The sequence below is a fragment of the Gammaproteobacteria bacterium genome, assembly GCA_032250735.1.
Lineage (GTDB): Bacteria > Pseudomonadota > Gammaproteobacteria > SZUA-152 > SZUA-152 > SZUA-152.
Window position 1 is genome coordinate 1 of the sequence record JAVVEP010000006.1, and the last position, 57325, is coordinate 57325.

The window sequence follows — 57325 nt, forward strand, 5'->3', positions numbered from 1 at the left end:
GGGCCGATTTCCCATCAGCGCAGTAGATTCTTCCATAGTCCGACAGGCTCCTAGGTAGACCGGCGCAAAGGCCCTCAGTCTGTGAGGGAGATAGCGGCAGTGCTGGCCGAACAGAGACCTTAGGCTTGACCCATTACGGCGGTGCTATGATAGGGTAATTCGATAGGCTAACAGACGGACGTTAAATCAACTCGGGGGTGGGTTATGGTAGGTAAAAAGAATATCGTATTTGGGTTCCTGTTTCTGGCGACCACGGCGGCCCTGGGCCCGCTCATGGTACTGAAATACGAGGACTGGGGTGTGGCCAACGGTGAGAAGCAGGTGGTGGTCGGTAAGCTGCAACAGTTCAGGGCGGGTAGCTACGCGGACGATCCCGAAACCCTGGATGAGCTGACGCCCAAGCAGCTGGCCGTCGCCAATAGCGAGGCGATTCTCGCCATGAACAAGGTGGGCGCCATCGAATTTGGGATCGACTACATCAAGGGCGGACCGCACGCTCACGGTAATCTCGAAGCCCTGCTCAATATCGTGGTGGGTATTGTGCTGTGTTTTATTGCCGCACCGCTGATGTTCAAGCAGGCGGTCAGTCTGCTATTTCTGGTCGGCACCCTGTTGCACTCCGGCCTGTTGTACCTGGAGCGCGTATTCGACATGGCCTGGGCGGGCGTTTTGCTGGGCACCGGGGTTGGGCCGGTGCTCCTGCTGGTGGGTCTGGTGCTGACCGGTGCGCTGGCGGCGAAGGGCTTCAAGGGTGAGCTGGTGCGGGATTAGGTCGTCCACGGCTGTATCCTTCTAACTTTGATTAGTATTCCTGTGATGCATGCGCCCGGGTGGCAGATGCCGTCGTTATGAGAGATCTCTACCCGGGGATCAGGCCCTATGTCACGCAGCGGATTGCGGTGGACGCACCGCATGAGCTGTATGTGGAGGAGAGCGGCGAGCCCAACGGCATCCCGGTGCTGTTTGTGCACGGCGGACCGGGGGCCGGTTGCTCGCCCTATCATCGGAGTTTTTTCGATCCCGAAAAATACCGCATTATCCTTTTTGACCAGCGCGGTAGTGGGCAGTCCACGCCGCACGCGGCACTGGAAAAAAACACCACGCCCGATCTGGTGGCGGACATGGAGGCCATCCGCCAGCAACTGGGTATCAAGCAGTGGCTACTGTTCGGTGGTTCCTGGGGATCGACCCTAAGCCTGGTGTATGCGCAGACCCATCCGCAACGGGTATTGGGTCTGATCCTGCGTGGAATCTTTCTGTGTCGCCCGCATGAGATCCAGTGGTTCTATCAGTCAGGCGCCAGCCATATCTTTCCCGACTACTGGGCAGAATACCTCACGCCCATTCCCGAGGATGAACGTGACGACATGGTGGCCGCCTATTATCGACGCCTGACCGGCGACAACGAATTACAGCGCATGGCGGCCGCCAAGGCCTGGTCGAAATGGGAGGGGCGGACCTCTACCCTGCATCCCAGTCGCAAGGTGGTGGACCACTTCAGTGAGCCCCACACCGCGCTCAGTCTGGCGCGCATCGAATGCCATTATTTCACCCATGACAGCTTCCTCGAGCCTAACCAGATATTGCGGGATGCAGGCCGCCTGATCGACATTCCCGGTATTGTCGTGCAGGGGCGCTACGATGTGGTGTGTCCCATGCAGAGCGCGTGGGACTTGTGCCAGTCCTGGCCCGAGGCCGAGCTACAGATCATTCCCGATGCCGGACACTCCGCCCTGGAGCCGGGTATTGTCGATGCCCTGGTGCGCGCCACCGACGATTTTGTGCGGCGCCTCTCATAATCGGCCTCGGAATTTTTCTAGCAATTGTCACAAAAATTCTCATAACAATTCTCATAACAATTCTCATAACAATAATTAGCAAGCATCCATGATCGGTCTATTACAACGAGTCACCCGAGCCAGTGTCACCGTCGAGGGTAAAGTGCTCGGTTGCATCGAACAGGGGCTGATGGTGTTGGTGGGCATCGAGCGTGACGACACCGAGGTCCAGGCCGACCGGTTGCTGGAACGTCTGCTGAGCTACCGGGTGTTCGCCGACGCGGACGGCAAAATGAATCTCAGCCTGCAGCAGGTGCAGGGTGGTTTGTTGCTGGTGCCACAGTTCACCCTGGCCGCGGATACCGACAAGGGCGCACGCCCCGGTTTCAGCTCGGCGGCAACGCCGGAAAAAGGCCGACAGCTGTTTGAATATCTACTCTCACGGGCGCAGCAGCAGTATCCCCATGTCGCCAGCGGCCAGTTTGGCGTCGACATGCAGGTGGAACTTATCAACGACGGCCCGGTGACCTTTTCCCTGCGGGTTCGTTAAACCCCCGGCGGGGGAACGGCAAGCGGGCTATTTTACGTTAGTGATTGGTGGTCAAAGTGATGGCCATCTGGATTGCCTCGGCGCGCAATCGGTCGAGCTGCTGGCCGATGGCGCTGCCGGTGAGTCCTTGCCTAACGAGATCCTGGGCGTTGATCGCGGCGGCGGCATCGCGGGCGCGACGCAGGATGTCCGGCTGCTCGAAGTGCGCATCTTCATAGCCGGTGCGGCCGCGCGAGTCGGCCTCGCAGGCGGCGATGAATTGCTCGAAGCGCGCGGGACGGCGAAAGGCGTCGAGGGCATTGAGCATTTTCAGCAGGGTGGTGGGTTTTAATTCCGCGGCCCGATGATAATGCAGGTGATAACGGGTCACGGCAACCGCTAATTCCCGATAGGTTTTGGGCGTCCGCAGGCGTTCACACAGGGCCTCCACCAGGGGTACGCCACGTTCCTCGTGGGCGATGTGTTTGGGCCACTGATCCTGGGGCGTGATGCCCTTGCCCAGGTCATGCACCAGGGCGGCGAAACGCACCATGGGTTCGGGGGACAGGCGCGCGGCCTGTTGCAGCACCATCATGGTGTGGATGCCAGTGTCGATCTCCGGGTGATATTGTTCCGGCTGCGGCACACCGAACAGGCAGTCGATTTCCGGGAACAGTTTGGCCAGCGCGCCGCAGTCACGCAGCACCTCAAAAAAGCGTGTCGGTGTCTGTTCGCCCAGGGCGCGTTCGGTCTCGGCCCACACCCGCTCGGCGACCAGCGCATCCACCTCGCCGGCATCGACCATCTCCTGCATCAGCCGCAGCGTCTCGCTGGTGACGCGAAAACCGAGGTGGGCAAAGCGGGCCGCAAAGCGCGCCACCCGCAGGATGCGCACCGGGTCTTCACTGAAGGCCCGGGAGACGTGGCGCAGCACTTTGTCGGCCAGATCCTGCTGGCCGTGGAAGGGGTCGATGAACTGTCCGTCGGCATCTTGCGCGATGGCGTTGATGGTCAGATCGCGGCGCAGCAGATCCTCTTCCAGGGTCACGTCCGGCGCCGCATGCACCGCAAAGCCGTGATAGCCCGGGGCGGTCTTGCGCTCGGTGCGGGCCAGGGCATATTCCTCGTGAGTCTCGGGGTGCAGGAACACCGGGAAATCCTTGCCCACCTGTCGGTAGCCCTGCGCCTCCAGTTGCTCGGGCGTGGCCCCCACCACCACCCAGTCGCGCTCCTTGGGCTCAAGGTCCAATAATCTGTCACGCACCGCGCCGCCTACCAAATAGATCTCCATGCCGGTATGTTACCCGGATGGGACGCTTGTTTATATGGCGCGCGCTGCCCAAGGCGGCGGGCTGGCGCTGGCTGCTGTTATTGATGCTGCTGTTCGCGGGCGGTTGCGCCAGCCTGGGTTATTACGGCCAGTCCATCGGTGGTCAGTGGGCGGTGTGGGAGCGGCGTCAGCCCATCGCCGAGTTGATCGCCGCCCCCGAGACCCCGGCCGCGCTGCGCGAAAAGCTGCAGACGGTGCTGGCCATCCGCGCGTTTGCCAGCCGCGAACTGGCGCTGCCCGATAACCCCAGTTATCGCAGTTATGCGGACCTGCAACGCCCCTTTGTGGTGTGGAATGTGTTTGCGGCCCCGCCCCTGGAGATGACCCTGCAACGCTGGTGTTTTCCGTTTGCGGGCTGCGTGGGCTATCGCGGCTATTTCTCGAAACCGGCCGCCGAGGCGTTTGCCGCGCAGTTGGGCCGCGAGGGGCTGGAGACCTACGTCGCCGGTGTCGCCGCCTATTCTACCCTAGGGTGGTTTGATGACCCCCTGCTCAACACCGTCATCCAGCGCCCGCCGGCGCGGATCGCCGGGCTCATCTTTCACGAGCTGGCCCACCAGCAGCTGTACCTGCAGGGTGACACGGCCTTCAACGAGGGCTTTGCGACGGCGGTCGAGCTGGAGGGCGTGCGGCGCTGGCTGGCCGTCCACGGTGACGATGCGCAGCGGGAGGCCGACCAGCAGTTCCGGCAGCGCCAGGATGCCTTTGTGGCGCTGGTGACCGGGGCGCGGGACCGGCTCCGAGGGCTGTACGCCCAGGGGCTGGATGAAGCAGAGGCCCTGGCGCGCAAGGCGGCGATTCAGGCCGGGCTGCGCCGGGACTATCGGCGGCTCAGAGAGGAATGGGGCGGTTATGACGGTTACGATGCCTGGTTTGCGCAGGGGCTGAATAATGCGCAATTGGCTGCGGTGACCACCTATCGCGACCATGTGCCCGTCTTTCAGCGCCTGCTGGCGGAGCAGGGCGGGGATATGGAGGCCTTTTATCGGGCCTGTCGTGAACTGAGTGGGCGGCCTGCCCAGGAGCAAGCGAGCCTGCTGGCGGGTCGATAGTGTGCGCCCGGGACGGCGATCAGTCCCGCCGGGCAGAGCGGCGCAGATCACTAAAGCGCCGGTTCAGGTCTCGATTGCCCAGGTAGCGGGGCGCAACGGCCTCGATGGACGCGGGCTGGATGCCGAACACCGCCGGAAAGGCCGATTTGCACAGGCTGTTGACGCGGGTGGATAAAAAGTTGTCCCGCGAAAAGGGCCTGCCCGGCAGCTGTTCCATCACCAGTCCCATCCACCACGAAAGCCGGTCACCCAGACCGATGATGCGCCGCCGGTGGCCGGTCAATGTGCCGACGTAGGTGACCAGTTCGTACAGGGTGTAGGGCGTGGGTCCGCACAGGTTGTAGGCCTGGCCGATGGTGGCCGGGTTGCTGAGGGCGTGCACAAAGGCCTCGGCCACGTCTTCCACGTACACCGGGGCGAAACGGGCCTTGGCGCAGGCCAGCGGAAACAGGCCGGGGCTGAGCGCCAGCAGGCGGGCGAAGCGGTTGAGAAACTGGTCGTCGGGACCAAAGATCACCGAGGGCCGGAACACGGTGACCCGCAGGTCCGTCGCGCCCAGGGCGATTTCCTCGCCCTCGCCCTTGCTGCGCAGGTAGCGACTGGGTCCGTTTTTGGCGTCGGCCTTGAGGGCGCTCATGTGCAGCAGGCGGCCCATCCCGGCGCTGCGGCAGGCATCGACGATCTGTCGGACCAGCTCGACGTGGGCGCGCCCAAAATCCCCCCGCCGGCGTTCGTTGAGGATCCCCACCAGGTTGACCACCGCGTCCATGCCCTGCAGCTGCGCGCCGAGGGCGGCGGCGTCATAGGGATTGCATTCCACCAGGCTCAGCCCCGGCAATACCAGCAGCTCCCGATGCGCCTCCCGGCGACGGGTCAGTACCCGTACCGAGTGGCCGGCCTTGACCAGATGGGCGGCGAGGTGGCGGCCCACAAAACCGGTGCCACCGATAAGGCAAATAGACAGTCTGCGCATGGTCTGTGGGGTTCTCCTGATGTGGTCCTGAAATGTGGCCCTGAAGTGACTCAAAAGTGGCCAGCGACGAGGCGGGTGTCGGAATCGAAGGGCGATTTTGCGGTGTGGCAGGGAGGGGGTCAAGCGGGTATGGTAAACGCGGGTGTCGCCTGGCCTATGCCATCGGCGATATAATGGTGATGGGTCTATACACGTTAGACTGCTGCGGTTTTTTTTTTTGCGCATCGCGCAGCCGGATAGCGCGACGGATGGCCGAACAGGAAATTTTACGGGTGGCTGTGCGGCGTACACAGTCCGGGGGTGTCATGGCATATCAGACCATCAATCCGGCGAGCGGTGAGCTTGTCGAACATTTTGCCGCCTGGACCCCCGCACAGCGGGAGGTGGCGCTGGCGCAGGTCAGTGCCGCCACGCCGGGCTGGGCCGCCACCACCCTGGAACAACGCTGCCGCCTGCTGGCTCGGCTGGCCGAGGTGGTGCGCGCCGAGCAGGAATCCCTCGCGCAACTGGTGAGCCTGGAGATGGGCAAGCTCGTCCCTGAGGCGCGGGCCGAGGTGGAAAAGTGCGCCCAGGGCTGTGAGTACTACGCCCGGCAGGCCGGTCGATTTCTCGCCGATGAGCTGGTCGAGACGGACGCCGGCAGGAGCCTGGTGGCCTATCAGCCGCTGGGCACGGTGCTGGCGGTGATGCCGTGGAATTTCCCCCTGTGGCAGGTGTTTCGCTTCATCGCCCCGACCCTGGTGGCGGGCAATACCGGCCTGCTCAAACACGCCTCCAATGTGCCGCAGTGTGCGTTGGCCATCGAGCGTCTGCTGCGTGAGGCCGGTTTTCCCGAGGGCGTGTTTCGTACCCTGCTGATCGACGCCCGCGAGGTCGCCGAGGTGATCGCCGACCCGCGGGTACAGGCGGTCACGCTCACCGGCAGTGAGCCCGCCGGGCGGGCGGTGGCTGCGGCGGCGGGCCAGCATCTCAAAAAGAGCCTGCTGGAGCTGGGGGGCTCGGACGCCTTTGTGGTGCTGGAAGACGCCGACCTGGATCTCGCGGTGCCGCAGGCCGTGGCCTCACGCTTCCTGAACTGTGGGCAGAGCTGTATCGCGGCCAAGCGCTTTATCGTGGTGGAGGCCATCGCCGAGGACTTTGTCGCCCGCTTCGCCACCGCCGCGGGCAGGCTGTGCGTAGGGGATCCCCGCGATGCGCAGACGGGGCTGGCGCCCATGGCGCGTGCCGATCTGCGGGACGAGCTGCACGCGCAGGTACAGGCCAGTATCGCGGCCGGCGCGGTGCGGGTGATCGGTGGGGAGCCTGTCGCCGGGCCGGGGGCCTTTTATCCGCCGACGATCCTTGATCAGGTGCGGCCGGGGATGGTCGCCTATGAACAGGAGCTGTTCGGCCCGGTGGCGACGGTGATCCGGGTGGCCGATGAGGCCGCCGCCCTGGCCACGGCCAATGATTCCCGCTTTGGCCTGGGCGGCAGCGTGTGGACAAAAGACAGCGCGCGCGGCGAACGGTTTGCCCGCCGGATGCAGTGTGGTTCGGCCTTCGTGAACGGCATGGTGAAGAGCGATCCCCGCCTGCCCTTCGGCGGTATCAAGGCCTCGGGTTACGGCCGGGAGCTGTCGCAGCACGGGCTGCGCGAGTTCGTGAACGTCAAAACCCTGTGGATAAAATGAGGCGGCCAGCAGGCGGTGGCGTCACGTGGACAGTCTGCAGGCGATAATGAGTAACCGTTAATAGTGAATAGCAATAGTGAACAATAATCATGAATAGGTGTATCCGCAGCGCATGCAATTAATTAGGCAGCCGGGTGATCAACCAACCGAGGAGCTCAGAGGGCAGGTCTCGGTGCTGACGCGCGCCCAGTTCCTGAGTCGTTTTCGCCGGCTGATTATTCTGGCGTGGACAATCCCGGCGGTGTTTGGCCTGTCGTTCCTGCTCTACATCCAGATGTTCACCCTGGAACAGATGGCGGAGGTGATGAGCAGTCCCATCGAGCCTGTGTTCATTGTTGCCTCGCTGGTATTTGCGCTGTGGTATTTCCAGCGCTATGTGTCGGTGGTCGCCGAGTATGTGGGCGCAGCGGACTCCCAGCAGCGGGAGAGCCTGGCGGCCGCGGCGCTGGCGCGGGTGAGGCGCTTCCCCCTGCATTTCTGGGGTTTCTTTCTGTTCTATCTGCTAGTAGCGCCCATCACGGTGATCTACAGCGCCGAGCTGTACAGTGATTTTGTCGCCCGTCCGCAAGACTGGTTTCGCATCAATCTGGTGGCCCTGACGGTGTCGATCATCGTTGGCCTGCCGATCTTTTTCCGGCTCTACGATCTGTTCGGCCTGGCATTGCAGCCGCAGCGGCTGGAGAGGCCGGTGGTCAGCATCCGCACCCGGGTGTTTCTCATCGCCGCCCTGGTGCCGCTGCTGGTGGACACCATGCTGGTGCAGTATTACTGGACCCGCACCGGCTATTTCACTACCGAAACTTTCGTTGTCTGGCTGATGCTGCAGGCCCTGGCGGTGGCTGGCGCGGCGATCTTCATGGGCAGCTTTGGTCGCTCCCTGCAACCGCTGGAAAAGGCGGCCGGCGCGGCCCGTTCCCTGTTGCTGCGAAGACCGAACCTGCGGGCCTATTCCACCGACGAGCTGGGTGTGCTGACCGGGCAGTATCAGGGTTTGCTGGAAAACCTGCATTTCCAGCGACAGATTCTGGAGGCGGGGAACCGGGTGTTGCGCGGGGTCAATACCTCGGCCAGCACCGGCGAGGCCTACGACAAACTGGTGGAGGTCTGTGCCCAGGCGCTGGACGTGGATGTTGCCTATTTAATGTTACGCGGCCCGGGCCTGCGGGAGTTGATTGCGGTCTCCGTGACCGGCGCTACGCACCGGCCGCAGGGGCATTTTCGCCTGTCGCTGGATGAGCCCTCCCTGCTGGTGCAGGCCTTTAACGAGGCGCGCCTGATCGCGGTGGACGATGCCGCAGAAGATCCCCGCCTCAGCCCCCGCATCGTCAAGCAATATGACATTACATCGGCGATGTGCGCGCCGCTGATTGCGGAGGGCGAGGTGATCGGCTCCATCGGCGCCAGCACCCGGGGAAGGGTGCGGCACTTCACCCAACAGGATCGCGACATGCTCAGCCTGCTGGCCCGCGAGGCCACGGCCGTGGTGCACACCCAGCTGTTGGAGGAAAAACACCAGCAGGCCGAGCTGCGCTATCAGGAGGCGAGCCAGCTGGCCGAGGTGACCCTGCAATCGATCAGTGACGGCGTGATCACCACCGATATCGATGGGCACATCGTGTACCTCAATCCCGTGGCCGAACACTTTACCGGCTGGGGATTGGCCGATGCCCAGGGTCAGCCGTTGCGCCAGGTATTACGCCTCAAAGATGAGGCGGGTGCCGCGGTCATCGACGCGGTGCTGCGTTGCCTGGAGGCGGGTGAGCACCTCACCCTGCCGGGCTCGACCAGCCTGCTGCAGCGTGATGCCCGACGCGAGTTCGCCGTGGAGCTGCGCCTGGCGCCGATCCGCGAAAGGAATGGGCGCCTGCGTGGTGCGGTACTCACCTTTCATGACACCACAGACATGGCGGCCCTGTCGCGCCGGCTCTCGTATCAGTCCAGCCACGACGCCCTCACCGGGCTCATCAACCGGCACGAGTTTGAGGCCCGCCTGCAGTCGCTCATGGCCCACTGCCGGGAGCAGGGCGGAGAACATGCCCTGTGTTATCTGGATGTGGATCAATTCAAGGTGGTCAACAACACCTGCGGCTATGTGGCCGGTGACGAGTTGCTCAAGCAGCTCGGCATGCGCTTGCGCGCCACCCTGCGCGAACAGGATGTAGTCGGCCGCCTGGGGGGAGATGAATTCGGCCTGTTGCTGCAGGACTATACCCTGGCCGAGGCCCAGGCCGTCGCCGCCACGATTCTGGAGATGGTGAAGGAATTCCGTTTTACCTGGAAAGACAAGGTCTTCGATGTGGGGCTCAGCCTGGGGCTGGTGCCGATTACCGCGCGCAGTGGCAGTATCACCGATGTGCTGAGCGCCGCTGATTCGGCCTGTTATATCGCCAAGAGCCAGGGGCGCAATCGGGTGCATGTGTTTGCGCGGAACGATCTGGCGCTGACCCGGCATCGGGGCGAGATGCAGTGGCTACAGTACATCCGCGATGCACTGGACAACAACCGCTTCCAGCTTTTTCATCAGCTGATACAGCCGCTGGGCAAGGTGGTGAATGCCGAATTGCGCTACAGCGAAATTCTTCTGCGCCTGCGCCGCGAGGATGGCGAGATCGTCACGCCTAATCTGTTTTTACCGGCCGCGGAACGCTACCACCTGATGCCCGCTATTGACCGCTGGGTGGTGCATCACGCCCTGCAACAGCTCGGGCGGCAGGGCTCGGACCCAGTCTCCTATTCCATCAACCTTTCCGCACAGTCCCTGTGTGAAGACAGCTTTCTCGACTTTGTGCTGACCGAGCTGCGGGAGAATGGCGTGACGCCAGAGAGGGTGTGTTTCGAGATTACCGAGACCGCCGCCATTGCCAACCTGAATCGCGCCATACGCTTTATCACCGAGCTGAAAGATCAGGGCTGCCGTTTTGCCCTGGACGATTTCGGCAGCGGCCTGAGTTCGTTTGGTTATCTCAAAAACCTTCCGGTGGATTATCTAAAGATCGACGGGGCCTTCGTGAAGGACATCGACACCAATCCCATCGACCGCGCGATGGTGGAGGCGATCAACCAGATCGGCCATCTCATGGGCATCAAAACCGTGGCGGAGTTTGTCACCACCGCCGCGGTGCTGAACGAGGTGCAGGCCATCGGCGTGGATTTCGGCCAGGGCTTTCACATCGCCAAGCCGGTGCCGCTGGTGAGCACGGGACACCACGAGCCAGCGCAGAGCGGCAACAAAAATTCTGCCTAAGCGGTTGTTTGACCGCTAACGCTTAACCACAAATACCAAACCGCCAAGGATTCTGGATTGGAAACAATGATTGCCTACGCCCTGTTGGGCGCCTTCGCGGGAACCCTGGCGGGTTTGCTGGGGGTCGGTGGCGGGCTGGTGATCGTGCCGGTGCTGGTCTTTCTCTGGCAGCCGGATGTCGTCGGCGGCCTGCCGCTGGGTGGTACACAGACGGTGCAGCTGGCCATTGGCACCTCGCTGGCGGCGATCGTGTTCACCTCCCTCGCTTCGGTGCGGGCCCATCATCGGCGCGGCAGTGTGCTGTGGCCGCAATTCTGGCGGCTCACGCCGGGCATCGTGCTGGGAAGCTTTGTGGGTGCGATGGTGGCTGCCTCCCTGCCGCAGGCCGCGCTCAAGACCGTGTTTGGCCTGTTCGAGTTGCTGGTGGCGGCGCAGATGATGTTCGGTACCTACACCCTCAAACCGCACTGTACACCGGGTCCCGTGGGCATGGGGCTGGCCGGCAGTGTGATCGGCGCCGTGTCCGCCCTGGTGGGCATTGGCGGCGGCACAATGACCGTGCCCTTTCTCAGCGCCTGCCGGGTGCGCATGCAGCAGGCGGTGGGCACCTCCGCGGCCTGCGGCCTGCCCATCGCCCTGGGAGGCACCCTGAGTTACATGCTACTGGGCTGGGGAAATGCCCAGCTGCCCGCGGGCGCGGCCGGTTTTGTGTACGGGCCCGCGTTGCTGGGCATCGTCATCACCAGCATGTTGTTTGCCCCGCTGGGCGCCGCCCTGGCGCATCGTCTGCCCACTGCAGTATTGAAGCGGGTGTTTGCCGGCTTTCTGGTCCTGTTGGGCGTGTGGATGCTGAGCTAGCTCGAGATCCCATCAATTCCAGTTTTTGTGACAGCCCTATCCCTGTTCGTCCTGCCTTTTATCGATATCAGATTTATATTTCTGATTTGTAATATACAAAACTCATATTTCCTCTAAAGTAACCACGATTTACTCCGATAGATTCCCTGAATGTTAGGGCACGCTAATGTTCTGGCATTGGCCTGGTGTCGTGGGGGTGTAGTGTTTTATTCCCTTATTAAAACAAGGCTATAGGGCGAAAGGGGGGAGTTTTCCCTCAAAACCTTATCAATAAGTAAAATTTATTGGCCGATAGGTTCCAGCCCGGATCTTTGACCAGAATTAAAAATCCATTGCTACATCGCTACGGAGTAATCGAGTATGTTTAAAAAAATCATGATGCCGGCCCTCGCCGGTCTGGTGCTGGTGCCGACCCTGGCGAGCAGCGCAACGGTCGCTGAACTGGAGGAGCGTCTGCTCAAGCTGGAGGACCAATCCATGGTCTCCGCCGAGGGTATCTATGACATCAACACCCGGGTGGAGAATCAGATGGTGATCTCCGGCTATACCGATGTGGAATTCATCTCGGACTCGCGTGCCGGCACGCCCGATGGCTTCCGCCTGCATCACATGAGCCTGTTTTTCGAAAAGAACATGGGTGACAAGTGGCGCTTCTTCTCGGAAGTGGAATACGAAGACGCCCCCAAGTTTGAGGGTACGACTAATAATGTTATTAAAGATGCCGATGGCAAGATCTTCCTGGAGGCCGTCAACATGACCTACCTGTGGCGACAGGAGGCCAATCTGCGCTTTGGCCGTATGTTCACTCCGGCGGGCATCTGGTCGGTGGACCACTACCCCACCTTCGTGCCCACCCAGGAGCGCCCGCAGCATATCCGCGCGATCTTCCCGCAGAATGTGGATGGCGCCCAGGTGTTTGGTACCCTGGGGATGGGCTCGAGCTTCCTGAACTATGATGCGTATGTCGGTAACGGCCGCAGCGATAATGCGGGCAAGAGTGACGACAACAGCACCAAGGCCATTGGCGCCAAGCTGTCTTTCCTGTTTCCTCTGCTGAACCATTTTGAGCTCGGCAGCAGCTATTACACTGATGCCCAGGATTCAAAGGAGGGCGGTGAAGAGCTGACCGCCACCGGCTTCCACGGCAAAATGAAGGCCGGCCAGGCCACCCTGCAGTTCGAGGTCGCTAATGGAGAATGGGAGACCACGGAGCGCGAGGGGGCCTACGTCCAGCTGATGTATGATTGGGACAAATATACCTTTGGGGTGCGTGCCGATACCTATGACGAGGATTCCGGCAATTCGGCGAGCAAGAGCGAAATAACCATGAATAGCGTATTCGCGAATTACCATGTGAATAAAGACGTGACGCTGAAGATCGAATTCCATGCGGTCGATAATGAAGACCCCGTGGATGAGGATTACGAAAAGACCATCATCAGTGTGGTGGGCTACCTCGGAAACTAATCGGGAAACAAGAGAAAGGTGAGAATTATCATGAAAAACATGAATGCATGCCTTAAAGGCCTGGCGGCAAGTTTCCTGATGGCGGCGGCCGTGATGCAGGGCGTCGCGCAGGCGGCCGATGTGGCGGTGATCGTCAATCGATCCAATCCGGAGGCGCTCACAATTGAGCAAATCAAGAACATCTATTCAGATCGCGTCACCACCTGGCGCAGTGGACAGAAGATTGAGCTGTATAACCTGCCGGACACCCAGGAGTCCCGTGAAATATTTGCACGGAATGTCCTGGGGATGAGCGGGCAGGCCTCGGCCGCCGCGGAGTCGCAACGTAAAACCAACAATACCCTGAAGAATCCATCCATGACCAAGCGTGAGCGTCTGGTGGTATCGATTGTCGCCCAGAAACGCAATGCGATCGGCTATGTGCCCGCGTATCTGGTGGAAGACAGAAAGGATATTCGCGTGGTCAAGATCCTGAAAGAGGCGGAATAGAGATACGCTGACAATCCGTTAAATCAGCTCGTAATAATAGAGAAGGTGAAGGGCTGCTCCAGTGGTGGGGCAGCCCTTTTTGATAAGCCGGTTTCTGTGAGCGAGCGGGTGCGGAGTGCTGAAACGCTGGCGTGGAATCAGGATGCAGTTAATGATTCTAACCTGAATCAGCTTGCCCGTGCGCCCCCAAGAATCCCGATGCTACTCATCAAACCGCCCGCGTCGTAATCGTCATCGCCATGCGATGTGATGCCCCGGCGCTGAGGGTGTAGGCGTTGTCGAAGGCGTTGCCGGCCTCGACGCAGAGCATGGCGTGATACTGGTCGTTGGGCATATCGGCGAAGGCCTTGGCGCCTTGCTCGCCGGGATTCCAGACGATGGTGGAGTGGCTGTTGTGTTTGTGCATCTCGATCTCGCGGCCGTGGCCGGGGTCTTCGATGACCACGCTGCCGCTGTGATCGAGGAACACGCAATCGAGCGGCGGGGTGATGGTGAGGGTGCTGTTCTGGGTGGCGGCGCCGTCGCGCAGCTTGTCCAGGTAACGAATCCCTTCCAGACCACGGAGCCTGAGCCCCTCCGCCTCGGCGACCCGAAAATAGGTATGCAGGGCCTCGCTGACATTCCAGTCGCGATCACTGAGATTTTCGCCGATCAGCTCGACGTGCAATGCCTCGCCGAGGGTAACCGCAAGCTGTAACTTGAAGTTGTAGGGCCAGACCCTTGCGATCGCCTCATTGGGAGAAAGACACAGCACTACCTGGGTCGCGCCGCCCGGCTGGTCGCTGACGGATTCGATCTCCCATTGCTCGTAGCGGGCAAAACCGTGGCCTTTCTTGTCCTTGTCGCTGGGATGGGCGCCCATTGCGGTGGCGTCATAGGCGCCGAACCAGGGCCAGCACACGGGCACGCCGCCGCGCACGGGTTTGCTGCCGTCATAGACGGCGGTATCGCTGAGCCACAGGGTGTCGACCCCGCCCCTGGGCACATAACTGAGGAGGGTGCCGCCATAGGGCGTCAGTCGGGCGCTGCCGAAGTCGTTAACGATATCGATCATCACCAGCTGGTCGTGTCGGCTGAAGCGGACGTTGGGGTGGGGGAAACGACTCTGTAGCGAAGCAGGCATGTGGAGTTCCAGGTTGTGATGGGTGGTGGAGACGGAGTATTCAGTGTCGCGCCGCCGGGATCAACAGGCTGCGCTAATCTAAATTTTATCCGGCATCGTACTTGGCCAGTCTAAACGGGCGGGGGGTCAGCTTGTTGCTGTTTGTGAAAACCCGGCGGCCCGTTATATTGTTTGCGCATAAATGCAGGCTGCGGGCCTATGCTGTATGCTTTCCTGGTACGTGCTTGATCATCTTTCACTGATCGTTACGGCAACGATTATGTGTCTGGAATGGAATGGAGTGGTTGGAGAAAACTGATGCTGAAAAATTTCTGTGATGCTGTGGTTGCCTCAGGTAGGGGCGGGAAAATTCCTGCGGCGCTGTGGAAAGGCGGATGGACAACGGCGGTCGCTTTATTGTTGGTCGCCTGCGCCAGTACCACAAGCCTGGATCAGGCGACGGATGCCAGCGGGGTTCCGCTGTGGGTCAATCAGGGCAGTAACATCCTCACCTCCAAACAGGGGCGCCGTTTTCACGGTGTGGGTTCGGCCCCCGATCTGGGTGATTTTTCCCTGCAGACCGCCACCGCCGATACACGCGCGCGGCAGGAGATCGCCCGCATTATGGCCTCCTACATCGAGATCGTCTCGCGCGATTTTATTGCCACGGGCGATGCGGCCGAGGTCGGGTTTACCGCACAAAAGGCCGCGCGACAGATGGAACATGTCTCTTCCATTGATCTGACGGGTATTGAGGTGGTGGGTCACTGGCGGGACAAGGATTCCCGAACGATCTATTCCATTGCGGCCGTGGACATGCAGCAGGTGCGTGAGGTGATTAACAAGGCGGCGGAGCTGGATCCCGAATTGCGCGACTTTATCCACCGCGAGGGTGATCGCATTTTTGACCGTATCTCCACCGCGGAAGATTGAACCCAATACCGGCCTAATACCCCCGCAGGCGTCCGTTTGCGGGACAGGCTGTATCCTCGACTAACCCCCGGTCATCGACATGAAGCGCACCACCTGCGAGGGCTTTTCGCCGAACTCGTGGCGTTCCGGCTTCAGGGTGATGGCGAGTCGAATGGCGGCGTGCAGCTCGTCATCCGAGATGCCCGCCCGCAGCAGGGGGCGTAATTCAAATCTATTCTCCTGCCCCAGACACAGATACAGCGTGCCATCCACCGACAGCCGCACCCGGTTGCAGGTCTCGCAAAAGTGTTGCGAGATCGGGGTGATGAAACCGATGCGCAGCCTGGTGCCGGCGACCTGCAGGTAGCGCGCCGGGCCACCGCCCGGCATCACCCCGGGAATCAGTTCAAAACGCTGTTCCAGCCGGGCACGGACCGTTTGCAGGTTTACGTAGTGATCGACGGCGTCCCGGCCCGTGGCGCCCATGGGCATGGTCTCGATGAAGCGCAGGGTGAAGTCGTGCGCGATGCAGAAATCCACCATCGCCTCGACGTCGTCTTCGTTCACGCCTTTCATTACCACCATGTTGATCTTGATGGGGGAAAAGCCGGCGGCCTTGGCGGCCATCAGGCCGTCGATGACCTTGTCGAGCTTGCCGCCGGTGATCTCCTGGAAGCGCTGCGGGTTGAGGGTGTCGAGGCTCACGTTGAGGCGACGCACCCCCCCGTCGTACAGGGCCTGGGCGTGGCGCGCCAGTTTGACCGCGTTGGTGCTCAGGGAGAGGTCTTCGATGCCGGGCAGGTGCTGCAGGCGGGCGGCCAGTGCCGGCAGGTCCTTACGGACCAACGGCTCACCGCCGGTGATGCGTACCCGACGGGTGCCCAGCGCCCCGAAGGCGCGGATCACGCGCTCGATCTCGTCAAAAGTCAGCCAGTGTTCCGGCTCCTCAAAATCCCTGAAACCCTTGGGCAGGCAGTAAAAACAGCGTAGGTCACAGCGATCCGTGACCGACAGACGGACATAATCGATGGAGCGGCCAAAGGGATCGATTAACATTTTGAATCAGATAAAAGAGTAAAGATAAAAGGGGAAAGTAAAAAATATTAGCCCAAGTATAGGCGATTGTTTTTCTTTAATCTTTCCTCTTTGCTCTTTTCCCTACGATCGTCAGATCGTTTGGTAATACAGGTTTTGCGGGTGGTTGGCCTGGGCAAAGAAGAACCAGCGTTCGGCGAGCAGCCCCACGTATTGCACCGCAAAGGCCATCAGCAGCAGCGTCGGGTTGTCGTTGTTCAGGCCCATGCCGAGCAGCAGCAGGGGCAGCGGGAACACCAGCAGCAGGAAGATCCATTTGATGGATCTGACGAAGGCCAGGGATTTACCGTGGAAGAATTCGCGGGTATTGAACGAACCGCCCATGGCGCCCTGCGATTTTTGCTGGATCTTGCTGTGCCGCACGCCGATGGCGGTGCGCAGGCTGGAGCGGTGTTTGATGCGGCGGTTGCGCAACAGGGACGCGCTGCGTGTGACCAGGGCGGCGAGGGTGAGGATGATCGCCCAGGTGCCGAACAGCCCGGTGACCTCGCTGCTGTACTGCGCCGCATAGGCGGTGGCGAGGGTGAAGCCGGAACTCATGCCGAACAGGGTGTAATTGATGGCGGTCAGCGGGGTGTGCCATTCCTGCAGGAATTTCAGGCAGGCATAGATCATGGCGGTGCAGATAAACAGGGCGAAACACAGCACCACGCCGATGATGCCCACCAGCAGGGTGAGGCCGGTCTCTGGCAGGGCGGTGGTGCCAAACACGGTCGGATTCCAGTCCAGATAGTGCAGCAGGGCATACACAAACACGATGCCCATAAAGGCCGGCAGGGCAATGACCTCCCGTGACAGCCAGGAGGTGCGCCACATGGCGGCGGAACGCCAGGCCCGCTCCGGATGCCCCAGGTGGAAAAAGGAGGCGGCCAGCCCGGCCACCAGGAACCCCAGCACCAGCAGGCTGCCCGTGCTGTAAAAGGCGTTGTCCTGCAACGGCAGGGCGCCGAGGTGACTGAAGGTCTCGGCGGTCATCAGCGCCAGGAACAGGCCCTGGCCCGCGCCGATGAGCGTGGTCAAAAAAATCACTGAAAAAGCGGGATGCATAAAAATTTTCTCCGAAAATTTAGGGCAAAGATGAAAGGGCAAAGATTAAAGTAGAAAGGGTTTTCCGTTCCCCTTTTCTTCTGTCCTCTTTTCCCTGACGTTTTATCACCAGCTGGTACTGTCCTCCAGGAAGGGGGCGTTCTTGTCGGTCTCGGGCAGGTGGCCATCCTTCTTGAGCGGATTATCGACACGCGTGAGTTCGTCCGCGTGGATTTTGATCCGGGTCTTACGGCGTGGCAGATAGTGGTTGGCCGGTTGGGTGCCCCACTCGGGCATCAGCGGATAGCCACCGCTCTCGCAGATCGCGCGTGAGACCTCGGATTCCGGGTCGTGCACGTCGCCATACAGGCGTGCCGAGGTCGGACAGGCCAGCACGCAGGCGGGCTTACGTTCGGCCTCGGGAAGGGTCAGGTCATAGATGCGGTCCACGCACAGGGTGCACTTCTTCATCACCTTCTGTTTTTCGTCGATCTCGCGCGCGCCGTAGGGACAGGCCCAGGAGCAGTATTTGCAGCCGATGCACTTGTCGTAATCCACCAGCACGATACCGTCTTCTGCACGCTTGTAGCTGGCGCCGGTGGGACACACCGGGACGCAGGGCGGGTCTTCGCAGTGCAGGCAGCTCTTCGGGAAGTGGATGGTCTCCGTATTGGGGAACTCGCCCACCTCATAGGTCTGTACGCGGTTGAAGAAGGTGCCGGTCGGGTCCTTGCCGTAGGGATTGTCGTCCATCAACGAACCGGCGGCGCCGGAGGTGTTCCACTGCTTGCAGCTGGTGACACAGGCATGACAGCCGACGCACACATTCAGGTCGATGACCAGGGCCAATTGCGTCATGCTTATTTCCTCTTGCCGATGTTGAGCCGGGCCGGTTTTTTGCCCGCAAAATAGCTCAGCCACGATTTGCGCTCAGGCTGGCCGGGGACGGGCAGCATGGTCTCGAACTGTGGTGAGGTGACCTCGGGCTCATTGGGATCGGCCTTGTAGACGCGCACCTGCACGTCATACCAACCGGCCTGCCCGGTGATGGGGTCGGAGTTGGAGAGGTGCTGTCCCGCATCGTGGGCGGGCAGCTCTTCGGAGATCAGGTGATTGAGCAGGAAGCCCTTTTGTGATTCGTTGGCATCGGGCGTGAGGTTCCAGGCGCCGCGGGCCTTGCCGATGGCGTTCCAGGTCCACACGGTGCCGGGTTCCACCGCCTCGGAGAAGCGACACATGCAGCGCACCTTGCCCCACTGGGATTCCACCCAGATCCAGTCGCCGTCGTCAAAGCCGGCGGCCGCCGCGGTCTTCGGGTTCACGTGCAGGTAGTTGTGGGTATGGATCTGGCGCAGCCAGGCATTCTGCGAATCCCAGCTGTGATACATGGCCATGGGACGCTGGGTGAGGGCGTTGAGCGGGTATTTGTGCTTGTCCGTCAACTGGGCCTCCAGCGGCTCGTAATAAAACGGCAGCGGATCGAAATAGGTCTCGATGCGCTTGCGCAGGCGATCCGGTGGCTGTTTGCCGGCGTATTTGCCCTGCGCGCTGAGACGGAACTTCTGCAACACCTCGGAATAGATGTGGATGTTGATGGGATCCGTGTAGCGCGTCAGGTGGTGATGTTGCGCCCATTCCAGGTAACCCTGATTCCAGTTACGCATGTACTGGTAGGACTTGGGCAGCTCGTAATGGAACACGCAATTGTTCTTCTCGTACATCTCCCACTGCTTGGGGTTGGGTTCGCCGCGAATGGATTTTTCGCCACTCTTGCCGCGCCAGCCCGCCAGGAAACCGATGCCGGAACCCGGCTCGGTCTCGAAGTTGGTGATGAAGTCCGGATAATCGCGGAACTTGCGCGAACCGTCTTTGTTGGTGAAGGCGGGAAAACCCAACCGTGAGCCCAGCTCGATCAGCACCTCCTGGAACGGTTTGCACTGCCCCTTGGGCGGCACTACCGGGATGCGCACGGAGTCTACCGGGCCATCGAATTCGGAGATGGGGCGGTCGAGCATGGACATCACGTCGTGACGCTCCAGATAGGTGGTGTCGGGCAGCACCAGGTCGGCAAAGGCCACCATTTCCGATTGGAAGGCATCACAGACGATCAGGAAGGGGATCTTGTATTCGCCATCCTCTTCCTTGTCGTTGAGCATCTTGCGCACTTCCGAGGTATTCATCGACGAGTTCCAGGCCATGTTGGCCATGAAGATCATCAGGGTGTCGATCTTGTACGGATCGCCGCGATGGGCATTGGTGATGGCGTTGTGCATCAGGCCGTGCACCGACAGCGGATATTCCCAGGAGAAGGCCTTGTCGATGCGTACCGCCTCGCCGTTGTCGTCGACGAACAGGTCATTCGGATCGGCCGGCCAGCCCAGCGGCATGCCACCCAGGGGCGTATTGGGTTTGACGCCGTGCGGGCCATTGGGGGTCTTCGGGCAGGGCGGGATCGGCCGAGGGAACGGCGCCTTATGGCGGAAACCGCCGGGGCGATCGATGGTGCCGAGGATGGACATCAGGATCGACAGCGCACGGATGGTCTGGAAACCATTGGAGTGGGCAGCCAGGCCGCGCATGGCGTGGAAGGACACGGGGTTGCCGGTGACCGACTCGTGTTCCCTGCCCCAGGTATCGGTCCAGGCGATGGGCAATTCGATCTTTTCGTCGCGCGCGGTGATGCCCATTTCATGCGACAGGCGGCGGATGGTGTCCACCGGGATGCCGGTGATGTCGGCGGCCCACTCGGGGGTGTAATCCTTGACCCGATCCGCCAGCAGCTGGAAGGCCGTTTTCACCGGGGTGCCGTCGTCGAGCCTGAACTCACCGAGCAGCACAGGGTCGACGTTCTCGGTGTGGGTCTGCACGGCCCGATTGGTGGTGCGATCCCACCACATCTCGTCATGCGGATGGATCTTGCCCTCGTCGAACTCCTCGCCGCGCATCAGCAGGCCGAACTCATCGCTGTCCGCATCGATATTGATGAGCTGGGCGCTGTTGGAATACTGGATCAGGAAGTCGCGGTCATACAGGCCGGTCTTGATGATCTCGTGGATCATGGCCAGCAGCAGGGCGCCGTCGGTGCCCGGTTTGATGGGCACCCACTCGTCGGCGATCGCGGAATAGCCGGTGCGGATGGGGTTGATGGAAACGAACCGCCCTCCGCTGCGCTTGAACTTGGACAGCTCGATCTTCATCGGGTTGGAGTGATGGTCTTCCGCGGTGCCGAACATCAGGAACAGTTTGGAGCGCTCCAGGTCGGGGCCGCCGAATTCCCAAAAGGAGCCGCCGATGGTGTAAATCATGCCAGCGGCCATGTTCACCGAGCAGAAGCCGCCGTGGGCCGCGTAGTTGGGGGTGCCGAAGTTCCTGGCGAACATGCCGGTGAGGGCCTGCATCTGGTCACGGCCGGTGAACAGGGCGAATTTCTTGGGGTCGGTCTCGCGCAGATGGCGCAGACGGTCTTCCATGATTTGGAAGGCCTCATCCCAGGAGATCACCTCAAAATCCGAGCTGCCCCGATCGGCACCCTCGCGGCGGCGCAGCGGCTTGGTCAGCCGCGCCGGCGAATACTGCTTCATGATGCCCGAACTGCCCTTGGCGCAGATTACCCCCTTGTTGAGTGGGTGATCCGGGTTGCCCTGGATGTAGCGCACCTCGCCATCACGCAGGGTGACCCGTATGCCGCAACGGCAGGCACACATATAACAGGTGGTGTTTTTGGTCTCGATGCCTTTTTCGAGACTGGATTCTGGCGCTGAGGCTGTGCTCGTGTAGGACATAATATCTAGCCTTTGGTGTAAGCGGTCGGAAATTATATCAGCATATAGTGATATAGCTAACTTATTGCACTTGGGCCGCGATAAATAATTTGTATCGCCATGCGCCTTGCTGATGGATACATAACTAGCCAAGCCCGAAAAGACTCGCTATGTTTCGGGCTGGAGTTTTTTCTGGTCTGTTCTGGGCGCTAGTCTATTATTGCGGTGGTGATTAACAGTCCGTAGACCGAAACGCTCAATTAATGAACAGAATGCTCGCCCTGACAGATTTTACGGTGTGATTATTGCTGCTCGTGCTTTGCCAGCAGGTGCTGGTTCAACAGTAGCAGACTAGTAAGTTATAGATTTTTTGTATAGGGGATTTAGTCTTACTATGCTCGACGGCTGCCCATTTTAAAGCTAATCTGTCGGCCAATAATTTTGCGGCCAACAATTATAATTACGAGGATAATCTAAATGTTCATGATCAATCCCTTCGCCGAGCTTTCGGCATCGATACCATCCAATGTAATGCAGGGGTACCTCATCTTGATGGTGCTGCTGGTTGTAGGCGGCACAATACTGGACATGATGCATAAAAAAAGCGCGAAGTATTTTTTCGAAAATGCGAAAAAAGCGCAGGCGAATGCAAAACGGACAGTGGGTACCGGGGAAAAAGTCGGTCTTGCCATTCAAACGGTTGCCAGTGAGGTGTTAACGTCTTCTGAGTTCTGCAACCCAAAACGCAGGCTTTCCCATCTGTTAACCATGTATGGCTTTATTATTTTCGTGGTGACTACCGCCATTATGATTTTTGGCTACCCAACTCCTGCAACACCGGCACCTGCCATCCTGCCGCAGCTCTGGCATATCGGTGCGTTGATGCTGGCGATTGGTGGATACTGGTTCTGGTTCTTTATCCGCGTTGATGTGTCTGCGGAAGGTCTTCCCTGGTTCCGTTTTGAACGTGCGGATTTGTTTATCCTTTCACTGTTAGCCACCTCGACTTTTGCATTGATCTGGTCTTATACGCAGTCTGCAGGTATTGCAGGGTGGTCAACGCTGTTCATGGTCTTGTTTATCGCTTCAGCCACGTTACTGTTTGGCGGCGTATATTGGTCCAAGTTTGCACACATGTTCTTCAAGCCTGCCGCAGCACATCAGAAAAAAATTACCAAAGCCGACGGTTCAATGGAGAATCTGCCTGGTGACTATGACCTGACCGATCCTGAAGTACAGAAAAGATTTCCGGATATCCCTGAGTATATGGGCAAAAATCCTCCAAACATGGGGCTTGGTATCAAGCGTGAAGCGCCTAACCATTACTAATTCAAAAGCAGGAGAATAAAAAAATGCCAACTTTTGTATATATGACGCGCTGTGATGGCTGTGGCCACTGCGTTGATATTTGTCCTTCGGACATCATGCACATCGATAAAACCCTTCGTCGTGCTTACAACATCGAACCTAACATGTGCTGGGAATGTTACTCCTGTGTTAAGGCCTGTCCAATGAACGCCATTGATGTGCGCGGTTATGCGGATTTTGCCCCGCTGGGTCACTCGGTACGTGTGAATCGTGATGAAGAGAAAGGCACCATTGCCTGGCGTATCAAGTTCCGCAACGGCAAAAAAGACATGGATCTACTGGCGCCTATCACCACCAAGCCCTGGGGCACAGGATATCCAAACTTGTCCGAAGCAGCTGCACCCAGCAAGGAAGTGCGTGACAGTGAACTATTGTTCAACGAGCCTAAGTATGTCCGCATGGATGAAGGTGGTTTACATACGCTGGAATCAAATGGCTTGCAAATTAAAGAAGGGGTGTACTACTAATGGGCTACAAGACAATTATTGAAGACGGTATTGACGTCTTGGTTGCGGGTGCGGGCCTCGGTGGTACCGGTGCGGCATTTGAAGCAAGATATTGGGGCAAGGACAAAAAAATTGTCATTGCAGAAAAAGCCAATATCGATCGTTCTGGTGCGGTAGCCCAGGGTCTGTATGCGATCAACTGCTACATGGGAACACGCTTCGGCGAGAACAACCCGGAAGATCACGTACGTTATGCACGTATCGACTTAATGGGTATGGTGCGTGAAGATTTGGCATTCGATATGGCGCGTCACGTTGACTCGGCTGTGCATCAGTTTGAAGAGTGGGGCCTGCCGATCATGCGCAACACAAAGACCGGCGCCTATCTGCGTGAAGGTCGTTGGCAGATCATGATTCACGGTGAGTCCTACAAGCCGATTGTTGCAGAAGCTGCGAAAAGATCAGCAGACAAGGTATTCAATCGTGTTTGCTTAACCCATCTGCTGATGGATGAGGCCAAAGAGAACCGCGTTGCCGGTGCCGTTGGTTTCAACGTACGTACTGGTAACTATCACGTATTCAAGTCCAAGACTGTTGTCTGTGGTGCCGGTGGTGCTTCCAATATCTTCAAGCCACGTTCAGTGGGTGAGGGTGCGGGTCGTGTCTGGTACGCACCATGGTCTTCAGGTTCTGCTTATGGCCTGATGATCGAAGCAGGCGCGAAGATGACGCAAATGGAAAACCGTATCGTACTGGCTCGATTCAAGGATGGTTACGGTCCTGTCGGTGCTTACTTCCTGCATCTTAAGACCTATACCCAGAATGCCTACGGTGAAGAGTACGAGTCCAAGTGGTTCCCTGAGCTGCAGGAAAGGGTTGGTATAGAATACCTGGACCCAGAAGCGTCTCACACCACTCACCGTCCAATCCCAACCTGTCTGCGTAACCACGCAATCATCAGTGAGGTGAATGCTGGTCGTGGTCCTATCCACATGGTTACGATGGAAGCCTTCCAGGATCCTCATCTTGAAGAGATTGGCTGGCATAACTTCCTGGGTATGACCGTGGGTCAGGCGGTACTGTGGGCGGCAACGGATGTTGATCCTAAACACGAAAACCCTGAACTGACGACTTCCGAGCCCTACGTCATGGGTTCACATGCAACCGGTTGTGGTGCCTGGTGTTCTGGTCCGGAGGATGTATCACCAGAGGAATACTTCTGGGGTTACAACCGTATGACGACCATTGAAGGCCTGTTCGGTGCGGGTGATGCGGTAGGCGGCACACCTCACGCATTCTCATCAGGTTCTTTCACTGAAGGTCGTCTGGCTGCTAAAGCTGCCTGTAAATATATTGATGATGGCAAAGCGGAAGGCATCCGCGTGACTGACGCTCAGATCAATCGTCGTAAAGAGCAGATCTACAAGCCACTGGAAACTTATAAAGTCTATAGTAACGAAGTGGTTGCCGGTTCCGTTAATCCTAACTTCCACAACCCAAGACAGGGTCTTGATCGTTTGCAGAAGTTGATGGATGAGTATTGTGGTGGTTTTGGTGTTAGCTACATGACCAACGATAAGCTTCTGAACATCGGTCTTAAGAAGATGTCGATTTTGGGAGAAGATCTGGAGAAAATTGCCGCGTCAGATATCCATGAACTGCTGCGTGCATGGGAACTGAAGCATCGTTTCCTGACTTCTGAAGCGGTATTCCATCATACGTTGTTCCGTAAGGAGACACGTTGGCCTGGTTACTACTACCGTGGTGATGCGATGAAGCTGGATGATGAGAACTGGCATGTATTAACCGTTTCTCGTCGTGATCCTCAGACGGGTGAGTACACGATGGAAAAAGCGCCTCTGTACCACCTTGTAGGTGACATCGAGGACAAAGATCTGGCTAGACTGAAAGCACAAGGTCACCACTAAGCAACTTTTCAAGCATCTTTTTATGCAAGGAAGGGCGTGATTTTCTAGTCTTTTAAAATCACGTCAGTTAACAATATTTGCGTTAACTTGCTGTTAAAAAAGGGACCGACATGTTTAGTGTTGGTCCCTTTTTTATCTATTAAGAGGTTATCTATTTAGCGATTGGTTTGGTCACGCTTTAGATGACATTGCTTTAGATGACATTGCTTTAGGTTGCATAAGAAAGTGCAAAAGTGTCTTTTGATGAGATAGATTAACGAGATGTTTTGATGAATATTATTGAAAAAACAGATGAAGAGATTTTAGAGCTGGCGCACCCGATGTGGGCGGATCTTGTGAAATACTCGAATGAAGGAAACTACGGTGCTTTCACCCGTAACTTCTCGTCTTCATTTATAAAGGGCGCGAATGAGGTTGAAATGGGCAAGCAGTTTGCGAGAAGCGACCTGGCAAAAAACCTGTCAGAAGATTATTCATATCTTGGCATGATTCGTCGTGGTGAATATGTCACTGTTCTTTATAAAGTGATTAACAAAAAAGATAAAGGTGAATGGCTGGGCAGGCTGGTGCTGGGTTATGAAAAGGACAAAGTGAGGATTTTTGGTGCGACCTTGTTCTAGGGCGGGGTTTTAAATCAGAGTTGGCAATAACAGGTTTTATTAGATATGTCAGATACAATTGAAGACGAAAAATTCGTTGAGCTAAATTATAAGGTCATCGATAACAAAACCGGTGATGTGCTGGTTACTGTGGACTATCCCCTGGGTTATGTTCATGGTGTGAATGATGTTATGAATGAGCAGGTGACAAAAGAGTTGTATGGTAAAAAAGTCGGGGATGTCATCGAAGTGCCTGTTGACACGACACTGTTATATGGCGAGAGAGACGAGTCACTGGTGTTTACCGATCGTATCGAAAATGTCCCTGAGGAATTTCACGAAGTTGGTATGACCATCACCATGGAAAATGAAAAGGGTGAACCTAAAAACTTTATCGTCACTCGCTTCGATGACAAGACATTAACCGTTGATGGTAATAATCCATTGTGTGGCAGGGATGTCACTTTTATGTTGGAAGTTTTGTCTATACGTGAGGCTACCGATGAAGAAATCGATCTTGGCGGTGCGGTCGATGCCGACCCGGACCTAAATGAAATACTTGAACGCGCAGAATGAAATTCTCAAATAACACCATGCTTTTCCCTGTCAACAGGGTCCTGGAACGTACAATAGCTAGTTCACTAGGTATGCTGAGTGAGGAGCTGGTCGCAGCGGCTACTCCGGATACCCAGGTAACCACCGCTGATAATTTTCTTTTCATGCGCGGGAATTATGAGCAGCACCGTTTCAGTGCCAATATTCTTGAAAGTTTGCGTGGAGCACTTGGGGCTGCTCTTTCGAACGACAGTCGCGATCAGGAGCCGCTAGCCTGGGCTGAGACTCAAAACCGTCTTGGAAATATTTTGGCGGCAATGGGCCAGCAGCAGAGAGCTGCTGAATTGTATGAAAAGGCCATTCAGTGTTTTAACCATGCGTTAGAAGTATTGAACCAGGACGATTCACCCTTCGGCTGGGCGGCGACGCAGTATAACCTGGGTACAGCAAGCCAGGCGCTTGGCCGACTGCAGGAAGATGCCAAACTATTAAAAACTGCCGTTGATGCTTATACCAATGCCTTGTTGGTATGGTCGCGAGATGAATCACCAGAAGAGTGGATGTCCGCCATGTATCAACTGGGCGCTACTTTTCATGCCTACGGAAAACTTCTTAAAGGGAACCGTACTTTTCAAAAATCTGTTGTCGCCTATAAGAATGCACTTGCCGTGCTCGATGCAGATAATTATGCATTGGAGTTAACTGCTACACATAATAACCGTGGAGCCGTATTGCATCATCTCGGTGAGTCAGAAGAAAATCCTGAACGCCTCGAGGAAGCCATTAAATCCTATGAAAAGGCATTAACGGTGAGCATGGAACAGCAGCTGCCCTTCCATTTGGCGGCCATCTGTCGAGTCAATAAGGCGACAGCACAAAATGTATTGGCAGAATTAACAAACGATGCTGTGCTTGCAGAAGAAGTGGCCGATGAGTTTGAGGTGATTGTCGAATGTTTTCCGCATGCCCTTCAGCCGCTTTGTTTAAAACACTGTGAGGAGCAAATGCATAAGGCGAAGTCGCTAACACTTGCGGCCAGCGCTTAGTCGGGGGGTGTTGCGGTTGTTGAAGGCGCTGTCAATCTGCCGCTGCTTTGGCTGGATAGCAAAGATTTGTCAGTAAGTTGATGATAAGTTGATATAAGGTAGTGAAGTTTGTCGCCGGAAAAAAAACAAACAGAAAAACAGGAAAAAAAACGAGACCCCAATAATCCGTGCCTGTTTTGTACAGACCCACAAGGGGTGTCCCTGGATTACGAGCTTGCGTACAGTGCCCGAGATACCTATGCGGCGAGCCCGGGTCATACCCTGGTTATCCCGAAACGCCATGTCGCCAGTTTTTTCGACCTGACGCCGGAAGAAATCAATGCCTGCATGGCGCTGATAAACGAGGAACGCAAGTTACTGGACGAGGAGTTCAAGCCCGACGGCTACAACATCGGCGTGAACGTTGGTCCAGCGGCTGGGCAGAGTATTTTTCATGTCCATATTCACATCATTCCCCGCTATAAGGGAGATGTAGAGAATCCCCAGGGAGGGGTGCGGCATGTGATTCCAAAAAAGGGACATTACACGCGCTAGAGAGTATAATTTAGTCAGTTAGTGGGAGGGGCTGACAACCCTGGTTATATTCCTCCCGTTTTCGACCCATTAAGGAGATTTGAATATGAGTGATAAGCCTTTTTGCCGACCCAAGGTACCCGACGGTCACGCATTTCATGTGACAACCCGTCAGAAAGAGATCACACCAGGAAAGTTTTTTGTTGGTTATGAAACTATCTGGGAAGCTCACCAGAAAGAAGTGCCATACACTACTCCCAAGAAGCCTTAAGCAACCAGTCTCCAACGAATCGGCCGCGCGACCTTCCAAGTCAAACGGGAATGGTGGCGCGGTCATAAAGTTTGATGTGGTTAATGCTTTTGGTTAAAAAAGGCACGCTTTACTGACACGGGTAATGCGTGCCTTTTTTATTCGAGGCTTTAAATACGCTCGGATAGCTTGTAATCCACATTAATAAAAGCGCCAATATCGGCCAGAAAACGAATCGTTCTGGCGCCGAAACCCACCTCCGGACAGGTGTCATCCTTATCGACAGACAGCACCAGTTCCACGCCAATTCTGGGCGATAAGTTGTGGCTTTTAGCCACCGCAATAATCTTATCCTTGACCGGTTCCAGTTGCTTAATGATGATCTCCGTCAATTTATAAACATCGACTTCGTCAGTGCCGCATTCCGCAGAAACAATATCGGTCGATAACTCCCATGAGCTGATCACGGGTTTGTCCAATCCACTATTTGCCCCGGCAGCATTGATTGAGGTGGGCTCGATGCCAAGCAGGCGAGTGATGTCAGCGGGATTGAAATGATAACCACACAGGGCAAAGAAAGCCCTTCCTTTATTAGACGCCAAAATCTTTCCCTCGTAGATAGTGTTCTCGTTAATTAACGAGAAATATGACCGGCGATTATAGCGTATAGGCTGAATAGGTGCGGTGCGCTCATTGAAAATCACCTCAATAGCGGCGGTGTCCTTTGTTATTGCTTGAGGCACAGTGCCTGGTCAGATTTCCGTAGAAACTGAGCAAATTGCTCGGCATTTAAGATGTATTTACAATGCATCTTAGTGGGGTTAATATCCGCTTCGTTGTCTTTAAGTCGTATTTTGGAGGATGTGATGATGGGTTTTCTCAAAAGTTTATTTGGTGGTGGTTCCAAGCCTGCGAGTCTATTTGACCGCATTGGCGGTGATGCTGCCGTAAATGCTGCAGTGGATATTTTTTATCGCAAGGTGCTGGCCGATGATCGTATCAACCAGTTCTTCGAAGGTGTGGATATGGACAAACAGGCCGCTAAACAAAAGGCCTTCCTGACCATGGCTTTTGGTGGACCGAATAATTACACCGGCGAAGATATGCGTAAAGGCCATGCGCACCTGGTCGCGAAGGGTATGAATGCCTCACATTTCGATGCCGTCATGGAAAATCTGGGCGCCACTCTGACTGAGCTGAACGTACCTGGCGATCTCATTGGTGAGGCTGCGGCCATTGCTGAAAGCGTGCGCGAACCCATATTGGCGGGTTATACCGACGAGGAGATGGCGGCGATGGCGGGCGGCAAATCACTGTTTGATCGTATCGGCGGTGAGGCCGCGGTGAATGCCGCGGTGGATATCTTTTATCGCAAGGTGCTGGCCGATGATCGCATCAGTGCCTTTTTTGAAGGTGTGGATATGGACAAGCAGGCCGCTAAACAAAAGGCCTTCCTGACCATGGCCTTCGGTGGGCCGCACAATTACAGTGGCGAGGACATGCGTAGAGGCCATGCCCATCTGGTGGCGAAGGGTCTGAACGACAGTCACTTTGATGCGGTGATGGAGTGCCTCGGTGCGACATTGACCGAACTGAATGTGCCCGGTGATCTGATTGCCGAGGCGGCGGCCATTGCCGAAAGCACGCGCAATGATGTGTTAGGTAAATAGACGCTATCCGTATCAGTGAAAAGGGGCCGTGCGGCCCCTTTTTTGTGGACCGACACTTTGTGTGTCGCAGGGTAGCGGTTAGCGGTTGTGCCGCTGCCGCCAGAGCTGGAAGTTGGGCTCGGCGAGATAGCCCTTCGATAACACGTAATGCAGGACATTGTTGAGCCGGTAAAAGCCGACCACGGAATCGATGCGGATGATTTCTTTGCCGTGCTCATCAAAGAAAATCAGTGTGGGTGTGTAATACAGCCCGAGATCATCCGCCCACTGTCTGGCTGTTGTTCGCTTGCCGCCGGGTGTGAGCACAGGGGTGTCGGAGAGAAGGTCGAGCTGCACGGATTCCAGCTGTGTCATGGTGTGCAGGATGGTGGTGTTACGCAGTGGTCCGCTGTGGAGCAGGTCGCAGGCGTGGCAGCGAGGCTTTTCGAAAAACACCACCAGTGGCATCTGGGAGGGGAACAGTGAACGATCCAGGCCATAAGGAGGCGCGGTGAAGATGCTGTTGCGATTGAGCGTGTCCTTGCCGTACTCGGAGAAAGAGGCGGCACGGGACAGATAGGTTTTGAACTTCGCGGTCTGGTAGTGATGGTCTGCCACAAATTCGAGCGCGGCGACAAACTGATAGGGCGGATGGTAGCCGGAAAGACGGAGGGTTTCCCTGCCTTCCGGGTCATAGAATATCAGGGTGGGTGTGAAATTCGCCTTATTGGCAATGGCGAAGTCTTTTTCGGTCCGGTAGACGGTTCCCTGGACATCCGCTACCGGTCGATCGCCACGCACGTCGATGGCAACGACATCAAAATGCTTGCGGGTGTAGGCGACGATGAAGGGGTCCTGCCAGTTGTGTTCCAGATGCGCCTTGCAGTAGGCACAGTCTTTCTGGCCGAAGTAGACGATTAGCCCGCGCTTATTGCTGGTCGCGACGTCAGTGATGTCATTGCGCAGCTCGAGAAAGCTGAGCTTGAACCAGTCCGGCAGGGTTAGGTCGGTATCGAGTGGCTTGTCGTCGAACTCGAAGAAATCGGCATCGGGAATGTCGCCCAGTGAGCCTGGCGCTTCATCTGTTTCAAGAGTGGTTTGTACGGTAGTGGCTGCGAATGCGGTGCAGAACAGGCACGACAATAACAGCAGAGCCTGGATGCATTGAATGATTGTTCGATCGTTTCGGCCCATTTGTGGTGTTCGGTTGTCGTGCCTTGCTGGTTAGCCCGCAGTTATTAGAAGTTGTTAGAAGTTATGCGACATCAAAACCGCCCACAACCGGCTTGAATGAATCGTGCGCACCGATATACATGTAATCATCGGTGCGCACGTCAGCTGGCCATCCTGGATAAGAGTGGATAACAGTGCTTACGATACTGCTTACGTTACGTAAGAGTTACAGGCTTTGGTAATAATCGATGAGGATTTTAGCCACTTCAGGTCGTGAGAACTCTTTGGGTGGAGCTATGCCATTGCCCAGCATTTCACGCACTTTTGTGCCGGAGAGCAAAACGAAATCTTCTTTTTGGTGATCCGGTGCTTCACGCATCATCACCACCTTGTTGAGTTTCTTGGACCAGGCCGTGTGATCGGCCTCGAAGATTTCGATGTCCATGGCACCTTTTGGTACTTCATCATGGAAGATGGTCTGTGCATCAAAGGCGCCATAGTAGTCACCCACCCCGGCGTGGTCACGACCGATAATGAAGTGTGTCGCCCCCATGTTCTGGCGGAAATAGGCATGCAGCACGGCTTCACGTGGACCGGCATACAGCATGTCGAAACCGTAACCCGTCACCATCGCGCTGTTGGGTGGGAAGTACAGTTCGACCATCTTGCGGATAGCCGCATCACGTACTGGCGCCGGGATATCGCCGGGCTTGAGTTTGCCCAGCAGCATGTGAATCACCAGGCCGTCACAACCGAGGCGCTCCATGGCCATGTGGCATAGTTCCTCGTGCGCCAGGTGCATGGGATTGCGCGTCTGGAAGGCGACGACTTTTTTCCAGCCGCGCTCAGTGATCTCATTGCGAATTTCCACTGCGGTACGGAAGGTGTCAGGGAATTCAGTCTGGAAGTAACTGAAGTTCAGCACCTGGATAGGGCCCGATACGGCCATGCGTCCCTGTGAATTAAACGCGGCTACGCCCGGGTGTTCAGGGTCATCGGTACGGTAGACCTTGTCGGTCATCACTTTCATCTGCTCAGCAGATACTGCTTCAATGGCTGACACGTCCATGACGGCCAGGACCGGGTTGCCATCGACGTTCGGGTCACGAAGGGCTATGCGCTTCGCATCGCCGATGGCATCGGTGTTTTCCAGCAGGCATAGAATCGGGACCGGGAAGAACGAGCCATCGGTAAGGGTCATTTTTTCTGCAGCACCCATAGCATCAGCGACATTCATGAACCCTTTTAATGGGTTAAAGTAACCGGCGCCCATCATCACTGCATTACCGGCTGCCTGGGAACTGATGACCACTGAAGGCAGTGACTCGGCTTCTTTGCTTAATGCATCATGTTCCGCGACGTCATAAACGAAACGTGGTTGTAGTTCATCAGAACCAATCGGTTTAATCATTCCTCGGTATCCTTTTTCTTGGCAACTAAAATGTTGAGCAACTGGAGTGTTCTTCAACCTAGTGGGCCGCGTGCTTTAGCTGATAACAGGCCGGCAGTCTGCCGATCGGCATGACAGGACGAGCGTACCCCTTGATGGTGTCTGGGGTTGCTGCCTGGTCCACTAACGTGTTGTTTTATATTTTTAGTTATAAGTTATAAATAGTACCGCCCGGTACAGATGGACGGATCAAACTACCTTAAAGGCTTTTCCCGCGCCTGCAAAGCAGTTTTCCTTTTCAGGTCCATAAAATCCCTTTATTCGATCCGGGTGCGGAGCTTGGCCTATTTTCACCCTCACTTAAACCCAATAGCCTCTATGAAACCCGGGGCGATTCACGCCTGCTTTCTGGTTGTGGAGAGTTTAAAGGCGTCAACGCCATTTAATCCGTCAGAGGCTCCGTTTTCCACCCCGATAGGTGTTGATCGACAGGGTCGCGGCGAGGGTCAGCAGATGGGTCTCAGGATGGGCCACCAGCCAGTGGCCGAGCGATTCGAATTGCATCACCGGCAGGCAAAGGGCGACCTGCGCCAGGGTCCATCCCAGTCGCCTCAGTGCACTGGCCGGCCCCTCTTTTTCCAGGGTCCTGTAGAAGAGATCCACCAGGATCGCCATGATGACCACCGGCAACAGCACGACCTTGCCATCATGCCACCATTGAAAATACTCCAGCAGTGAAATGCTGGCGGTAACTCCCAGAACCACCAGGATCAATACCACCGTGAGACGGGGCTGTCGACGAAATCTGGTGTGCAGGGCCGAGAGCCCCAGCACCCCGAACAGCAACACCACCGCCATGGTGACAGCCGCCATTTGCCAATCGGCGTAGACCAGCGACAGGGCGAACAGGGCCGGCATAAAGGTGCCATAGCTGCGTATGCCCGTCAGTTCCCGAAACAGCGTGGTCAACAGCACGGCCAGCGGCAACAGCAGCAGGTGTGACAGGACATTGCGCACCTCCAGTGGCAGGCGGGTGAGGTAAAAGACCCGCTGCCAGCCGGATTCGCTGCCGGCATGCATCTCCAGGTGTTGATCCACATTGGTGACGCTGTAATGCAGGCTGACCCGGTCGGTCGTATGGACCTCGACCAGCTCGGCCCTGTCCTTTACGAACGGCAGGAAATTGTCGGGCAGGTCCCGCTGATAGCCATGCAGGGGGTCATAGGCCAGCCAGCCCTCCTCGATATCGTAGACCTCCACCCAGTGATGGAGGCGCACCTCCCGGTTTTCCACCAGCTCCAGGCCCGTCACCAGCCGCGCAGGGATATTGGCGGCACGACTCAGGGCCACCATGACGTTGGCGCGTTCCAGCACGCTGGCCTGACCGCTGGCAATGACCTCGGGTAGGGGGCGGGTTTCGGCTTTTTGGGGCGATAACAGCCGGTGCGCAAAGCGGAAGATGTGGCTTTGCAGCTCTGCGCCTGAGGACGATCGGTCGGTGATCTGACGGACCTCGTTTACCAGGGTATCGTGTTCAAGCCCCAGCAGTGGATCGCTGCGCAGATACCGCTCCCGCTCACGGGTGGTGAGCCTGTGCCGTAGCGACTGCTGCAACTGCTGCTGCATGAAGGGAGCGGCCGACTGGTACAGGGTAAAACCGAGATTAAAGCCGTGTGCGTGGGCGCTGCTGGCCGCCAGGCGTATCTGGCGAGCAACCCCCCAGTCGGGGTCGGCCGTAAACCGCAACCGCCATCCCGGGTGGGCCAGCTGCTGGCCGATAATCCGCAGATGGGCGGTGTCGGCGGGCACGGCCGCGATGGCAATGGCCTCCGGTGCAGCGGGTTTGTCCAGCTGGACACTGATCCGCACCTCCCATAGGCGGTCACCGGCCGCAGCGGTTGCCGCGCTGCTGTCCAGATAACGCAGTCCGGCAGCGATCGCCCATAACACTACCAGCACGGCAGCGGCGGTCCAGAGCAACCAGTGAAACGAGCGGTGTGATGTCCTGCCGATCATGCGTGTTTCGGGAACCCTGGTGAGTGTCTGGCGGTCTACTGGTGGATTATTTTGTCATTATCTAAAGGGTGTCGATGGAATGTGTCGTCGCACAAAATGATCAACCATAATGAATAGTAGTATTCATTGATAGTAACGACGTAATCGTCGACATATGAGGTATAGGCCGATGACCCGAGCACCGCTGATGCAGTCGACCGCCCTGCTGGTGATGATGGCTCTCACCGCGGCACTGGTTGCCGCTGCGGGAGTCGCAGGCGCGGATGAGGCCCCCGCCATCCTGGGTTGGGTTGAAGAGGTATCGATTCTGGATACCGGGCTGGTGTTGCCGGCCAAGATAGACACTGGGGCGGACAACAGCTCGATCCATGCCTCCGCCATTAGTTATGTTACCCATGACGGTAACCCCTGGGTCCGCTTCACCCTCCGGGATCGGGCGGGCGTCGAGGTGGTCATGGAGCGGCCGCTGATCCGGCTAGGGCAGATCAAGCGGAAAGAGGGCGGTTATCTCGAAAGACCCGTCGTCAGCCTGGGCCTGTGTGTGGCCGGGCAGCGGGTCACTGCCGAGGTCAACCTGGCCGACCGCAACCACTTCACCTATCCGATGCTGGTCGGACGCAGCCTCATGGTGCGGCGCTTCGTTGTCGACCCGAATCGTAGGTATATCACCCGACCGACCTGCGCGGCGGTGTGATTTGAGTGCTGAGTGCTGAGCTCTCAGTCCTTCATATGGCCCGCCGCCTGCTGGTCGGCGTGGTAGGAGGAGCGCACCATGGGGCCGCTGGCGACGTTGGAAAAGCCCAGCTCGCGGGCGATGTCGGCCAGTTGATCGAACTCCTCGGGCGTGACGAAGCGATCCACCGGCAGGTGGTTGAGGCTGGGTTGCAGGTACTGGCCCAGGGTGAGCATGTCGCAGTCGTGGGCGCGCAGGTCTTTGAGGACCTCGACGATTTCATCGAAGGTTTCGCCCAACCCCAGCATCAGCCCGGATTTGGTGGGCACCTGCGGGTACAGGGCCTTGAACTGCTGGATCAGCCGTAGCGACCAGGCGTAGTCGGCACCGGGACGGGCCTTTTTGTAGAGCCGCGGCGCGGTCTCCAGGTTGTGGTTGAAGACGTCCGGCGGCGCTTGTTGCATGATCTCCAGCGCGATCTCCATACGGCCCCGGAAATCCGGCACCAGGACCTCGATGCGGGTCTGGGGTGAGGTCTCGCGCACCGCACGGATGCACTCGACGAAGTGCCCGGCCCCCCCGTCACGCAGGTCATCGCGATCCACCGAGGTAATCACTACATACTGGAGCTTGAGCAGGGCCAGGGTCCGGGCGAGATTCCCGGGCTCGTCGGCATCCAGGGGCTTGGGCCGGCCGTGGGCGACGTCGCAGAAGGGGCAGCGGCGGGTACAGATATCGCCCATGATCATGAAGGTGGCCGTGCCGTGGCTGAAGCACTCCCCCAGGTTGGGGCAGGCGGCCTCTTCGCAGACGGTATGCAGCTTGTGCTCGCGCAGCAGGCCTTTGACGCGCTGGGCCTCGGGGCTGGTGGGGGCCTTGGCGCGTATCCAGCTCGGCTTGCGTTGTATCCGCACGCTGGGCTCGACCTTGATCGGGATGCGGGCGACCTTTTCTGCGCCGCGGAGTTTTTCGCCGGCCTTTACGCCGGGGGTTTTTTTCGTGTTCTGGGCCGTCATTGCGTCACGTGAGGGGGGTGGGGTGCGGGGTTTATCCATGATTATGCCGGGGAAATTGGGTGGCTCGAAGGAGGGCCATCATACAATGGAATGGGGTGTGAGACACTGTTGACCGGCCGTTACTGACGATTAGGAGCTACAGGCTAAAGCCGAAAGTGGCCCCTTTGCCGGACGCGCTTTCGGCCCACACACGCCCCCCGTGGCGCTGGATGATCCGGGCCACCGTGGCGAGGCCGATGCCGGTGCCCGCAAATTCGCTGTCCGGGTGCAGGCGCTGGAAGCTGGTAAACAGCTTGTCGGCGTATTGCATGTCGAAGCCCACGCCGTTGTCGCTGATCTCAAAACCCTCGCCGTCGGTGCGGCGGCGAAACGTGATATGCGGGGCCGCGCTACGCGCGCTATATTTCCAGGCGTTGTCCAGCAGGTTGGTGATGACGGCGCGCATCAGTCGCGGGTCGCAGCGGGCATAGAGCCCGTCTTCGATGTCGATGCGGATCTGTCGCTCGGGATCCTGTTCATGCAACTGGGTAATGGCCTCATGGGCCAGCTGGCTGAGGTCGGTGTCCTCCGGTGTGAGCTCGCTGCGCACCAGTTGTGAGAGGTGCAGCAGGGCCTCGATAAGGTCATTCATGCGCGCACAGCCGGACTGCACCCGTTGCAGATAATGATGGGCCTGCTCATCGAGCTGGGTGGCATAGTCCTCCGCCAGCAGCGCACTGAAGCCGCTGATGCTGCGCAAGGGCGCACGCAGGTCATGTGAGACCGAGTGGGCGAAGTTTTCCAGTTCCTTATTGGCGGCCTCCAGTTCCGCGGTGCGCTGCTGGATGCGTCGTTCGAGGGAGGTGTTGAATTCCTGGATGCGCCGGTTCGCCGCGCGTTTTTCCAGCTCCACCGTGATGCGCGTGGCGAACATGCCGAGAATGGGTGCGGTCCATTCCGACAGCGCCATGGGGCGGGTGTCCATTACCGAGACCAGGCCGATCATCTTGCCCTCGGAGGGCGTCAGGGGTGAGCCAAAATAGGAATCGACCCCCATCTGCACCAGCATCTCATCGTCGGCATAGCGCTGCGCTGCCTGACTGGGGATGAGTTCCGCCTTCAGATCCAGGATATCCTTACAGGGCGTGCCCTCCAGGTGATATTCGAAATTGTCGGCAATGTGATCGCCGGCCCAGACGGCCAGGGTGCGCACCTCCTGTCGGTTTTCCTTGAGCAGGCCGATGAAGGCGTAGCGGGCGCCGTAGACCTGGGCGAGATTTTTGACGCAGTCATGAAAAAAATCGTCGGTATCATCGCTGGGGGAGCTGACCGCCAGGGCGCGCAGCGATGTTTCGACCTGCTTGCGGGCGCTGATGTCGAACATGAAGCCCTGGAGTGTGCGTTTGCCCGAGGCATCCACCCCCACCGAGACCACATCGCGCACCCAGACCACCTGATGGTCGGCGGTGAGCAGGCGATACTCCAGTTCGTGGTTTTCATTATTGTCCGACAGGTTCTGACAAAATGCGGGCGCCCAGTGCTGATCATCGGGGTGTAGATGTGTGACCCAGAAATCCGGCTGGTACCATTCGTCCAGCGGATAGCCGAACAGGGCGACCGCCTGTTCTCCCATGCGGGTGAAGCGCCAGGTATCGGTATCCAGTTCCCAGGGGATAGCATGTGTCGATTCGATCAGGTGTCGATACCAGGTGTCGCCCTGCTGATCGTCGGCAACCTCTTTTGTGGAGTCCATCAGTGAAATCTAGACAAAAAAAATCGGCTTGTACATATTTTTTAGGGTTAATTCTAGATGGCGAAAAACTTGAAGTTGCGGGTTTATGGGGTGAGCTGCCTGGTTAGGGATAAAATCAGCCCTTGCTTGATGTCCGCCATGTCGGGGTGTGAGACATGGTGGCTCAGCTGATCGGTTGCCAGGCCCTCGTAGCCACAGGGATTGATCCGGGAAAATGGCGTTAGATCCATATCGACGTTGAGACTCAGTCCATGATAAGAACAGCCTTTGCGAATTCGTAAACCGAGCGCGGCAATCTTGGCGGCATCGACATAGATGCCGGGTGCCCCCTCGCGGCGTTGGCCGTGAATCTGATACCCCGCCAGCAGCTCGATGATGGCCTGCTCGATGCTGACGACCAGGGTCTTCACGCCAAGCCCGCGGCGCCGTATATCTAACAATAGATAGGCGACCAATTGGCCGGGGCCATGATAGGTAACCTGACCGCCGCGGTCGCAGTTGACGACGGGTATATCGCCGGCTCTGAGGATGTGTTCGCGTTTGCCATTGAGTCCCAGGGTGAATACCGGCGGGTGTTCCAGCAGCCAGATTTCATCGGCGGTATCGGCGCTGCGCGTGTCGGTGAAGTGCTGCATCTCGCGCCACACGGGCTCGTAATCCCGCAGGCCCAGCTGGCGCACAATAAAGTCTTGGCCGGCGTTATTGCTGTCTGAGTGGTCGGGCGTGATCACAGGGCCATGAGTACATGTTCGCAGGCAGTGAGATCGGTGTAGATGGCATCGAGCTGGGCACGGCTTTGAGCGGTAATGGTGATGGTGATGGATACATACTTTCCGTTACTGCTGGGTCTGCTTTTGAGGGTGCTGTCATCGACCTCGGGTGCATGCCGTTGCACGATATCCAATATTGTCAGGTGCAGCGATGCGGAAGCGAGTCCCATCGCCTTGATGGGAAACTCGCAGGGGTAATCAATGGCCGATTGTGGATTGTTGTGGGTATCGTCGGTGGTCATGCTGGCGTATTTTTGGCAAACGGATTAGCTGCGTAATTGCTGCTTGTAGTCCTGATATAAGGCCAGCATCCGCTTAAACAAGGGGCCGGGACGGCCATCGGCGACCACGGTGTTGTCGAGTCGGGTCACCGGCAGAATTTCCCGGGTGGATGATGTCAGCCAGACCTCATCGGCCTGCTGTAGATCAAGGCGCGAGATAGACTGTTCGCAATGGGCGATGTCGTTGGCGGCGGCAAGTTCGAGAATAAGATCACGGGTGATGCCGGGTAACAGAAACGGGCCGGTAGGCGGCGTGCAAAGTACGCCGTCAAGCACCGCGAACAGATTGCTGGCGGCGCCCTCGGTGGCAAGGCCGTCACGAATCAGGATGGCCTCGGCGGCATTCTGGTCTAGGGCCTCCTGGCGCAGCAGGATATTGGGCAGCAGGCTGATCGCCTTGATATGGCAGCGCTGCCAGCGAATGTCATCCAGGGTGATCGCCGCTACGCCATTTTCGATAATCTCCGTCGCCGGTGGCTTGAGCGGGTTGCACATGGCAAACACCGTGGGTGTCGGCTGCGCGGGCATGGCGTGGTCACGCTGCGCACAGCCGCGAGTGACCTGCAGGTAGAGTGACTGCTCCCCGCCGCCATTATGCGCGACCAGTGCGTCTAGCAGCGTGACCCAGGCATCGGTGTCGTGCGGGTTGGGAATGCGCACGGCATCCAGGCTGTTTTGCAGGCGCTGCAGATGCTCTTCCAGCCGAAACAGTTTGCCACCATAGGCGGGAATGACTTCATAGACGCCATCGCCAAAGATAAAGCCGCGATCCAGTACCGGCACGCAGGCCTGTTCAGCGGGAAGAAAACTGCCGTTAAGATAAACTGTTGGCATTAGATTCGTGTTGCCTTATGTTGCTGAGACGCATGGCAGGATACCCTTTATCATGCGTGTTGTTGGTAGGTAGCGGTGAAAATTATTCAAACAACAGCTTGATTTCGTCGATGAGACTATCCACCAGGCCGCCCTTCTCAATGTCGGTGAGAGCGACTAATTCCCGTTTGGCGTATTGCTCGTCACTCAGGCTGATATTCACCGAGCCAAACGACTGGCCTTTTTTCGCCGGTGCGACAATGCGTGCATCGAGGTTCATGTTGGCGTCGAGATTCTTGTACTGGCCTTTGGGTATGGTGAGGTAAAGATCCTGTTCCAGACCCAGCTCCAGCTGCTCCTGTGTGCCTTTCCAGATGCGCGCGGTAGTCAGTGGCGCATTGGCCTCGTAGAGTTTGTGAGTTTCAAAGAAACGGAAACCGTAGGTGAGTAGTTTCTGACTTTCGGCAGCGCGGGATTCTTCGCTGCTGGTGCCGAGCACCACGGAAATCAATCGCATGTCATCCCGCAGTGCGGAAGCCACCAGGCAGTAGCCGGCCGCATCGGTGTGTCCGGTCTTGATGCCGTCCACGGTATTGTTGCGCCACAATAATTTGTTGCGGTTGTATTGGGTGATGTTGTTAAAGGTAAAGCTCCTGATCGAATACTGTTTGTAGTGTTCGGGAAAATCACGAATCAAGGCGGTCGCCAGCCGGGCGATGTCGCGTGGCGTGGTGTAATGGTTTTTGTGCGGCAGGCCGGTGCTGTTAACAAAATGACTGTCGACCATGCCCAGCTCTGCGGCGTGCTGGTTCATCAGGGATGCAAACGCATCTTCACTGCCCGCGATATGTTCGGCCAGGGCCACCGTGGCATCGTTGCCGGACTGGACGATGACGCCTTTCAGCAGGTCTTCAACGCTGACATTTTTTCCGACCTCCACAAACATGCGCGAACCCTGCATGCGCCAGGCCTTCTCGCTAATGCGTACCTCATCGCTCAGTGAGATAGAACCCTTGGCCAGTTCATTTGCAAAGACATAGGACGACAGCATTTTAGTAATGCTGGCCGGTTCCAGACGCTGGTCGGATTCTTTTTCGGCCAGCACCCGCCCGCTGTTGAAGTCGATGAGCAGGTAGCCCTTGGCCTTGATCTTCGGTGTGTCGGGTATAAGGGTGGCGGACTCACCGGGGGCGATGGCGCTGAAAAACAGGGCGGTGGCCAGGGTAAGTAAAAAGAGTGGCGCGGCGAATAGGGCCCGGGACTTGTGAATAATATGCTGCATTGAAAGACTCGACTGTTGTGTATGAATGAAACGTGATGGGTTAGATAAACTGTGGCAGATAAGATAAATGCTGCGGGTAAAAAGCCGCGGTTTTTATCGGCTTCGTTTAGCCGGTGTGGTGCAAATCATAGCCATTTCCGGCCTAATCCACAACGAGGTTCGGGCTGTCCAGTCCCAGCGGTTCGAGCGTGGTGCGCAGGCGTTGTGCATCCGCTTCCGATTGCAGTGGGCCAATGCGCACCTGGTAGACATTGTAGGCGCCGGTGTCCTTGCGATTGATCAGCACATTTTCTGCAGTGCTGGCCATCAGTCGGTTGACCAGCTGGGTGGCGTTGTTGTGATCCGTGAAGGCGCCGACCTGTAGATAGAGCTGGCCCGTAGCCGCGAGTGTAGTGGCGGAGCCGGTGGTACCGGTTGTGACGGGGCTGGTTGCCACGTTCTGTGAGCTGGGTGTGGCGTTGTCGGGTTCAATCGCGCGGATCTCCACGCGGCCGGTTCCCTTTTCGGTGATGCCGAGTTTTTTTGCCGCCACGAAAGAGAGGTCAATGATGCGACCGCTGGCGAAGGGGCCGCGATCATTGACACGCACAATAATTTTCCGGCCGTTGTCCAGATTGCGTACCTCTACGTAAACCGGCAGGGGTAGTGTTTTGTGTGCCGCGGTCATGGCATACATGTCATAGGTCTCGCCGCTGGAGGTGCGATGGCCGTGAAATTTGGTGCCGTACCAGGAGGCGATGCCGGTCTGCTGAAAACCGCGGGCGGTGTCGCGCACGGTGTAGCGTCGACCCTGCACCACGTAGGTTTTGGGGTTGCCGTATTTGCTGCGTGGTTCGTGCCGGGGGATGGCGTCGGCAACACCTTGGTGATCGATCTGTTCTGCCGGCGCGTTGTCCTGTGCAAAGCCGTAACGGCTGTGCGGCAGTGAGCCGCAGGCGCTGAGCGCGATGCTGATCAGCAAGATGACCGTCAGCCGGTGCTGAAGGTGTGTGGCCCGAAGCTGTCGCTGGACGGCGCCAGAATGGCGGGCCGCAGGATCGGTGAAGCCGGTTGTTCGAAAATCGTTTATTCGAAAACCGTTTATTCGAAAACTGTTTATTCGAAAACAAAGGTTCATTTTGCGCTGGCGCTAAGTGCCTCGTTCCGTTTTTTCATGATGGCCTGACCCAGCTGATGCACAGCCATGGCATACAGTGGGCTGTGATTATAACGGGTGATCACATAAAAGTTGTTGAGCCCGATCCAGTATTCACGGCCCACTGCCAGTTCGAGTTCGATGAGGGCGCCAAGTTCCCCAAGGTCCACTTTGGTCTTGGCGGTCACGCCGCGTTTGCGCAGTTCGGCGAGGGTGCTGTGGGGTTTGTAGCCTTCCTGCACCAGCAGCTGGATGTGGTTGCTGCCGACGATGGCCGGTGTCGCCACGGGGCCGCCGGGCTGCCATTTGTGACGTTTGAAATAATTGGCGACGCTGCCGATGGCGTCGGCATTGTTGTTCCAGAGGTCGCGTTTGCCATCGCCGTCGAAGTCCACCGCATAGTGGCGATAGCTGCTGGAGATGAATTGTGACTTGCCCATTGCCCCGGCGTAGGAGCCGGTGATCTGCATGGGATCGAGCGCCTCTTCCCGGGCCAGCAACAGATAATGTTCCAGCTCGCTGCGGAAAAATTCGCCGCGTTTGGGATAGGCAAAGGCCAGGGTGGAGAGCGAGTCCATCACCCGATAGCCGCCCTTGTGCCGGCCGTAACGGGTTTCGACGCCGATGATGGCGACGATGATTTCGGGTGGTACGCCGTATTCCTGTTCCGCGGCCTGCAGTGTGGCCTCGTTCTCGTTCCAGAAGGTGACGCCTTCATTGATGCGGGTGTCGGTGACGAAGATGGGGCGATATTGATGCCAGGGTTTGCCCTCGGCCGGGCGGCTGATGGCGTCGATGATCTTTTGTTTCAGGGTGACGTCCCTGAACAGGGCGGTCAGCTTTTCTGCATCGAAGCTGTGTTTGTCGACCATCTCCTTGATGAAGGTTTTGACATCTTCACGCTCGGAAACAATCTGCTCGTCGAGCGCGGTGCTGGCGCCGGCGGGCATTGCCAGCAACAGGCCGCTGAAAATACAGGAATAGGAAATTGTGCGCAGGTTCAGTTTCATGGTGTTTTATTCGATCTGGGTGGAGGCATTTAGCGCGGCAATAGTTTGCGGTGCGTGTGGATGGACATAAGGATACCGAAACCGGCCATCAGGGTCACCATTGATGTACCGCCGTAACTGACCAGCGGCAGGGGCACGCCAACCACGGGTAACAGGCCGGTTACCATGCCGATGTTGACGAAAATATAGATGAAGAAGGTCATCACCAGACTGCCGGCCAGCAGACGGGTGAATGTATCCTGCGCCTGACTGGCGATCAGCAGACCGCGCATGATGACCAGCAGATACACCGCCAGTAACGCCAGAATGCCGAACAGGCCAAACTCCTCGGCGTAGGCGGAAAAAATAAAATCGGTGGAGCGCTCGGGCAGGAAATTGAGCTGGGACTGGGTGCCGTTGAGCCAGCCCTTGCCATACAGTCCGCCGGAACCGATGGCGATCTTTGACTGGATGATGTGATAGCCCGCGCCGAGCGGATTCTGTTCGGGATTGAGGAAGGTCAACACGCGCTGGCGCTGATAGTCGTGCATAAAGTGCCATACCACCGGGGCGCAGGCCGCCAGCCCCGCCCCTGATACAAACAGCAACCGCCAGGAGATGCCGGAAAACAGCAGCACAAAGATGCCGGCGCAGGCCACCAGCAGTGCGGTGCCCAGGTCCGGTTGCCTGGCGATCAGCAGGGTGGGGATGACGATGATCAGGCCGGCAAAGGCCAGCCGCTGCAGGCTGGGCGGCAGGGGATGGTCGCTGAGATACCAGGCCACCATCATGGGCACGGCGAGTTTCATCATCTCCGAGGGCTGGAAGCGGAACAGGCCGAGGTCCAGCCAGCGCTGCGCCCCCTTGCTGGCGTCACCAAACAACAGCACCGCCAGCAACAGGATAACGCCCAGAGTGAATATCCAGGGGGTCCAGCGTTTGAGGGGGGCGGGATTTAATTGCGCCAGCACCAGCATGATAAAAAAGCCCACCCCCAGGCGCACGGACTGTCGCCAGATGACATCGATCTTCTGGCCGCTGGCACTGAACAGCATGATCAGGCTGATGGTCGCCAGCGCGAGCAGACACAATAACAGCGGCACATCGAGGTGCAGGCGTTCCGCCAGGGTGCGGCGGTTGGCCTGCAGGACCTCGGCGCGGGCCTCGAACAGGTTCATGTCGTCGGCTCCGTTGTGGTGGTGTCCGCTGTGTTTGCCGGGGTGATGGGCAGGGCCTCAGCGGGGAGTATCCGGTTCAGATAATCGTCCATGACCTGTCGGGCGATGGGTGCGGCCACGGCGCCACCGCTGCCGCCGTTCTCGACGATCACCGCCACCACGATGCGGGGCCGATCCGCCGGGGCGAAACCGACAAACAGGGCGTGGTCGCGCAGTTTCTTGGCGATGTCCTCTTCGACGTATTTCTCATCCTGCTTGATGCCGAACACCTGGGCCGTGCCGGTTTTTCCGGCGATCTTGAAATTTGCGCCCTGGCTGATGCGTCGTGCTGTTCCGTGCGAGCTGTGTACCACCTTGGTCATGGCACGGATGATGTAGTTCCAGTTGTCCGGGTTGCCCACCGGCACCGCGACATTGGGGATGGAGGGTAGCCATACCTTTTCGCCGCTGCCGGGGTCTTCGGTGGCGGCCACCAGTCGTGGGCGGAGCTGGCTGCCGTAGTGTGACAGGGCGGCGGTGGCGGTGGCCAGCTGCAGGGGCGTCGTCAGGAAGAAGCCCTGGCCGATGCCGGTGATGAGCGTCTCGCCGGGATACCAGGGTTGCCGTTTTTCGCGGCGTTTCCAGGCGCGGGTGGGCACCAGGCCGGTGAGCTCGCCGCTGATGTCGATGCCGGTGATGTCGCTAAAACCGAAGGGCTCCAGAAACTGCGAGAGGCGATCGATGCCCAGGGTCAGGGCCAGGTCGTAAAAATACACGTCACAGGATTCGATCAGGGCATGGGAGAGGTCCATCGGCCCGTGGCCGGTGATTTTCCAGTCGCGGTATTTGCGTTCGTCACCATCCAGCAAGTACCACCCCTGACAGTAGGTGGTGGTGTTGGGGTCGATCAGGCCGTATTCCAGCCCCGCCAGGCCGATGAAGGGTTTGACCGTGGAGCCCGGCGGATAGCGGCCGCGGATGGCGCGGTTGAACATGGGCTGGTCGGGCGAATCCTGCAGGGCGCGATAGGTTTTGCTGTCGATGCCGGCGACGAACAGGTTCGGGTCGAAGGTGGGCATGCTGGCCAGTGCCAGCACGCTGCCATCGGTGGGATCGATGGCCACCACGGCGCCGTTGTCCTCTCCCAGGGCGGTCTCGGCAATGCGCTGCAGCTCGGCATCCAGGCTAAGGTAGAGATTGAGACCGGGTACCGGTGCGTCGCGATCCAGCACCCGCAGGGTGCGGCCCTGGGCGTTGGTCTCGACGCGTTCCACGCCGACCTCGCCATGCAGCAGGTCTTCATAAAAGCGCTCGACCCCGGTTTTGCCAATGTAGTCGCTGCCCTCGTAATTGTCGTTGTCGATGCTCTGTAATTCCTGCTCGCTGATCCGCCCCACGTAACCCAGGGCATGGACGCCGCGGCCATTGAAGGGGTAGTGGCGATAGAGGTGGGCGACGGTATCGACCCCGGGAAAGCGGTGCCGATTGACGGCAAAGCGGGCGACCTCGGCATCCGACAGCCGTTCACGCAGGGCGATGGGTTTGTAACGCTTGCTGCGTTGCAGGCTTTGTTTGAAGGTGCTGATATTGTCGTCGCTGATATCGATCAGCTCACGTAGCCCGGCGATGGTGGCATCCAGATCCTCGACCTGTTCGGCGATGACCTCCAGTTGAAAGCTCGGCAGATTCTCGGCCAGCAAGATGCCGTTGCGGTCATAGATGAGGCCGCGGGTCGGGGGCACGGCGCGGATATGCATGCGGTTTTTGTCGGACAGTACGGCATAGGTGGCGTGTTTCAGTACCTGTAGATCAAACAGCCGCACCAGCAGCAGGGCCAGCAGGGCGATACAGCACAGCAGGGCGATGACCGCGCGGCTGGTGAACATCCGGGTCTCGCGAAAGTGGTCTTTGATGGTGTTGCTGGAGGCCATATGGGGTATTTGAGGTGCTCAGTAAAGATGCCGCGGGTGTCGGTTTGTGACTCTCAGGCTCTCCGTGGTTTAACGCACACGGTAGGTGCGGCGCAGGCCACGTAACACAGTGAATACCAGCGGCCATGCCAGCAGGCTGGTCAGCGCCGGTAGCCAGTAGGCCCAGGTCTCCGAGGATTGGCCGACGCTACCCCGGATCCACAATACCAGCATCAGATGCAGCGTGATGAGCAGCAGGACACTCACCGACTGCTGCCACAGGGGAAACAGGCGAATCCGCTGGTGCAGGCGTATGGCCAGGTAGGCGACGATGGCCAGGGCGAGCGCATTCTGGCCCAGTAGCGCGCCGTTGGCGACGTCCAGGATTAATCCGGTGAACCAGCCGATGCCGACCCCCACTCGCTCCGGCAGGGCGATGCACCAATACACCAGCACCAGGGCGAGCCAGTCCGGGCGCAGGGATACTGCCCAGTCGGGCAGGGCGATCATCTGCAGCAGCAGGGCGAAGACAAGGCTGATCACAATGGTGGCGCCGCCGTGGTGGCGGGCTATGTTCGAGGCCATGATACCTCGCGGGCGCTGACGGTCATGGCGGGTTTGCCCCTGCTGCGGTATCGCCAGCGGGGTCTGCCTGATCCGGGGTCTGGTCGTGCCACACCAGCAGCACCTCTCGGGACTGTTCCAGCTGCGCCGTCGGCACGGCCGATATCACCGCGTAAGGCAGGGTGGGATCTTTGTGCACGCTGGTCACCATTGCCACCGGGTAGCCGGGAGGGAAGCGTCCGCCCAGTCCCGAGGTGGTGAGCAGGTCGCCCTCCACGATGTCGGCGCTGATCGGCAGATAGGGGAGGTCGAGCCGGTCCGGTGCGCCGGTGCCCAGGGCGATGGCGCGCAGGCCGTTGCGATTCACCTGTACCGGGATGGCGTGGTTGGCGTCGGTGATCAGCATGGCGGTGCTGGAAAAGGGCCCGAGGTGCACAATCTGTCCCATCGCGCCCTCGGCATCCATTAGCGGCTGGCCGAGGTAGACCTCATGTCGGCTGCCCTTGTTGATCACCACCTGGCGGGTAAAGGGCTCCAGATCCACGGAGAGGAGTTCACCAATCAGCACGCGTTCGTTGAACTTTTTGGAAGACTGCAGGAGTTCACGCAGACGCAGGTTTTCTGCCGTCAGTGATTGCAGTTTCAGGAGCTTGGCCTTGTACAGGGTTTGTTGCATTTCGAGGCGCGCATTCTGGGTCTGCAGGGTCTCCCTGCTGGCGAGGCTTTCGCCGACCCAGTTTGACGCCGCGACAGGCAGGTTAACGATGAATTGCAGGGGATACACCAGTAGCGAGAGTGTGCCGCGGATACCCTCCAGGTGATGCTGGCGATGATCCACAGACATCATCAGTATGGAAAGGATGGCCAGCACCACCAGTCGCGTGGTGATGGATGGCCCCTGTATGAATAGCGGTTTTATTGCCTTGCTCCTCCGCGTCGCCCTGGAAGCCCGTGGCGTGGAAATGCTGTGGCCGATGCCCGGCCGCGCTGCGTGATCGGGGGTTTACTCGGAGGTGAACAGGTCGGTGCCAATTTCGTCAATCATCTCCAACGCCCGACCGCCGCCGCGTGCCACGCAGGTGAGCGGGTCTTCGGCAACAATCACCGGCAGGCCGGTCTCTTCCATCAGCAGTCGATCGAGATCCCTGAGCAGCGCGCCACCGCCAGTGAGCACCAGGCCGCGTTCGGCGACATCGGCGCCCAGTTCCGGCGGGGTCTGCTCGAGCGCCGTTTTTACCGCGCTGACAATGCCGGACAGTGGCTCCTGCAGGGCCTCGAGGATTTCATTGCTGTTAAGGGTGAAGCTGCGGGGAATGCCCTCGGCGAGATTGCGGCCACGCACTTCCACCTCGCGTAGCTCGTCGCCGGGATAGGCATTGCCGATGGTCTCTTTGATGTACTCGGCGGTGGATTCACCGATCAGGGTGCCGTAGTTGCGTCGCACGTAATTGATGATGGCCTCGTCGAAGCGGTCGCCACCGATACGCACCGATGCCGAATAGACGATACCGGCGAGCGAGATCACCGCCACCTCGGTGGTGCCGCCGCCGATGTCCAGTACCATGGAGCCGCTGGCCTCATTGACCGGCAGTCCGGCGCCGATGGCCGCCGCCATGGGCTCCTCGATCAGGTAGACCTCGCGCGCCCCGGCGCCGGCGGCCGATTCGCGAATCGCGCGACGCTCCACCTGGGTCGAGCCGCAGGGGACGCAGACCAGTACGCGTGGGCTGGGGTGGAAAAATTTGAACTTGTCCTGATGCACCTTGTGAATAAAATGCTGGAGCATCTTTTCGGTAACAGTGAAATCGGCGATCACGCCGTCCTTCAGGGGGCGAATGGCCTGGATGTTGCCCGGCGTGCGTCCCAGCATGCGTTTGGCCTCCAGGCCCACCGCCGCGATCTTTTTCGGATTGCCGGTGCCGCGCTCCATGCGGATCGCCACCACCGAGGGTTCGTTGAGGACGATACCCTGTCCCTTGACATAGATCAGGGTGTTGGCGGTGCCGAGATCGATGGACAGGTCATTGGAAAACAGGCCGCGTAGTCGTGCAAACATAATGTTTTATAATCGCTCTTATTGTCGCAGTTAGGGATTGTAGGGGATGGCTATCGGGCCATCATCCTAGAGATTGCCGTTAATGTAACAATGCTGGGGGGTTTCAGCAAGATAACATGCGGGTTTAACGCCCCCAGCGGACTATGGGCCGTGGCGCATTTATGCTAAATTCTGCACTCTTTTTTGGTCTGGCCCCGTTTGCCCTTTATTACATACCTTTCAGAGAATCGCGCATGTCGTCAAAACCGTCGCTACAGAGAGCAGACATCGAAAAAATCGCCCACCTTGCCCGGCTCGGTATCGCTGAGGCCGATGTCCCGGAGTACGCCCGCGAGCTGAGCAATATTCTGGGTCTGGTGGAACAGATGTCGGCCGTGGACACGGCGGGCGTCAGCCCCATGGCCCATCCGCTGGATGCCCAACAGCGTCTGCGCGAGGATGTGGTGACCGAGCAGAATCAGCGTGAACTGTTGCAGGCCAATGCGCCGCAGGTTGAGGCGGGTCTGTTTTTGGTGCCGCAGGTTATTGAATAAAGGCAGGGAACAGGGCGAAGATAAAAGATAAAAGATAAAAGAAAACAACCTGGTCTTCTTTGCTTTTTTTCTTTCCTCTTTTCTCTATTCCTTTTTTCGCCTTTTTTTCTTTTCTCTTTCCTTCTGGATCTGAATTCATATGCACAACAAATCCATTGCCGAGCTATCCCGAGGCCTGTCCGAGGGCGCATTTTCTTCCGCGGAACTGACCCGCGCCTATCTCGATCGCATCGAAACACTGGGCAGCAGCCTCAATGCCCTGGTGACCCTGACCGCCGATGAGGCGATGCAGGCCGCACATGCCGCAGACCAATGCCGCGCGCAGGGTGTGGGCGGTGCGCTGACGGGGATTCCCATGGTGCACAAGGATATTTTCTGCACCCAGGGCGTGAAGACCTCCTGCGGTTCAAAGATGCTGGACAATTTTATTTCGCCCTACGATGCGACCGTGGTCGAAAAATTAAAACAGGCGGGCATGCCGATGTTGGGCAAGGCCAACATGGATGAGTTCGCCATGGGCTCGTCCAACGAAACCAGCTACTACGGCCCGGTGAGAAATCCCTGGGATACGCAGACGGTGCCGGGGGGTTCATCGGGTGGCTCGGCGGCGGTGGTGGCGGCACGACTGGCGCCCTTTGCCACCGGCACCGATACCGGTGGTTCGATTCGTCAGCCGGCGGCGCTGTGCGGCATCACCGGGTTGAAGCCGACCTACGGGCGGGTATCGCGTTACGGCATGATCGCTTTCGCCTCCAGTCTGGATCAGGCCGGCCCGATGACGCGCAGTGCCGAGGATGCAGCGTGGATATTGAATGTCATGGCCGGTTTCGATGCGCGTGATTCCACCTGCGTCGAACAGCCGGTGCCGGATTATACCGCGCAGCTGAATGGCGACATTAAGGGTCTGAAAATTGGTCTGCCAAAAGAGTATTTTGATGAGGGGCTGAATGCCGAGGTGGCTGCGGTGATTGATGCAGCGATCCAACAGTATCAAGCCATGGGTGCGGAGCTGGTCGAGATCAGCCTGCCTAACTCGAATCTGTCAGTGCCGACCTATTACGTGGTTGCGCCGGCGGAGTGTTCGTCCAACCTGTCGCGATTTGATGGGGTGCGCTTCGGTCATCGTTGTGACAATCCGCGGGATCTCGAGGATCTGTACAAACGTTCGCGTGGCGAGGGTTTTGGGCCGGAGGTGAAGCGCCGCATCATGATCGGCACCTATGCCCTGTCGGCGGGTTATTACGATGCCTACTATCTGAAGGCGCAGAAATTGCGTCAGTTGATCAGTAATGATTTCAAGCAGGCCTTCGAGAAGGTGGATGTCATCATGGGACCGACATCTCCGGATGTTGCCTTCAGGCTGGGCGCCAAGGCCAGTGATCCGGTGAGCATGTACCTGTCCGACATCTACACCATCGCAACCAATCTTGCCGGCCTGCCGGGCATGTCGATCCCCGCCGGGTTTGTGAATACCGATGGTCGTGACATGCCGGTGGGCCTGCAGCTGATCGGCAATTACTTTGATGAGGCGCGGCTGTTGAATGTGGCGCATCAGTATCAACAAACGACGGACTGGCATACACGTGCGCCGGCCGGCTTTGAATAGGTTGGACATCATGCAATCAAAAATGCAATCAGCAGTGCAATGGGAAGTCGTGATCGGTCTGGAGATTCACGCCCAGCTCGCCACCAACAGCAAGATCTTTTCCGGCGCCTCCACCGCCTATGGTGCGGAACCGAATACCCAGGCCTGTGCGGTGGATCTGGGCCTGCCCGGGGTGTTGCCGGTGCTGAACAAGGAGGCGGTGCGCATGGCGGCCAAGTTTGGCCTGGCGATCGGCGCCAATGTCTCCCGTCGTTCGGTGTTTGCGCGTAAAAATTATTTCTACCCCGATCTGCCCAAGGGCTATCAGATCAGCCAGATGGAATTGCCGATCGTCGAGAAGGGTTCGCTGGAGATTGAGCTGGACGATGGCTCGACCAAGCTGATCGGCGTGACCCGCGCCCACCTGGAAGAAGATGCCGGCAAGTCCATGCATGGCGATTTTCACGGCATGACCGGGATTGATCTCAATCGCGCGGGCACCCCACTGCTGGAGATTGTTTCCGAGCCGGACATGCGTTCCGCCAGGGAGGCGGTGGCCTACATGAAAAAGATCCACTCCCTGGTGCAGTATCTGGAAATTTGCGACGGCAATATGCAGGAGGGTTCGTTCCGCTGTGATGCCAATGTGTCGGTGCGCCCCAAAGGGCAGAAGGAATACGGTACCCGTGCCGAGCTGAAAAATATCAACTCGTTCCGGTTTGTGGAAAAGGCCATTGAGATCGAGGTCGAACGACAGATCGATGTGATCGAATCCGGCGGCAGGGTGGTGCAGGAGACCCGTCTGTATGATTCGGACAGGAATGAAACCCGTTCCATGCGCAGCAAGGAAGAGGCCAACGATTATCGTTATTTTCCCGATCCGGATCTATTGCCGGTGGTGATTGAGGAGGCCTTCCTTGCGGCGGTGAAGGCCACCCTGCCCGAGCTGCCGGACGAAAAGAGACGCCGTTACATGCAAACCCTGTCATTGAGCGCCTATGACGCCGGGGTGCTGACGGCGAGTCGCGAGCTGGCGGAATATTTTGAGGCCGTGTTCGCGATCGCCGGCGGCGAAAGCAAGCTGTCCGCCAATTGGGTGAGCGGTGAACTCATGGGCGCGATCAACAAAAGCGACTTGCCGCTGCGCGACAGTCCGGTGAGTGCCGCGATGCTGGGTGGCATGATCAGGCGCATCGCCGACAACACCATCTCCGGCAAGATGGCCAAGGAGGTGTTTGAGGCGATGTGGAATGGCGAGGGTGATGCCGACAGCGTGATCGCGGCCAGGGGCCTGAAACAGATCACCGACAACAGCGCTATCGAACCGATTATCGATGAGATCATCGCCAATAATCCCGGCCAGCTGGAACAGTACCGGGCCGGCAAGGATAAGCTGTTTGGTTTCTTCGTGGGCCAGGTGATGAAGGCCACCCAGGGAAAGGCCAATCCACAACAGGTCAATGGCCTGCTTGAGCAAAAACTGAAGGACCACTAAAAAGCCTGTCTGGCTAACCAGCAACTGGCCGGAATATTTTTGATGTCGCCTAGATCCGATTCCCTGAGTAATTTCCTGTTTGAAAACCTCGATGTCCGTGGCGAGGTCGTGCATCTCGATGCCAGCTGGAAACAGGTGCTGGATCGTCATGAATATCCCCCGGTGCTGCGCGGCCTGCTGGGTGAGATGATGGCCGCGGCTGTGTTGCTGATAGGCACCCTGAAATTTAACGGCAAGTTGACCCTGCAATTGAAGGGTGACGGACCGGTGACGCTGGGGCTGGTGGAGTGCACCAGTGAGCGTCTGTTGCGGGGCCTGATCCACTGGCGGGGTGATGTGGATCACTGCGTCGGCTTGAACGCATTGCTGGGCAAGGGCGTGGTGGCGATCACCCTGCAACAGGATGCGCAGGATGGCAGAAACCGGAGTGAACGTTACCAGGGTATTGTCGAGGTGATCGGTGACAGTCTTGCGCAGTCACTTGAGCATTATCTGCAACACTCGGAACAGCTGGAGACGCGGCTGTGGTTGACGGCCGATGGGCAGGCCGCTGCCGGTATGTTGCTGCAGCGGCTGCCGGCGCAGCAAGAGGAATATGACAGCCTTGATGAGGATGCCTGGCCGCGTCTGGTGTATCTGGCGGATACGGTGAAGGATGCAGAATTGTTGGCGCTGCCGGTCAATGAAATTATTCACCGCCTGTTTAATGAAGAAGATGTGCGACTGTTTTCTGCGCTGCCCGTCGCGTTTCGCTGCAGCTGCTCGCGTGAGCGTGTGCAGAACACCCTACGCATGCTGGGGGAGGCTGAGGTGCAGTCGGTGTTGCTGGAAGAGGGGGCGGTGAAGGTGGATTGTGAATTTTGCCGTCAGCATTATGCGTTCGACGCGGTGGATGTTGCGGCCCTGTTTGCGGACGGCATCGTGGCGGCGACCCCGAAAAGTTCGCAGTGATCATTTCAGGTCCGGGTTATGCTCGGGTCAGAGTGCCGTATCCCGTAATAGCGGTGCGCCCTGTTGCTCGGCGGTATAGACGACAACCTGATTGCGGCCATTATTTTTTGCGGCATACAGCGCCTTGTCGGCGTGATACAGCAGGTTGGTCAATGCCGCATCAGCATTCAGGCTATTATCGGTTAGGCTAACGCCGATGCTGGTAGTCATCTTGATGATTGTCTGTTTGTAGGTGACGGGCTGCACCTCTAGTGTGGCGCGGATTTTTTCGGCAAGCACCTCCCCTCCCTGTGGCGCATCGGCGAGACTGAGTATCAGGAATTCCTCACCGCCCATGCGGAACACATAATCGTTGGCGCGCGAAAACTCTTTCAGCAAACTGCTGATATGTGCAAGGCACTGATCGCCGGCAAGGTGGCCATAACGGTCATTGATCGTTTTGAAGTGATCGATATCCAGCATCAGGCCGGTGAGATAGTGATTTTCCCGCTGCGTCTGGGCGAGCAGTTTGGGGAACACCTGTTTCAGATAACGTCGATTGAACAGGCCGGTGAGTGAATCGGTGATCGCCGATTCTTCCAGCCGTTTGTGCGCGCGATCAATCTCTTCCTGTTTTTCCCGCAGGCTTTGCAACATCTCCGAAAACTGATTTGCCAGGGCGTCTATCTCGTTGGTCTCCACCGACTTGCCCATCACCGGCAGGGTGCCCTGGGTGACTGCATGGGTGATCTGCATTAGCTGCCTGAGGGGTCGATTAAAGTTGCGCGCAATCGCCAGACCCATGAACAGGATTGCGGCACTGCCCAGAATGGCCAGCAGCAAGATCAGTCGGCTGTGCTTGTCGAGCTGGTCGAGGACCTCCTGCTCGGAAATGCCATGCCATAGGTGAGGGGTATTCATGCCCTCGCTGGAAAGGGGAATGGCGCGCACCTGATAGATCTCACCATTGACCACAATACTGTTGTTGCTGGGAAGAAAGGTCTTGCCTTCGCTTTCCGGCAGGCTGCTGAGCTGGATGGTATTGTTTTTTTCAATAAACAGGTGGCCGCCCGTATAGCTCTGGTGTTGCGATAACCAGCCGCTGTTGAGGATGTGGGTAATGGCGATCGTGCCGAGTAGCGTGTCCTGGTAGGTGATGTTGGCCCAGGCGACCAGTTCCAGGCCGTTTTTGCCCTGAAAATAAAAGATTTCATTGGAGGAGTGCTGGATGTGTTCCTGCACGGCGGTGGCAAGGTCGGAAGAGTCTGCATTGAGCTGGGCCCGTCCCGTGAGATCGACAAATACAAATCGCTCCACGGGTAGCCAGCCGAAATTGCGGTCGAACAGTTGCGCCAGGGCGTCCACTTCCACACCGACCTTGGTCACCATGAACATGTATTCCTGGATGCGTGGGTCGTCACGTATGACTTCGGCGTAATGCAGTAGCTCGTTTTCTTCCATCTCGATATTGCCGCTCAGGAGGCGGGCAGTGCTCAGTGTGTTGCGTTCAGCCTGCTCAAGAATGACGTTGCGCGACGAAATATAGGTATAGGCGAGCGTTGCCACCAGAAAGGCGACCAGTAGAAAGGTGTAAAAAATCAGGCGTGCGCGATAAGTGGTGAACATGCGATATACGTTATCTTGTTGGCTCGTCTCGGGTAAGGACTGTCTCAGCGTCGCTTCGCAACGGCTTGTGCTCACGGGGCAATAGTACGCGGTTGTCAGGCACGGTTGTAGGGGGTTACAGCGGATTTAGTGGTAGTAGTTCGTATTTTTTTGCCACGCGGCGAAAGGCTTCACCAGTCTGGGTTTCCTTGATGAGCTTGACGACATCCGCCGAGGGTTGCCGGTTGGTAATGGCGGAAAGTTGACGAGAAAACAGATATTTGCCGTTAGCCAGATTCTCGGCCGTGGGTTTGACGCCATTGACGGTGACAATCTTGACCTTGTCTTCTGGCGAAAACTCCCAGGTGGCGCCCGTGTGCCCGATGGCGCCGCTAAAGTCGCTGACCCTCTGTACCATCGCGGCCGCACTTTTGACGGTCAGTTTTTCCTGACGAAATTCCTTGTGGCTCGGTAGAATGGTTTTCCAGTGGCCGGGGCGTTCCTTACAGTGCAATCGGGCGACCACCACAATGGGTTTGTCCGGGCCGCCGACCTGTGACCAGTTGAGCAGATCGCCACGGAAAATGGCGCGCACCTGCTCTACGCTGAGATCGTCGATGGGGTTGTCTTCATGGGTGAGGATCAGAATGGGTTCCATCGCCAGCGGATAGACGATGAGCTGTTCCTTTTCGATTTCCTCATCGCTGAGGGGGCAGCACACAAAACCGAAGGTCTCGCGATTCCTGGCGCCCTGCTTGGCGGCCTTGATGCCGGCATTACAGCCCACGCCCAACATGGAGTTCTCGCCGAAGAGGATGGTTTTGCGGCCGGTCTTGGCTTCGAGATCGGCCTTGATGGCATTGAACAGGATCCACGCGAAATGGGCGCCCGCCCCCATTAACACGTCATCACCGGCCTCGCTGTCGGCCGGTGGTGTTTCGGTGGCCGCTACGGCCGTAGCGCCGGCGGCCAGGGCGAGTGACAACAGTAGTGCGGCAACAATGACGCCATAGCGGTGACCCTTGTCGTTTCTCATTATTTCATACCCCTTTCTATATATACCGTCATGACGTCAATATGACGTTGCCGAGATTTTCATTGTCGCCCTAACATGAGACCAGAAACAACCGCCATGGTTGCATCTGGCCTGTGCCCCGGCGTTTTTCCGGTCTAATTTGTTTATCGGACAAACAGAAAAGCTCTTCAGAATTTATTGTGACCAAAGTCCGGTTAGGCACTGTGGACTTTGTAGGGAGAGTACGGCGATTCCAGGCGACCGTGAAACGGCGTCACGCGGACTCGCCGATGTGGACATTCGTACCCTGGAATCGGTGGTCGATAAAGCGATAGGCGCGCAGCTGCAGGGTGCCGGTGGTGTGCAGTGAGATGATGAGGTACAGGGCATCCGGGTACTGCATCTGCTCGCTATCCGCGAGCGACGGGCTGGCCGGGGTGGTGGGGTGTGAATGATAGATTGCGAACAGGGTCTGGCCCTGTTCCCGCATCTGGCGCAGGGCCGCGATCTGTTGTTGGGGGTCGAGTTGAAATTGATGCTGGGGTGCGGTGGCCACGTTGTCGACCGGATAACACTGGCAGGGTTGGCCGGCGTGGCCGGCGATGAGTCCGCAGATCTCCCGATCCGCTGCGCCGAGCGCCTGTTCCAGTAGTTGATTGGCGATGCGGCGGGGGAGTTCGATGGTCTCGCGGGTCGGAGGCATGGTGGGCTATTTCCCGGCACAGACGGGGCATGACGGATCGCGGCGCAGGCGGATTTCGCGAAACTCCATGTTGGCCGCATCCAGGGTCAGCAGTCGTCCGGCGAGCGGGGTGCCGATGCCCGCCAGCAGTTTGATCGCCTCGGTCGCCTGGATGCTGCCGATGATGCCGACCACGGGCGACAACACGCCATTTTCGCTACAGGTGGCGGCGGCCTCGGGGATGTCATCGTAGAGGCAGCGGTAGCAGGCGGCCTGTTCATCCTGTGAGTCGGGGCCGTGGCCTGGACTGTGGCCAGGTCGACGGTTGAGAAAAACACAGACCTGACCCTCCATTCGGATGGCGGCCCCGGAGACCAGCGGGGTGCGGGTGTCGACGCAGGCCTGGTTGATGGCAAAACGGGTGGCAAAATTGTCGCTGGCATCGATCACCAGATCCGCCTGCTGCACCGCGTCATGGAGCTCGGCGCCGCTGAGTCGCTGCTGGCGAGTGATCACCTCGATGTCGGGATTCATGGCGCGCAGCGTGTCGGCGGCGGATTCCACCTTGGCGCGGCCGATGTCGGCCTGGGTGTGGAGGATCTGGCGTTGCAGGTTGGTGAGGTCGACGGCGTCATCATCGACCAGGGTCAGGCGGCCGACACCGGCGGCCGCCAGATACATGGCCACCGGCGAACCCAGTCCGCCGAGGCCGATGATCAGCACCTTTGACGCGAGCAGGCGCTGCTGTCCGGCAATGTCGAATTGCGGCAGCATGATCTGTCGGCTGTAGCGGAGGAGTTGCTCGTCGTTCATGTGTTGGCTAGTGCGGGTCTTGGCTGCTGGCGTGCGGGCGGCAGGCCGGGTGGGTTGAGGGCGGGTGCGT

General features: G+C 58.1%; 54 protein-coding genes and 1 pseudogene. 26 read left to right on the forward strand and 29 right to left on the reverse strand.

Annotation, left to right across the window (positions count from 1 at the left end):
• The first annotated feature begins 204 nt into the window (after nucleotides 1-204).
• From RRB22_05050 to dtd, 3 genes are all read left to right on the forward strand, one after another.
• On the forward strand, nucleotides 205-771 hold the full coding sequence (locus RRB22_05050; protein ID MDT8383763.1) for a hypothetical protein: 567 nt from the start codon (nucleotides 205-207) through the stop codon (nucleotides 769-771).
• A gap of 77 nt (nucleotides 772-848) precedes the next feature.
• Nucleotides 849-1799: a prolyl aminopeptidase gene (gene pip / locus RRB22_05055; protein ID MDT8383764.1), complete on the forward strand. Its 951-nt coding sequence runs from the start codon at nucleotides 849-851 to the stop codon at nucleotides 1797-1799.
• An 88-nt stretch (nucleotides 1800-1887) separates the two neighbouring features.
• Nucleotides 1888-2328, forward strand: coding sequence for a D-aminoacyl-tRNA deacylase (gene dtd, locus RRB22_05060; protein MDT8383765.1), 441 nt, complete (start codon nucleotides 1888-1890; stop codon nucleotides 2326-2328).
• Between the two features lie 37 nt (nucleotides 2329-2365).
• On the opposite strand, the gene RRB22_05065 is transcribed toward dtd, so the two are convergent.
• A complete protein-coding gene (locus RRB22_05065) occupies nucleotides 2366-3598 on the reverse strand; it encodes a multifunctional CCA addition/repair protein (GenBank protein MDT8383766.1) in 1233 nt (410 codons plus the stop codon).
• Nucleotides 3599-3624: 26 nt separating this feature from the next.
• Here RRB22_05065 and RRB22_05070 point away from each other — a divergent pair, with 26 nt between their 5' ends.
• Nucleotides 3625-4689, forward strand: coding sequence for an aminopeptidase (locus RRB22_05070; protein MDT8383767.1), 1065 nt, complete (start codon nucleotides 3625-3627; stop codon nucleotides 4687-4689).
• Between the two features lie 19 nt (nucleotides 4690-4708).
• Here the strand turns inward: RRB22_05070 and RRB22_05075 are convergent, their stop codons facing one another.
• Nucleotides 4709-5662 (reverse strand): complex I NDUFA9 subunit family protein, encoded by a 954-nt coding sequence (locus RRB22_05075; GenBank protein ID MDT8383768.1) that lies wholly within the window; start codon nucleotides 5660-5662, stop codon nucleotides 4709-4711.
• A 305-nt stretch (nucleotides 5663-5967) separates the two neighbouring features.
• Here RRB22_05075 and RRB22_05080 point away from each other — a divergent pair, with 305 nt between their 5' ends.
• From RRB22_05080 to RRB22_05100, 5 genes are all read left to right on the forward strand, one after another.
• Complete coding sequence (locus tag RRB22_05080) at nucleotides 5968-7332, forward strand: NAD-dependent succinate-semialdehyde dehydrogenase (GenBank protein MDT8383769.1); 1365 nt, start codon at nucleotides 5968-5970, stop codon at nucleotides 7330-7332.
• A gap of 112 nt (nucleotides 7333-7444) precedes the next feature.
• Nucleotides 7445-10576, forward strand: coding sequence for an EAL domain-containing protein (locus RRB22_05085; protein MDT8383770.1), 3132 nt, complete (start codon nucleotides 7445-7447; stop codon nucleotides 10574-10576).
• A 66-nt stretch (nucleotides 10577-10642) separates the two neighbouring features.
• The gene (locus tag RRB22_05090; protein ID MDT8383771.1) at nucleotides 10643-11434 is read left to right on the forward strand and encodes a sulfite exporter TauE/SafE family protein; all 792 of its coding nucleotides are present in this window, start codon (nucleotides 10643-10645) and stop codon (nucleotides 11432-11434) included.
• Nucleotides 11435-11794: 360 nt separating this feature from the next.
• Nucleotides 11795-12901 carry a porin gene (locus RRB22_05095; GenBank protein MDT8383772.1) on the forward strand — a complete coding sequence of 369 codons (1107 nt, stop codon included), beginning with the start codon at nucleotides 11795-11797 and terminating at the stop codon, nucleotides 12899-12901.
• Nucleotides 12902-12931: 30 nt separating this feature from the next.
• On the forward strand, nucleotides 12932-13390 hold the full coding sequence (locus RRB22_05100; GenBank protein ID MDT8383773.1) for a substrate-binding domain-containing protein: 459 nt from the start codon (nucleotides 12932-12934) through the stop codon (nucleotides 13388-13390).
• A gap of 208 nt (nucleotides 13391-13598) precedes the next feature.
• Here the strand turns inward: RRB22_05100 and RRB22_05105 are convergent, their stop codons facing one another.
• Nucleotides 13599-14513, reverse strand: coding sequence for a D-hexose-6-phosphate mutarotase (locus RRB22_05105; protein ID MDT8383774.1), 915 nt, complete (start codon nucleotides 14511-14513; stop codon nucleotides 13599-13601).
• Between the two features lie 297 nt (nucleotides 14514-14810).
• Between RRB22_05105 and RRB22_05110 the strand changes: the two genes are divergently transcribed.
• Complete coding sequence (locus RRB22_05110; protein MDT8383775.1) at nucleotides 14811-15425, forward strand: hypothetical protein; 615 nt, start codon at nucleotides 14811-14813, stop codon at nucleotides 15423-15425.
• Nucleotides 15426-15485: 60 nt separating this feature from the next.
• Here the strand turns inward: RRB22_05110 and moaA are convergent, their stop codons facing one another.
• From moaA to RRB22_05130, 4 genes are all read right to left on the reverse strand, one after another.
• Nucleotides 15486-16460 carry a GTP 3',8-cyclase MoaA gene (gene moaA / locus RRB22_05115; GenBank protein MDT8383776.1) on the reverse strand — a complete coding sequence of 325 codons (975 nt, stop codon included), beginning with the start codon at nucleotides 16458-16460 and terminating at the stop codon, nucleotides 15486-15488.
• A 111-nt stretch (nucleotides 16461-16571) separates the two neighbouring features.
• On the reverse strand, nucleotides 16572-17546 hold the full coding sequence (locus RRB22_05120) for a DmsC/YnfH family molybdoenzyme membrane anchor subunit (protein ID MDT8383777.1): 975 nt from the start codon (nucleotides 17544-17546) through the stop codon (nucleotides 16572-16574).
• A 105-nt stretch (nucleotides 17547-17651) separates the two neighbouring features.
• Nucleotides 17652-18383 (reverse strand): 4Fe-4S dicluster domain-containing protein, encoded by a 732-nt coding sequence (locus RRB22_05125; GenBank protein ID MDT8383778.1) that lies wholly within the window; start codon nucleotides 18381-18383, stop codon nucleotides 17652-17654.
• A 2-nt stretch (nucleotides 18384-18385) separates the two neighbouring features.
• Nucleotides 18386-21307, reverse strand: a complete 2922-nt coding sequence (locus RRB22_05130) for a molybdopterin oxidoreductase family protein (protein ID MDT8383779.1) — start codon at nucleotides 21305-21307, stop codon at nucleotides 18386-18388.
• Between the two features lie 456 nt (nucleotides 21308-21763).
• Here RRB22_05130 and RRB22_05135 point away from each other — a divergent pair, with 456 nt between their 5' ends.
• From RRB22_05135 to RRB22_05170, 8 genes are all read left to right on the forward strand, one after another.
• Nucleotides 21764-22615, forward strand: a complete 852-nt coding sequence (locus tag RRB22_05135) for an adenylyl-sulfate reductase (GenBank protein MDT8383780.1) — start codon at nucleotides 21764-21766, stop codon at nucleotides 22613-22615.
• Between the two features lie 23 nt (nucleotides 22616-22638).
• A complete protein-coding gene (gene aprB, locus RRB22_05140) occupies nucleotides 22639-23121 on the forward strand; it encodes an adenylyl-sulfate reductase subunit beta (protein MDT8383781.1) in 483 nt (160 codons plus the stop codon).
• Nucleotides 23121-25028: an adenylyl-sulfate reductase subunit alpha gene (gene aprA / locus RRB22_05145; GenBank protein MDT8383782.1), complete on the forward strand. Its 1908-nt coding sequence runs from the start codon at nucleotides 23121-23123 to the stop codon at nucleotides 25026-25028. Before aprB ends, aprA begins: the two co-directional genes overlap by 1 nt.
• A gap of 269 nt (nucleotides 25029-25297) precedes the next feature.
• Complete coding sequence (locus RRB22_05150; GenBank protein MDT8383783.1) at nucleotides 25298-25648, forward strand: hypothetical protein; 351 nt, start codon at nucleotides 25298-25300, stop codon at nucleotides 25646-25648.
• Between the two features lie 45 nt (nucleotides 25649-25693).
• Nucleotides 25694-26203 (forward strand): peptidylprolyl isomerase, encoded by a 510-nt coding sequence (locus tag RRB22_05155; GenBank protein ID MDT8383784.1) that lies wholly within the window; start codon nucleotides 25694-25696, stop codon nucleotides 26201-26203.
• Complete coding sequence (locus tag RRB22_05160; protein ID MDT8383785.1) at nucleotides 26200-27228, forward strand: tetratricopeptide repeat protein; 1029 nt, start codon at nucleotides 26200-26202, stop codon at nucleotides 27226-27228. Before RRB22_05155 ends, RRB22_05160 begins: the two co-directional genes overlap by 4 nt.
• Nucleotides 27229-27336: 108 nt before the next feature.
• Nucleotides 27337-27762, forward strand: a complete 426-nt coding sequence (locus RRB22_05165) for an HIT family protein (protein ID MDT8383786.1) — start codon at nucleotides 27337-27339, stop codon at nucleotides 27760-27762.
• 85 nt (nucleotides 27763-27847) lie between these two features.
• Nucleotides 27848-28012, forward strand: coding sequence for a hypothetical protein (locus RRB22_05170; protein MDT8383787.1), 165 nt, complete (start codon nucleotides 27848-27850; stop codon nucleotides 28010-28012).
• 149 nt (nucleotides 28013-28161) lie between these two features.
• Here the strand turns inward: RRB22_05170 and RRB22_05175 are convergent, their stop codons facing one another.
• Nucleotides 28162-28734 carry a DUF4279 domain-containing protein gene (locus tag RRB22_05175; GenBank protein ID MDT8383788.1) on the reverse strand — a complete coding sequence of 191 codons (573 nt, stop codon included), beginning with the start codon at nucleotides 28732-28734 and terminating at the stop codon, nucleotides 28162-28164.
• 126 nt (nucleotides 28735-28860) lie between these two features.
• Here RRB22_05175 and RRB22_05180 point away from each other — a divergent pair.
• Nucleotides 28861-29256 (forward strand): annotated as a pseudogene (locus tag RRB22_05180) (group 1 truncated hemoglobin).
• 30 nt (nucleotides 29257-29286) lie between these two features.
• Nucleotides 29287-29661: a group 1 truncated hemoglobin gene (locus RRB22_05185; GenBank protein MDT8383789.1), complete on the forward strand. Its 375-nt coding sequence runs from the start codon at nucleotides 29287-29289 to the stop codon at nucleotides 29659-29661.
• 78 nt (nucleotides 29662-29739) lie between these two features.
• Here RRB22_05185 and RRB22_05190 read toward each other — a convergent pair whose 3' ends face one another.
• The 3 genes from RRB22_05190 to RRB22_05200 form a co-directional block, all read right to left on the reverse strand.
• Nucleotides 29740-30834: a thioredoxin fold domain-containing protein gene (locus tag RRB22_05190; GenBank protein MDT8383790.1), complete on the reverse strand. Its 1095-nt coding sequence runs from the start codon at nucleotides 30832-30834 to the stop codon at nucleotides 29740-29742.
• 205 nt (nucleotides 30835-31039) lie between these two features.
• Nucleotides 31040-32224, reverse strand: coding sequence for a sulfate adenylyltransferase (sat, locus tag RRB22_05195; GenBank protein MDT8383791.1), 1185 nt, complete (start codon nucleotides 32222-32224; stop codon nucleotides 31040-31042).
• Nucleotides 32225-32653: 429 nt separating this feature from the next.
• On the reverse strand, nucleotides 32654-34219 hold the full coding sequence (locus tag RRB22_05200; protein MDT8383792.1) for a 7TM domain-containing protein: 1566 nt from the start codon (nucleotides 34217-34219) through the stop codon (nucleotides 32654-32656).
• Between the two features lie 169 nt (nucleotides 34220-34388).
• On the opposite strand from RRB22_05200, the gene RRB22_05205 reads away from it, so the two are divergent.
• Nucleotides 34389-34913 (forward strand): RimK/LysX family protein, encoded by a 525-nt coding sequence (locus RRB22_05205; GenBank protein ID MDT8383793.1) that lies wholly within the window; start codon nucleotides 34389-34391, stop codon nucleotides 34911-34913.
• A gap of 23 nt (nucleotides 34914-34936) precedes the next feature.
• Here the strand turns inward: RRB22_05205 and lipA are convergent, their stop codons facing one another.
• From lipA to mreC, 12 genes are all read right to left on the reverse strand, one after another.
• Complete coding sequence (lipA, locus tag RRB22_05210; protein MDT8383794.1) at nucleotides 34937-35908, reverse strand: lipoyl synthase; 972 nt, start codon at nucleotides 35906-35908, stop codon at nucleotides 34937-34939.
• Between the two features lie 136 nt (nucleotides 35909-36044).
• The gene (locus RRB22_05215; GenBank protein MDT8383795.1) at nucleotides 36045-37640 is read right to left on the reverse strand and encodes an ATP-binding protein; all 1596 of its coding nucleotides are present in this window, start codon (nucleotides 37638-37640) and stop codon (nucleotides 36045-36047) included.
• Nucleotides 37641-37723: 83 nt separating this feature from the next.
• Nucleotides 37724-38371: a lipoyl(octanoyl) transferase LipB gene (gene lipB, locus RRB22_05220; protein ID MDT8383796.1), complete on the reverse strand. Its 648-nt coding sequence runs from the start codon at nucleotides 38369-38371 to the stop codon at nucleotides 37724-37726.
• Nucleotides 38368-38652: a DUF493 domain-containing protein gene (locus RRB22_05225; GenBank protein ID MDT8383797.1), complete on the reverse strand. Its 285-nt coding sequence runs from the start codon at nucleotides 38650-38652 to the stop codon at nucleotides 38368-38370. Before RRB22_05225 ends, lipB begins: the two co-directional genes overlap by 4 nt.
• 24 nt (nucleotides 38653-38676) lie before the next feature.
• Nucleotides 38677-39525 (reverse strand): D-amino acid aminotransferase, encoded by an 849-nt coding sequence (locus RRB22_05230; GenBank protein ID MDT8383798.1) that lies wholly within the window; start codon nucleotides 39523-39525, stop codon nucleotides 38677-38679.
• Between the two features lie 82 nt (nucleotides 39526-39607).
• The gene (locus RRB22_05235) at nucleotides 39608-40786 is read right to left on the reverse strand and encodes a D-alanyl-D-alanine carboxypeptidase family protein (GenBank protein MDT8383799.1); all 1179 of its coding nucleotides are present in this window, start codon (nucleotides 40784-40786) and stop codon (nucleotides 39608-39610) included.
• A gap of 142 nt (nucleotides 40787-40928) precedes the next feature.
• Nucleotides 40929-41747: a septal ring lytic transglycosylase RlpA family protein gene (locus tag RRB22_05240; protein ID MDT8383800.1), complete on the reverse strand. Its 819-nt coding sequence runs from the start codon at nucleotides 41745-41747 to the stop codon at nucleotides 40929-40931.
• Between the two features lie 152 nt (nucleotides 41748-41899).
• Nucleotides 41900-42931 (reverse strand): lytic murein transglycosylase B, encoded by a 1032-nt coding sequence (gene mltB, locus RRB22_05245; protein ID MDT8383801.1) that lies wholly within the window; start codon nucleotides 42929-42931, stop codon nucleotides 41900-41902.
• Nucleotides 42932-42960: 29 nt separating this feature from the next.
• Nucleotides 42961-44088: a rod shape-determining protein RodA gene (gene rodA, locus RRB22_05250; GenBank protein MDT8383802.1), complete on the reverse strand. Its 1128-nt coding sequence runs from the start codon at nucleotides 44086-44088 to the stop codon at nucleotides 42961-42963.
• Nucleotides 44085-45998 carry a penicillin-binding protein 2 gene (mrdA, locus tag RRB22_05255; protein MDT8383803.1) on the reverse strand — a complete coding sequence of 638 codons (1914 nt, stop codon included), beginning with the start codon at nucleotides 45996-45998 and terminating at the stop codon, nucleotides 44085-44087. The genes rodA and mrdA overlap by 4 nt, the downstream gene beginning before the upstream one ends.
• Nucleotides 45999-46067: 69 nt before the next feature.
• Nucleotides 46068-46562, reverse strand: a complete 495-nt coding sequence (gene mreD, locus RRB22_05260; protein ID MDT8383804.1) for a rod shape-determining protein MreD — start codon at nucleotides 46560-46562, stop codon at nucleotides 46068-46070.
• Between the two features lie 22 nt (nucleotides 46563-46584).
• On the reverse strand, nucleotides 46585-47460 hold the full coding sequence (gene mreC, locus RRB22_05265; GenBank protein ID MDT8383805.1) for a rod shape-determining protein MreC: 876 nt from the start codon (nucleotides 47458-47460) through the stop codon (nucleotides 46585-46587).
• On the opposite strand from mreC, the gene RRB22_05270 reads away from it, so the two are divergent.
• Entirely contained in the window at nucleotides 47393-47536 is a 144-nt protein-coding gene (locus RRB22_05270; protein ID MDT8383806.1) for a hypothetical protein, read from the forward strand. The genes mreC and RRB22_05270 overlap by 68 nt on opposite strands.
• 8 nt (nucleotides 47537-47544) lie before the next feature.
• Here RRB22_05270 and RRB22_05275 read toward each other — a convergent pair whose 3' ends face one another.
• Complete coding sequence (locus tag RRB22_05275) at nucleotides 47545-48597, reverse strand: rod shape-determining protein (GenBank protein ID MDT8383807.1); 1053 nt, start codon at nucleotides 48595-48597, stop codon at nucleotides 47545-47547.
• A 233-nt stretch (nucleotides 48598-48830) separates the two neighbouring features.
• Between RRB22_05275 and gatC the strand changes: the two genes are divergently transcribed.
• Nucleotides 48831-49130 carry an Asp-tRNA(Asn)/Glu-tRNA(Gln) amidotransferase subunit GatC gene (gene gatC, locus RRB22_05280; protein MDT8383808.1) on the forward strand — a complete coding sequence of 100 codons (300 nt, stop codon included), beginning with the start codon at nucleotides 48831-48833 and terminating at the stop codon, nucleotides 49128-49130.
• Here gatC and RRB22_05285 read toward each other — a convergent pair.
• A complete protein-coding gene (locus RRB22_05285; protein ID MDT8383809.1) occupies nucleotides 49120-49269 on the reverse strand; it encodes a hypothetical protein in 150 nt (49 codons plus the stop codon). The two genes, gatC and RRB22_05285, sit on opposite strands and share 11 nt — an antisense overlap.
• Between RRB22_05285 and gatA the strand changes: the two genes are divergently transcribed.
• The 3 genes from gatA to hslO are packed head-to-tail and all read left to right on the forward strand — an operon-like array spanning nucleotide 49270 to nucleotide 53161.
• Complete coding sequence (gene gatA, locus RRB22_05290; protein MDT8383810.1) at nucleotides 49270-50736, forward strand: Asp-tRNA(Asn)/Glu-tRNA(Gln) amidotransferase subunit GatA; 1467 nt, start codon at nucleotides 49270-49272, stop codon at nucleotides 50734-50736. It begins immediately after the preceding gene.
• A gap of 34 nt (nucleotides 50737-50770) precedes the next feature.
• The gene (gene gatB / locus RRB22_05295; protein MDT8383811.1) at nucleotides 50771-52210 is read left to right on the forward strand and encodes an Asp-tRNA(Asn)/Glu-tRNA(Gln) amidotransferase subunit GatB; all 1440 of its coding nucleotides are present in this window, start codon (nucleotides 50771-50773) and stop codon (nucleotides 52208-52210) included.
• A gap of 42 nt (nucleotides 52211-52252) precedes the next feature.
• Entirely contained in the window at nucleotides 52253-53161 is a 909-nt protein-coding gene (gene hslO / locus RRB22_05300) for an Hsp33 family molecular chaperone HslO (protein MDT8383812.1), read from the forward strand.
• Between the two features lie 27 nt (nucleotides 53162-53188).
• On the opposite strand, the gene RRB22_05305 is transcribed toward hslO, so the two are convergent.
• The 4 genes from RRB22_05305 to RRB22_05320 form a co-directional block, all read right to left on the reverse strand.
• Nucleotides 53189-54766, reverse strand: a complete 1578-nt coding sequence (locus RRB22_05305) for a diguanylate cyclase (protein ID MDT8383813.1) — start codon at nucleotides 54764-54766, stop codon at nucleotides 53189-53191.
• 115 nt (nucleotides 54767-54881) lie between these two features.
• Entirely contained in the window at nucleotides 54882-55781 is a 900-nt protein-coding gene (locus RRB22_05310) for a substrate-binding domain-containing protein (GenBank protein MDT8383814.1), read from the reverse strand.
• 253 nt (nucleotides 55782-56034) lie between these two features.
• Nucleotides 56035-56463 carry a M67 family metallopeptidase gene (locus RRB22_05315; protein MDT8383815.1) on the reverse strand — a complete coding sequence of 143 codons (429 nt, stop codon included), beginning with the start codon at nucleotides 56461-56463 and terminating at the stop codon, nucleotides 56035-56037.
• Between the two features lie 6 nt (nucleotides 56464-56469).
• Nucleotides 56470-57255, reverse strand: coding sequence for a molybdopterin-synthase adenylyltransferase MoeB (locus tag RRB22_05320; protein MDT8383816.1), 786 nt, complete (start codon nucleotides 57253-57255; stop codon nucleotides 56470-56472).
• Nucleotides 57256-57325: the final 70 nt, after the last annotated feature.

Bases quoted from the DNA above. Each gene is read 5' to 3' on its own strand.
- RRB22_05110 (MDT8383775.1), top strand. From the start codon at position 14,811: ATGCTGAAAAATTTCTGTGATGCTGTGGTTGCCTCAGGTAGGGGCGGG.
- RRB22_05090 (MDT8383771.1), top strand. From the start codon at position 10,643: ATGATTGCCTACGCCCTGTTGGGCGCCTTCGCGGGAACCCTGGCGGGT.
- RRB22_05230 (MDT8383798.1), bottom strand. From the start codon at position 39,525: ATGCCAACAGTTTATCTTAACGGCAGTTTTCTTCCCGCTGAACAGGCC.
- RRB22_05050 (MDT8383763.1), top strand. From the start codon at position 205: ATGGTAGGTAAAAAGAATATCGTATTTGGGTTCCTGTTTCTGGCGACC.
- rodA (MDT8383802.1), bottom strand. From the start codon at position 44,088: ATGAACCTGTTCGAGGCCCGCGCCGAGGTCCTGCAGGCCAACCGCCGC.
- hslO (MDT8383812.1), top strand. From the start codon at position 52,253: ATGTCGCCTAGATCCGATTCCCTGAGTAATTTCCTGTTTGAAAACCTC.
- RRB22_05285 (MDT8383809.1), bottom strand. From the start codon at position 49,269: ATGAATTCAGATCCAGAAGGAAAGAGAAAAGAAAAAAAGGCGAAAAAA.
- RRB22_05125 (MDT8383778.1), bottom strand. From the start codon at position 18,383: ATGACGCAATTGGCCCTGGTCATCGACCTGAATGTGTGCGTCGGCTGT.
- dtd (MDT8383765.1), top strand. From the start codon at position 1,888: ATGATCGGTCTATTACAACGAGTCACCCGAGCCAGTGTCACCGTCGAG.
- RRB22_05130 (MDT8383779.1), bottom strand. From the start codon at position 21,307: ATGTCCTACACGAGCACAGCCTCAGCGCCAGAATCCAGTCTCGAAAAA.
- aprA (MDT8383782.1), top strand. From the start codon at position 23,121: ATGGGCTACAAGACAATTATTGAAGACGGTATTGACGTCTTGGTTGCG.
- lipA (MDT8383794.1), bottom strand. From the start codon at position 35,908: ATGACGGCCCAGAACACGAAAAAAACCCCCGGCGTAAAGGCCGGCGAA.
- RRB22_05150 (MDT8383783.1), top strand. From the start codon at position 25,298: ATGAATATTATTGAAAAAACAGATGAAGAGATTTTAGAGCTGGCGCAC.
- gatA (MDT8383810.1), top strand. From the start codon at position 49,270: ATGCACAACAAATCCATTGCCGAGCTATCCCGAGGCCTGTCCGAGGGC.
- RRB22_05315 (MDT8383815.1), bottom strand. From the start codon at position 56,463: ATGCCTCCGACCCGCGAGACCATCGAACTCCCCCGCCGCATCGCCAAT.
- RRB22_05200 (MDT8383792.1), bottom strand. From the start codon at position 34,219: ATGATCGGCAGGACATCACACCGCTCGTTTCACTGGTTGCTCTGGACC.
- RRB22_05155 (MDT8383784.1), top strand. From the start codon at position 25,694: ATGTCAGATACAATTGAAGACGAAAAATTCGTTGAGCTAAATTATAAG.
- moaA (MDT8383776.1), bottom strand. From the start codon at position 16,460: ATGTTAATCGATCCCTTTGGCCGCTCCATCGATTATGTCCGTCTGTCG.
- RRB22_05310 (MDT8383814.1), bottom strand. From the start codon at position 55,781: ATGAGAAACGACAAGGGTCACCGCTATGGCGTCATTGTTGCCGCACTA.
- RRB22_05190 (MDT8383790.1), bottom strand. From the start codon at position 30,834: ATGGGCCGAAACGATCGAACAATCATTCAATGCATCCAGGCTCTGCTG.
- RRB22_05075 (MDT8383768.1), bottom strand. From the start codon at position 5,662: ATGCGCAGACTGTCTATTTGCCTTATCGGTGGCACCGGTTTTGTGGGC.
- RRB22_05235 (MDT8383799.1), bottom strand. From the start codon at position 40,786: ATGCAGCATATTATTCACAAGTCCCGGGCCCTATTCGCCGCGCCACTC.
- RRB22_05305 (MDT8383813.1), bottom strand. From the start codon at position 54,766: ATGTTCACCACTTATCGCGCACGCCTGATTTTTTACACCTTTCTACTG.
- RRB22_05170 (MDT8383787.1), top strand. From the start codon at position 27,848: ATGAGTGATAAGCCTTTTTGCCGACCCAAGGTACCCGACGGTCACGCA.
- RRB22_05065 (MDT8383766.1), bottom strand. From the start codon at position 3,598: ATGGAGATCTATTTGGTAGGCGGCGCGGTGCGTGACAGATTATTGGAC.
- mltB (MDT8383801.1), bottom strand. From the start codon at position 42,931: ATGAAACTGAACCTGCGCACAATTTCCTATTCCTGTATTTTCAGCGGC.
- gatC (MDT8383808.1), top strand. From the start codon at position 48,831: ATGTCGTCAAAACCGTCGCTACAGAGAGCAGACATCGAAAAAATCGCC.
- RRB22_05080 (MDT8383769.1), top strand. From the start codon at position 5,968: ATGGCATATCAGACCATCAATCCGGCGAGCGGTGAGCTTGTCGAACAT.
- RRB22_05215 (MDT8383795.1), bottom strand. From the start codon at position 37,640: ATGGACTCCACAAAAGAGGTTGCCGACGATCAGCAGGGCGACACCTGG.
- RRB22_05205 (MDT8383793.1), top strand. From the start codon at position 34,389: ATGACCCGAGCACCGCTGATGCAGTCGACCGCCCTGCTGGTGATGATG.
- RRB22_05225 (MDT8383797.1), bottom strand. From the start codon at position 38,652: ATGACCACCGACGATACCCACAACAATCCACAATCGGCCATTGATTAC.
- RRB22_05275 (MDT8383807.1), bottom strand. From the start codon at position 48,597: ATGTTTGCACGACTACGCGGCCTGTTTTCCAATGACCTGTCCATCGAT.
- mrdA (MDT8383803.1), bottom strand. From the start codon at position 45,998: ATGGCCTCCAGCAACACCATCAAAGACCACTTTCGCGAGACCCGGATG.
- RRB22_05100 (MDT8383773.1), top strand. From the start codon at position 12,932: ATGAAAAACATGAATGCATGCCTTAAAGGCCTGGCGGCAAGTTTCCTG.
- pip (MDT8383764.1), top strand. From the start codon at position 849: ATGAGAGATCTCTACCCGGGGATCAGGCCCTATGTCACGCAGCGGATT.
- RRB22_05185 (MDT8383789.1), top strand. From the start codon at position 29,287: ATGGCGGGCGGCAAATCACTGTTTGATCGTATCGGCGGTGAGGCCGCG.
- RRB22_05095 (MDT8383772.1), top strand. From the start codon at position 11,795: ATGTTTAAAAAAATCATGATGCCGGCCCTCGCCGGTCTGGTGCTGGTG.
- RRB22_05135 (MDT8383780.1), top strand. From the start codon at position 21,764: ATGTTCATGATCAATCCCTTCGCCGAGCTTTCGGCATCGATACCATCC.
- aprB (MDT8383781.1), top strand. From the start codon at position 22,639: ATGCCAACTTTTGTATATATGACGCGCTGTGATGGCTGTGGCCACTGC.
- RRB22_05320 (MDT8383816.1), bottom strand. From the start codon at position 57,255: ATGAACGACGAGCAACTCCTCCGCTACAGCCGACAGATCATGCTGCCG.
- RRB22_05085 (MDT8383770.1), top strand. From the start codon at position 7,445: ATGCAATTAATTAGGCAGCCGGGTGATCAACCAACCGAGGAGCTCAGA.
- sat (MDT8383791.1), bottom strand. From the start codon at position 32,224: ATGATTAAACCGATTGGTTCTGATGAACTACAACCACGTTTCGTTTAT.
- RRB22_05270 (MDT8383806.1), top strand. From the start codon at position 47,393: ATGGAAAGGATGGCCAGCACCACCAGTCGCGTGGTGATGGATGGCCCC.
- RRB22_05105 (MDT8383774.1), bottom strand. From the start codon at position 14,513: ATGCCTGCTTCGCTACAGAGTCGTTTCCCCCACCCCAACGTCCGCTTC.
- mreD (MDT8383804.1), bottom strand. From the start codon at position 46,562: ATGGCCTCGAACATAGCCCGCCACCACGGCGGCGCCACCATTGTGATC.
- RRB22_05160 (MDT8383785.1), top strand. From the start codon at position 26,200: ATGAAATTCTCAAATAACACCATGCTTTTCCCTGTCAACAGGGTCCTG.
- RRB22_05120 (MDT8383777.1), bottom strand. From the start codon at position 17,546: ATGCATCCCGCTTTTTCAGTGATTTTTTTGACCACGCTCATCGGCGCG.